The following is a 57,671-nucleotide window of genomic DNA, read 5'->3' on the forward strand; positions in this document are numbered from 1 at the left end:
AGAATACTGTGATCACCGAACAGCAGGACGAAGATCAGCCCGCCGATAACCGGAGAAATCGAGAAGGGGAGATCCGCCAGGGTTACGATCAGGCTTTTTCCTTTAAACCGGTATTTTGTCATGGTCCAGGCAAGCAACACCCCGAACGCGGTGTTGATCGGTACAACAATGACCAGAACCGTGAGCGTCAGATAGATCGATGAAAGTGCCTCGGGACTGGAAATCGAAGCGAAGTAAGCACTGATTCCGCTTTGAAACGCCTCGGTAAAAATAAAAATCAGAGGAAGAATCAGAAAAAGCGAGATAAAAGTGATGACAATCAGTGTTAATAGAGTCTGCACCCACACAGGCTCGGTCAGAGTGTTTCCAGTATGCCGCCTGGCCTGGACAAAGCCGCCAGACTCACGGGACAAAGACAATTCGGCCATATTTTATAGATCCCTCCCTTCATTAATCCGCAAATTTTCGTTTAACCACCCACTGTGAAAAATTAATGAGAAACAGAATGAGGAAGGATGCGACTAGCAAAACCAGCGCCACAGAAGTCGCTCCGTCATAATCGAATGCCTCCAGTTTCTGCATGACCACAAGAGGGGCGATCTCAGTTTTAAAGGGCATATTTCCTGCAATAAAAACCACCGATCCATATTCTCCAAGCGCACGGGAAAAAGCGAGCGCAAATCCCGAAAAAGCGGCTAACCTGATCTTGGGAAAAACAACGTGAACCAGGGTCTGAAACCGGTTTGCTCCGAGGATCGCGGAAGCTTCCTCGTTCTCTTTCTCAAGATTCTGTAATACGGGTTCGACAATGCGCACGACAAAGGGCATCCCGATTAATATGAGAGCGACGACAATACCTACTTGCGTATAGGAGACTTTAAAGGGCAATAAATGCCCGATCCATCCGTTTGTCGCATACAATGTTGCTAAAGTAATGCCTGCAACAGAAGTCGGAAGGGCGAATGGCAGATCAAGCAAGCCGTCGATCAGCTTTCTTCCCGGGAACGAGTAGCGGACCAGCACCCAGGCGGTCAGGACTCCGAAAACCAGATTGATGAGTGAGGCCACTAGAGCCGTCGTAAAGCTGAGCTGGTAGGCAGAAACAACAATGGGTTGGCTGATTTCACGAAGAAACCCGCCCCAGCCAATCTGCGATGTGTAGATAAAAATCATCGACAGGGGGATCAGCACTAATAAAGAGAGATAGGACAGAGAAAGACCGAGAGAGAGGCCGAACCCTGGGATAATCTGTCTTCTTTTCACCTTGGTTTTCTTTTCGGAATGATTTTGGGACACCATTTTCATCTCCTTCCGATTTCCATGATAAACGGATCATCATCACTGTTTTCCGGTGTAAATTTGGTCAAACACTCCTCCGTCATCAAAGAACTTCTTCTGTGCTTTGTTCCATCCGCCAAAAAGAGGATCATCGATCTTTACCAGAGGAATATCCGGATAAACGTTACGGTATTTGGCCAGAACGCTTTGATCGCGCGGCCGGTAATAGTTTTTCGCGATGATTTCTTGTGCCGGTTTCGTGTACAGATACTTCAGATAGGCTGTAGCTACCTTTGTTGTCCCATTCTTCGCGGCATTCTTGTCGACAACGGAAACAGTAGGTTCGGTCAAAATGCTGATCGAAGGATTGACAATTTCATACTTATCTTTGCCACCGGGCGCATTCAGACTGAGCAGCGCTTCATTTTCCCATGCGATCAGGACATCGCCGACACCTCGCGTCGTGAATGTTGTTGTCGCACCACGCGCACCGGAATCGAGTACTTTGACATTCTTAAAGAGGGCTTTCAGAAATGCCTTGTCTTTGGTCTGGTCACCGTTGTATTTCTTATTCGCGTAAGCCCAGGCCGCCAGGAAGTTCCATCGCGCGCCGCCTGACGTTTTCGGATTAGGCGTGATGATGCCGACACCTTTTTTCGTCAGGTCATTCCAGTCCTTGATGTTTTTCGGATTTCCCTTCCGGACCAGGAATACGATGGTCGACGTGTATGGCGCGGAATGCTGAGGAAGCCGGTCCTGCCAGTTCGGCGCGATCTTATGTGTGCTGTTTACGATCGAATTGATGTCGCCTGACAATGCCAGTGTCACGACATCCGCGTTCAGCCCGTCAATGACCGCACGCGCTTGGGCGCCTGAGCCGCCGTGGGACTGCTGCACGGTTACGGTCTGGCCGGTTTTCTTTTTCCAATAACTTGCAAATAACTGGTTATAACTCTTATAGAGCTCCCGCGTTGGATCATAGGACACGTTTAATAACTTAATTGTCTTTTGCGACGATGCGGAGCCTGAAGCTGTATTCGATCCACAAGCTGACAAAACGAGCGAAAATACAACCAGCAATGAAATAATAGACCAACCTTTTTTCCTGATTTGCATAACAACACCCCTTTTATTCGATCTTTTTAAAACATACTAAATGCATAAGATAACTAAGAAATATGTCGAAAAAAATGCACCCAATTTATGGGTTTTGGCAGTATTTCACCCCCTGGGCTTAAATGTTTCGGGAAGGAATCGTGTGCGAACAGATTAACGACGGTTATTTAAGAAGAACGTTTAAATGTGGAATCAAAAAAGCTGTCTCTTATTCAGAACAACACCTGAAATAAGAAAACAGCTTGGCACATTCGATAACAGCTATCCTTCTTATCTCCCAGATTGAACTTCATCTGCTGGAATTGACACCGTGCAAAAGGTTTGCCGGTTGTCGAGCTTCATCGAGCCAGTCTCTCCGCTACTCTTGATAAGATTATTAATTTGAATGCAATCATTTTAACGCTGTGCTTGAATAGAGTCAACACAAATTTTGAAACTTTTTGACAGTTTCATTATCATTGAAAGTTCCGCATTGCAAGAGCCCAAGTGATAACGCCCCATAACAACGGAATCGGACAGAACTTTATCCGAAAAATGGGAAACTCTCCGAAGCTTCCTGAACAAACTTTACTTTTTGCTGAATTTTTCTCGGAAGGTTTCACGTTGTCCGATCAGCTTCAGAAAACTTGGAAGGGTCACACCGCAGGGATCAGTGCGAGAAATCCGGTGTTCGCCGAGAAGGCGGGGCGGAACAAAAATCAGGAAAACCCTGATGAATGTGCCGCCACCGAAAAAAGAGCGCCACTTTTTTCATCCATGTGAAAAAATAGCCGAATTAGCGCAAAAAGGTCGAGAATAAGATCGACTGAAAAACACGATTGAAAAATGGACAGACCATCAGCGACAAAATGATTCACAGCAGACTCATGCGGCAATCCCTCCTGAAAATAGGATACAAAATTTGATCACTGTCCCACAATTTTTTAAAAGGTATGCAGGAATGACCAGTACTCACAACGAAATTTAAAATTAATCCATATAAAAAGGAAGATGAGTATTGATTGTAAAAGAACAGCTCGTTCCGCTGCGGATGCTTGCCGCCCGCGCACTTCTCGACCACATTCCGCGCGGCGCCACAGACAGCGCGCCAATCGAGGATGAATTTGCCCGGCTTCAGGCGGGCTGGCGCGGCGAACAGAACCTCGCCTACTACCTCGATACGATCACCGACCCTGCCGCCCGTATTTTCTACGATCTCCGCCAAACCGCGCTGGACCACATTTTTCAGATAGACACTCTGATCCTCAACGACACATTTGCCCTCATTATGGAAGTGAAAAATTACGCCGGAGCCCTCCTGTTTGAGCCCAGCGGCCGCCAGATGATCCGCACACTCGGCGACCGGCGCAGCGGATTCTCCAATCCGCTCGTTCAGGTGGCTCGACACCGAAAAATGCTCACGGTCTGGCTTGCCGATCACCGGCTGCCTTTGATTCCGATCGAATCCCTCGTCGTCTTCGCCAATCCTTCCACCATCATTGACAACCCTGGCAAACTAAGTGAAGTCATCGAGAAAATCATCTACGCTGAACAAGCTATATCAAAAATCGATCAGCTTAAAACAAAATACGCCAAAAGTCCGCGCATCGTAAAGGCAGTACCGTATATCGAACAGCTTCTGCTGCGGGAACACACCGATCCCCCGCTCGACCTCCTGAAAAAATACAACGTAAACCCCGCCGATCTGCAGCGCGGCGTCCGCTGCTCCAATTGCCACCGCTTCGCCATGGACCGCGTCTATGCCAACTGGGTCTGCCGACGCTGCGGCCACGGATCCAAAACCGCCCACATTCAGATGATCCTCGATTACTTCCTCCTCTGCGGGTCGACCATGACCAACAAACAATGCCGCGACTGGCTCGGGGTGGAGGACAGGCAACTCATCAGATATCTTTTGAAGCAGATGAAACTGGCACCTGTGGGTAGCGGTAATGGTTCCGGACTCTACTATGAGCGACCACCTCACAAATGGATTGATCAACACTATCGGGAACATACCACTCGGTAAGATAACTTCAACCTAACCGGGGAAAAGTTCAACCGAAATAGAGAAGTTCAACCCAATGTGAAAAAACTTCAACCTAATATGAAAAAACTTCAACCGAATCACAGAAAACTTCAACCGAAAATGAGATCTGCATTCCTCTCTCGTGAATATTTTTCAAAAATCCATTTGCTGCATTATAACCATCCTCCCCTCCGATCCCTTGTCCCACTTGACTTTTTGGCATATAAAAGGAACTCGTTTAATAAGATGTTACAAACTCACATACGGGGTTTCGAGGTGAGCGCGGTGGGCCTGGAACGAGCAGAGAGCGTTTGGTTTCCGTACCCCTCCAGAGAATGTCTCATTTCGCATCTTCATAATTTCAGGAGGCGAGTGGTGTGCACGATTACATCAAAGAGCGTACGATCAAGATTGGAAAGCATATCGTGGAGACAAAGAAAACGGTGCGGGTCATCGCTAAAGAGTTCGGGGTATCGAAAAGTACGGTGCACAAGGACCTGACGGAGCGGCTGCCCAATATCAATCCCGAACTCGCCAACGCGGTAAAAAATGTGCTCGACTATCACAAGTCAATCCGTCATCTGAGGGGAGGCGAGGCTACCCGTCTGAAGTACCAGAAAGACTCTGAAAAAGCGGTGCAGCCCTGAATCCGTACCGAACCCATAAGCCCAGATACCGCACCCAATCTCATCCATCAGTCCTAATCCTCTCGCCGCGCTTCGGAAAAATCAGCAGAAACCCATTCATACCGCGCTTATTCTACAAAATTCGTAACAAAAAATTAATTATGTGTTTTTTTCGACCGGCTCCCTGTTTGAATCTTTTTATGCTAAAATGGGATAATGAATGATAAATGTCCCAGGCTGAGACTGGGTATTTTGGCAGGGAGGATTATACGGTGTTTTCAAGAGACATTGGAATAGATCTCGGAACAGCAAATGTTTTAATTTATGTCAAAGGCCAGGGTATCGTGCTCAACGAGCCCTCGGTCATCGCGTTAGATACAGATTCCAAGCAACTGCTCGCCGTTGGCGAAGAGGCGCGGCGCATGGTGGGACGCACGCCGGGCAACATTGTTGCCATCCGCCCGCTCCGCGACGGCGTCATCGCAGATTTCGAAATCACAGAAATGATGCTGACACATTTTATCAATAAAATAAAAGTCAAAGGCTTCTTCAGAAAGCCAAGAATCCTGATCTGCACACCGACGCACATTACTTCGGTTGAGCAGAAAGCGATCCGCGAAGCGGCCGAGCACAGCGGCGGTAAGCAGGTCTATCTTGAAGAAGAGCCGAAAGTGGCCGCTGTCGGCGCGGGCATGGACATCTTCCAGCCGAGCGGCAACATGGTCATTGACATCGGCGGTGGCACGACGGACATCGCCGTTCTCTCGATGGGCGACATCGTGACCTCCCAGTCCATCAAGCTGGCTGGCGACAAATTTGATCAGGAAATCCTGAACTACATCAAGAAAAAATATAAATTGCTGATCGGCGAACGCACCGCCGAACAGATCAAGATTCAGGTCGGCACAGTCTTCAAAGATGCCCGCGACGAAAGCATGGACATCCGCGGCCGTGACATGGTCACTGGATTGCCGAAAACACTGACGATCCATTCAAGCGAAGTAGAAGAAGCGCTCGCTGATTCCGTCAGCACACTCGTCCGCGCGGCGAAGAATGTCCTTGAAACAACACCGCCTGAACTGTCCGCGGACATCATCGACCGCGGCGTCATCCTCACGGGTGGCGGTGCCCAGCTTCACGGCATCGACCAGCTGCTCGCGAGCGAGCTGAGGGTACCGGTCGTCGTCGCCGACAATCCACTGACCTGCGTAGTTGAAGGCGCCGGGAAAATGCTTGAACATCTCGACAAACTGCCAAAGCGCAAAGCCAATTGATGGCCTGCGCTTTTCGCGTATCTTATTAATGTAAAAAGTTTCGTGCTTCCGCATCACTCAGGCACGAATAGGAATAATCGGACCGGACATTGATTCACAGTGAAAGGCAGGTGAAAGGCAATGATCAGAGGGCTTTACACTTCGGAGACTGGCATGCTTTCCCAGCAGCGCCGCATGGATATGCTTTCGAATAACATGAATAACGTGGACACACCGGGCTATAAGCAGGATCAGGCCGAGATGAGGACCTTCCCGGAGATGCTCGTCAGCCGTCTGGGTGGCGACCTGCCCAATCCGACAGCAGTTGGCGATCTCTCAACAGGGGTCTATATGGACGAGACTGTCCCCGATTTTTCCCAGGGAACGCTCACGCAGACTGGCAAGTCGACTGACATTGCCATCAGCACCTCCCAGCTCCCGGTCAATCCGCAGACGGGCGCTCAGGAAGGGGCGCTGGTCTTTAACGTCCGGACACCAGCCGGTGCAAATCGCTACACGCGGGACGGGCATTTTACACTCAGCCCGACCGGCTATCTGACGGACAGCAATGGTGATACCGTGCTTAATACTGCCGGCCAACCGATCCAGCTGCCATCCGATCATTTCCAGGTCGCGACGGACGGGACCATTTTGGTAAATAACGCCCCTGCCGGTCAGATCGGCGTCAGCTATGCGGCTAATACAAACCAGCTCGTCAAAGAGGGAAACGGGCTTTTCCGTTTGAACGCCGGGGGAAACCTTCCGGCCGCCGCCGGGCAAGCTAATGTTGGCTATCAGGTGAAACAGGGCTTTATGGAAGGATCCAACGTTTCTGCGGATCAGACCATGACCGATATGATGGACGCGTACAGATCGTTTGAAGCCAATCAGAAAATGATTCAGATTCAGGACAGCTCACTTGACCAGGCGGTCAACCAGGTTGGCAAGGTTAACTGATCCAAATCAATAGATTTTTAAGGCGGCAGGCCGAACTGTCAGAAAAGGCGGGTGGTAAGCATGGAACGGCAAATGATGGCGACAGCCGTCACTCTCGGTGCAATTCAGCAGCAACTGTCAACGGTGGCGGATAATATCGCGAACGTCGGAACGACAGGATTCAAAGAACGCGACGCGGGATTCAGTGATCTTCTCTTCCAGAATATCCGTAACATGGATCCGAACATTGACACGGTCGACCGCGCGAACCGTCTGACACCCTCCGGTATCCGCTCGGGTTCCGGTGCCCGGATTGGCGACACGCAGCTTGATATGGCGGCCGGTGCCATCCAGCAAACCGATAATCCGCTTGATGTCGCGTTGACGAACGACCACCAGTTCTTCATGGTCGGGCAACCCGGGACGAACGGGCAGATGACGGTCGCCTATACGCGTACGGGCGCATTTAACGCGCAGCTTGATCCGCAGAATCCGAACCAGCTCCGTCTGATGACCAAATCCGGCCAACCGATATTAGACCAGAACGGCCAGCCGATCGTTCTGCCCGCAGGCTATACAAACCTGACCATCAGCGGTAATGGCACGATTACGGCGACGCTGCCGAACGGTCGGCAGGTCAATGCCGGCCGTTTGGGCCGAGTCACCGTGAACCGACCGCAATTGCTGAACAGCCAGGGCAACGGTCTTTACACACTGCCGAACCTGGCGCGTCTTGGTGTCGGCCTCAACCAGGTTCTTCAGCCTGTCGCGGCGACGGACACATCGGTAGCTCAGGGAAAGCTGGAAAATTCGAATGTCGACCTGACACAGCAGATGACCGAATTAATTAATCTTCAACACGACTACCAGCTCAACGCCAAATCCATTACAATGAGAGATCAGATGTCAGGACTGGTCAACGGTCTGATTCAGTGACGGGTGGTGAACGGCAAAATGGAAGATAAACAAAATAGACGCGGCGTCCGCGGAAAAACGGAGCAAGCCGAGACACGGGAATCCGTCCGCCTTGCCAAGCGCGAGGCGGATAAAAAGGCGGATCAGGAGAAAAAGAAGCGGGAACAGGAAAAACTGCCCTATAATCCGTTTTTTAATTATCACAAACGTCGATTCCCGATCTGGCAGCGTCTGATCGCGCTCATCAGCCTTTGTGCCATCGCCTTGGTCGGCGGAGCCATGTTCGGTTATGGCGCTCTCGGCCACGGTAGCCCGTGGGCTGTTTTTGATCCCGCGACCTGGCAGCATATTTTGGATTTTCTCAGAACAAACTAGCAGAAGAAGCAAGTCTTTCGCGCGCAATGAAGAGGGAGGATACATACCCGATGCTATCCATCGATGAAATAAAAAAAATACTGCCGCACCGCTATCCGTTTCTGCTTGTTGACCGTGTGCTTGAGGTCGAAGACGGAAAACGCGCAGTCGGCATTAAAAACGTTTCGGCAAACGAACCATTTTTCACCGGACATTTTCCGGATTACCCGGTCATGCCCGGTGTCCTGATCGTTGAGGCACTCGCCCAGGTCAGCGGCATCGCCGTTCTCCACGCAGGTGCGGCAAAAAACATGCTGACACTTTACGCCGGCATCGATAAATGCCGTTTCAAACGCCAGGTACGCCCCGGTGATCAGCTCCGGCTCGAATCAGAAATTCTTCGTTTCCGGTCCGGCTTTGCCAAAGCCAAGGGCGTGGCAACAGTCGACGGAGAAGTTGCCTGCGAAGCTGAAATGATGTTTGCCCTGAAAGAGGCAGAATAATACACGACTTGAGGCACCGCATCCATAGCGGTGCCTCATTTTTATCGCGACTGATCCCCGCAAAAAATGAACGGCTGAAAACGGCTCAGATCCGTTGATAACCGCTGAACCAGAGGACCTCCTCTTTCCTTTTCGTAAATTCTGACGAAAGTGCCTTCTTAATGTTCACAAAATGTTCAGAAGTTGTACAGGACGTCTCTGTATAATAAGAATCACCGGAAGGGAGGCTGAAGCGATGAATCAGTATTTTTTCTATCTGAATCCACTGAAAAAAGAAAAAAGACATGGCTCATTGATCTTCTTCAGCACGATTTCCGCGTCCGATCCGGAACAGGCAGCACACCATTTCTGCCTGGACTCCGGTTATGAATATAACAGGACCGAAAAACTAAGCAGTAAAAAATTCCACATCTATTGCAGCGAAACCCCGGAGTATCATTCATTTGAACTTTCCTATACCGTTATTGAAGAGACGGGCAGAGCAAGAACCTCAGCCATACCCGAAACCCTCGAATTGCCTGAGTCATGAAATCAAGCGATCATCTTAAACCACACCTTCACACCACCGATCTTCCCAAAACAATTGACGAATTGCATCAATACATGGTAAGCCATAATAGAGAAACCACTACCGATCAAATCGGAAAAATTGATGTGGAATAGAGGGATGTCAGCATGGAATGGGATGTCGTCATCAAAAACGGAACCATCGTCACGCCCGGCGCGACATACAAAGCAAGTCTTTATATTAAAGACGGGAAAATCGCGGCAATCTCTGATCAGCCGCTCGAAGGAACGGTCAAGAAGGAAACAGATGCTGCGGGAAAATACATACTGCCCGGACTGATCGACGTCCATGTGCATTCGCGCGACCCAGGTCCGACCTATAAAGAAGATTTTTTCACCTCGACCCAGGCCGCGGCGGCGGGCGGGATCACGACCATTTTTGATATGCCCAATACGACGCCGCCGACCCGTGACGCTGAGAGCTTTCGCAGGCAGGTGGCAAACCTTACACCGAAAGCGCACGTGGATTTCGGCATCTGGGGCATCTGCCTCGGTCATTTGAACAACAAAGACATTCCTGCCCTCGCCGAAGCGGGCGTGATCGGCTTCAAGTATTTCTGGGGCTACGCCATCAACAAAAAAACGTTTCAGCTCACCTATAATTACAAAGCCGACATGGATGATGTTATTGCGCCGTTCTCGGACGGCGAAGTATACGAAATCTTCCAGACAGTGGCGAAAACCGGCCAGGTGCTGGCGGTCCACGCTGAAGACAGTAGCCTGATCCTGAAGCTGACGGATCAGGTAAAAAAAACCGGTCGTACCGATTACGATGCGCTGCTTGAAGGGCGGCCGAACCTCGCCGAAGAAGCCACCGTGCAAATGGGGTTTTCCTTCTCACGCGCGTCCGGCGCCCGACTCCATGTACTGCATGTGACCACTGCAGAAGGCGTCGACGCGATTCAGCAGGCGAAGAAAAAAGGTGCCCCGGTCAGCGCTGAAACCTGTCCGCACTACTTATTTTTGACTAACAAGGACTACCCGAAGGTCGGGCCGGTCATGAAAATTTATCCGCCGGTCAAATATGAAAAAGATCAGGAGCGACTCTGGCAGGGGATCAACGACGGCACGATCACGATCATCTCCTCAGATCATGCGCCGCACACACCTGAAGAGAAGAATGGTGATCTTTGGTCGATCCCGGCCGGCATGCCCGGCACCGAAACGATGGCCCCACTGATGCTGAACGCAGTCAGTGAGGGACGGATCACGCTGCAGCAGCTGACCGCGCTTCTCTCGGAGAACCCGGCCAAACGCTTCGGCATTTATCCGGAAAAAGGGTCGCTGGAAGTCGGCACCGATGCCGACATCACCATCGTTGATATGAACAAAGAAGCCGTCATCAAAGCTGAAAACCTGCACAGTAAAAGCAAAATTACCGCCTATGACGGCTGGCACATTAAAGGCGTGCCCGTCGAAACCATCGTTCGCGGCGAAACCGTCATGAAAGACGGCGAAATCGTCCATAAGCCGCTTGGGCATGTGGTCAAACCGCAAAAAAGCTAAACAATATGTGAGAAATGGCCCCTCGATTCACTGCATCGGGGGGCCATTTCTTTTCTTCGGGTGCGGGAACGGCGCGCCCCTAATTGGATATCAGAACTCAGGCGAATATATCAGAACTCAGGAAAATATATCAGAACTCAGGCGGATATATCGGGACTGAGGCAGATATATCGGGACTGAGGCAGATATATCGGGACTCAGGCGGATATATCGGGACTGAGGCAGATATATCGGGACTCAGGCGGATATATCAGAACTGAGGCAAATATATCGGGACTGAGGCAGATATATCGGAACTCAGGGAGCTATATCAGAACTGAGGCGAATATATCGGGACTCAGGCAGATATATCAGAACTGAGGCAAATATATAAGAACTGAGGCAAATATATCAGAACTCAGGCAAATATATCAGAACTAAGTCAGAATATCACTAATTCAAGGCAGAAACCAAAATAAGCGTACAGCACCGGACTTAAATCCGAAGCGTCAAAAAATAGTCACAGACACTATATTCCAGACTAACTTACAATAGAATCATCCCCGCCATGAACATTTTTACTGGATAGACCTCTTTAATTGTGCATACCCGCCATAATATTTCCTCAGGGAGGGCCTTCATGTCAACTGATCACGACCGCATGTTTAAGGAACTGCTCCACCACTTTTTTGATGAATTTCTACTGGCATTCTTCCCGGAAATCTATGAACAGCTTGATTTATCCGCAAAAAAATTTCTTTCGGAAGAATTGTTCCCGGATCTGATCGACGGAGATAAGAAACGAGCCGATGTCATCGCTGAAACAAAGTTAAAATCAGCGCAAGATCTGATCCTGATCATTCATCTTGAAGCGCAAAATTATTATCAGGTTACCTTCCCTGAGCGGATGTTTATCTATTTCTGCATGATCTATCTGAAATTTCGAAAACCTGTTTTACCGATCGCCATTTTCAGCTACAATGAAAATAAGAACGAACCTGATGAATATGTAGTGGCCGCGCCATTCTTGAGAGTGAATCACTTTAGATTTCTTAAAGTGGAGTTGCATAAAATGGACTGGAAAAAGTTTATGAACAGCAAAAATCCGGTCAGTGCAGCCTTAATGAGCAGAATGCATTACTCGAAGAAAGAGCGGGTTCAGGTTCGTCTCGCTTTCCTCAGGCAGCTGGTACGGATGAATCTTGATGAAGCACGCCTGGGCATGATCAACGGATTCTTTGAAACCTATCTTCAGCTCGACGAAAACGAGGAGGAACAACTGATGAAAGAAGCGAGAGAATTGCCGGCCAAAGAACGCGATGCTATCATCAAATGGCCAAACGCGTACTACGACCGTGGAGTGAAAAAGGGCATTGAACAGGGCATTGAACGAGGCATTGAGCAAGGCATTGAACAAGGAAAAAGCGACGCAACCCGAGAGTTCGTCCGCAAATTGTTAAAAGAACGGATGAGTTCTGCAAAGATCAGTGACCTGACCGGCCTGTCAGAGGAAGAAATTGGAAAGATGGCAAAAGAGGATGAGTGATACATCATCCAAAGAACGCGAAGCCATCATCCAATGGCCAAACGCGTACTACGACCGTGGAGTGAAAAAGGGCATTGAACAAGGTATTGAACAAGGAAAAAGCGACGCAACCCGAGAGTTCGCCCGCAGATTGCTCAAAGAACGGATGAGTTCTGCAAAGATCAGTGACCTGACCGGTCTGTCGGAGGAAGAAATTGGAAAGCTGGCAAAAGAGGATGAGTGATACATCATCCAAAGAAAACGAAGCCACCATCAATTGGCCAAACGCATACTACGACCGCGGAGTGAAAAAGGGTATTGAACAGGGCATTGAACAAGGAAAAAGCGACGCGACCCGAGAGTTTGTCCGCAAATTGCTCAAAGAACGGATGAGTTCTGCAAAGATCAGTGACCTGACCGGTCTGTCGGAAGAAGAAATCAGAAAGCTGGCGAAGAGTTAATAAACCTTTCGGGCATGGGGCCCCAATCGCAACAATAAATAAGTACAACGCATTCGTTGGTAGTAGTGTGTCTTTCTAAAAATGTTTCTTAACAGACTCCTTACTGCTTCATCTCTGAAGCAATAGGGAGTCTGTTTTACTTTAGTCGAGTGAAAAAAATCTTTTCCTCGTTGAGAAGAGATTCGAGCAAATAAAATTTATTTGATAAATTGTGTAATAAAATCTGACAAAGATGATTGACTAATGGAATGCCCATGAATATAATTATCAATATTAAATGATTCATGAATGAATCCATTCATGAAACGACTAAATAACAGATTCCAACCTTGCGAAAAGTGGTGAATAGGGTGACAGACATTAATAAGCTGGATGACCTGATTGAAAAAATGGCTCTTGTATCAAAAGAATCTCCGACGTACGAAAAGCTCGCTTACTGTATTGAAAAAAACTATAAACATATCATTTTTATGACGGCTTCAGATGTGGCGAAGCAGGTCAACGTCAGTCAAGGCAGTGTTTCCAGATTTTGCATTGCGCTCGGTTATAAGGGATACAATGATTTTCTACATAAACTGCAGCAATTTGTGAGAAAAGAAATAACAGCCCCTCAAAGACTTCAATACGCGACAAACTCAAACAGGAGCATTAGCAATATCTTAAAAATGGAGCGGGAAAATATAAACGAATTGGAAACTATATTGAACCAGCCCGCTTATCAGAAACTAGTTGACAATATAGTCAACGCAGACCAATTAATTCTGATTTCAGCCAGAATGTCCGCAACGCTGTTATCTTATATCTACTATATTCTGAATAAAATAAGAAGTAATGTTATTAAAATAACTCCGAATGTTCCGGAATGGGAAACGTTGGAACTTCTTGATCCTTCTTCAGTGCATATTATCACTGTTGTTTTTCCAAGATACCCCAATGTATTGCTTAATAAGCTAAATGAACTCCATAAACGGCACTTTTCAATTTCAGCCATCACGGACAGTATTACCTCACCGGTTTTCAATTTAGCTGATCCCGTGATGAGTGTACCCATAACAACATCTTCCATCTTTGATATATACAGTACACCCATTCTCTTTTTCAATCTGCTGCTGCGGGATGTTGCCGGAAAAACGGATGGGTTGGATAAGAGAATGAGTGAACTGGAACAGCTTGAGAAAGACAACCATATCTATTATGAAATCAATCATCATCATTCCAGCGGCAGATACAGCGAATCAGAGCTTGAATGATTGAAGCAGCTGTGGTGAAACCAGCCATACAAACATCAGAATGAAGGTGTCAGACGTTGGAGAGAAGTCAAATCATAAATTCGATCAGGATAGACGGGAGTAGAGTAGGAGAACGGCTCAAAAAACTGGCCTCTTTTGGGATGAACAGTGAGGGGGGAATCGATCGTTCATTTGGTAGCGATCAAGATATTAGGGCAAGGGAGTGGCTGAAAAGAATTTGGACAGAGGCTTATCACACTCCCGTTCAGGTGGATCCCGCGGCAAATTTGTGGGCTGGCATCAACGGAGCGGAAGAACTTAAGCCTATCGTTATGGGATCCCATCATGACGCAGTGGCAAACGGGGGTCAATACGACGGTGCTGTTGGTGTGCTTTTGGCTACAGAAGTGATGCAGACCCTGAAGGAAGCAGAGTACCCCCTTAGGCATCCAATGAAAATTGTCTCTTTTTCAGCTGAAGAACCAAATCCCTATAATGTATCAACACTGGGCAGCCGCTCCATTACAGGTGTACTGACAAAGGAAGACTTAGTAAAAGCAACGCATCTTGCGACCAAAGAGAAAATTACGGATACAATCAAGCGTTTGGGAGGTGATGTTGATTTATTGAGGAATCATCTTTTGAAGCCACAGGATATGAGTGCTTTTCTGGAGTGCCACATCGAGCAGGGAAGAAATTTGTGTGACAGCGGCCGCTCATTAGCCGTCGTGACAAGCGTTACAGGAATTTATCGGGAGAAAATCAGAATTCTTGGAGAGGCCAATCATGCAGGAACGACCTTAATGAAATACAGGCATGATGCGATGCTGGCGGGTGCTGAGTTAAGCCTTGCGCTTGAAAGTGTAATCAGGCAAGAAAATCGTAAGGACACGGTTGGAACAGTAGGGCACTTTGATGTCTCTCCGGATTCCGCCAACATTATACCAGGGGAAGTTGAATTGATTGCGGAGATCCGGACTCCAGACAAAGGGACATTAGATAAAGTGATCCATCAATTTTCTGACCGGATCCGTTCGATCGAAACAGTGCGTCACGTCCGCATCGTGAGGGAGGTGATTCTTGATCAGGATGCCGTGCCAATGGATGAAACCATTCAGCAAACATTAAGAGAAGTTATTCAATCGATGGATGAACCGTTTCTCGACTTGCCCAGCATGGCTGGCCATGATTCAGTGCATATGGTTCCTATTGCGAAGACGGGCATGCTGTTTGTTCCAAGTATTGAAGGAAAAAGCCACTGTCCCGAAGAAAAAACGGACCTGGCAGACATTGAAAAGGCGGGAAATGTACTGCTTCAGACCGTACTTGCCTTGGATAAGGAGCTTGACAGATGACAAGGAGACTCTATAAGCCATTCCTTCTCTATACCGAAGGAACATTTAAAGAAAATCAAGGAATTGTGACAGATGAGGGTGAGATCAGAGAAGTTGGATCGTTTACGGATCTCTCAAAAAAATACGCGGATAGTGAACTCATTGACTGGCCGGAAGAAATCGTTGTGCCGGGCACAGTGAACGCGCATAATCATTCTTTTCAAAGTCTTTTGAGAGGAATAGCCGTTGATCAACCGTTTTTGGAGTGGCGTGATCAGTCGCTCTATAAGTATTCACCTTATCTGAAAGCAAAAGATGTTTACACAGGAGCCGTTTTTGCTTTTGGTGAAATGATGAAGTACGGCGTAACGACCGTTTGCGATTACTTTTACGTGCATAATGAAGGAATCGACAGTGATGAAGCGATTATCCAGGCCGCGAAGGATGTGGGCATCCGGCTGGTTCTTGCCAGAACGATGTATGACTGGGAAGGAGCACCGTCCGGTTATGTAGAATCTGTCGCGGATGCCACAGCAAATGTGAAGTATTTGGCTGAAAAATATGCCGCTGATGATATGACGACCATTGTACCGGCCCCGCACAGCTTGCACGCCGCATCGGTGGAAATGGTTCAGGCAGGACACAAGCTGGCGCAGGAACTGGATACAAATTTCCACATTCACGTGGCAGAGGAACCTTTTGAAGTGGGTCAGATTAAGAAAGACCATCACATGAGGCCTGTGGAATTGCTGAACAAGATCGGCGTGATGGATGATCACCGTACGGTAGCCATACATTGTGTCTGGCTAGATGATCATGAAAAAGAACTAATGGGTGAGAACCAGGCAAAACTTGTGTATTGTCCGTCAAGCAACATGTTTCTCGCGGATGGGGTGACGGATATCCCAGCCTTGCAGAAAAACAAAGTCGACATCGGGCTTGGTTCAGACGGGGCATGCAGCAATAACAGGATCAGTGTATTTGAAGAAATGCGAATGTGTGCCATGCTCCAGAAAGTAAACACTCTGAATTCCCTGGCGGTTAACTATCAACAGGTTTTCGATATGGGTACCGTGAATGGCGGGCGTATCCTGCAGCTGCCGATTGGAACAATTCAAGCCGGATACAAAGCGGATTTTCTAGCGATAAACAGTAAAGATATCTCGATGCAGCCGATCACGAAAAGCTATGAGCAAATTCTTCCGAATATTGTGTATTCAATGCAACCCAATGCCATTGACTTTGTCGTTGTTAATGGGGAAGTTACCGTACAAAAAGGAAAAATTGAGACAATACCGGAAAACAAGATTGTCACTGATGTTCAGAATTTAATGAATCACCTGGAAGGAAAACTGTAAAAATCGAAGGGAGTGCGTGACATGCAGCTTACTGAAGAAGAACTGGGAATGCTGGACGGGAAGTATGGCAAGGGGACGCAGATTGCTATGAAAATCCAGGTCGCATTGGGCGATGTGTTCAATGCGGAACGCATGGTGCCTGTGAGCCGGACCCATGTGGCACTGAGCAATCAGGAGGCGGATCTCTGGTTTGTCGAGAAAATGGTGAATGCCGGTGCCAAATGCCGAGTATCCCCGACGGTCAATCCTGGATTTAATCTGGAATATTTTCAGTGCATTACAAAGATTTCAAAGAAAGACGAAGAAACCATCCTGAGAACAAGAAAGGCATACAAGGATGTAGGGGCAACATTAACCTTTGACTGTACGCCTTATCTTGAAAAAAATGTGCCGCGCTTTGGCGAAATAACAGCTTATTCAGAATCAAGTGCGACGCCGTTTATCAATTCAGTTTACGGTGCGCGGACGAATCGCGAATCGGCACAAAGTGCCCTGTGTGCAGCGATCACCGGCAGAACACCACTGTATGGATTCCTTTTGGATGAGAATCGAAAGGGACAGGTTCTAGTAGATGTCAAAGCAAAAATAAAAGATGATTTCGATTACCAGTTGCTCGGCTACGCCGTACCAAAAAAGCTGAAATTTAAAACACCGGTCTTCGTTAATGTTCCGACCAGTCCCTCTCCGGCAGCTCTGATGAATCTTGGCGCTCAATTGAATACAGCAGGAAATGTGCCCATGTATCATATTGTCGGAGTGACACCCGAGGCAAGAACAGTCGAAGATGCCTTTCAAGGCAGCGATCCGGAAAACGTCATTACCATAACTGAAGAGGATCTAGAGAAAGTACATGATGAGATAACGGATCCGGGCGGTAAAATTGATTTTGCTTTATTTGGCTGTCCGCACTTTAACATTGACCAGGTTGCCCATGTTTCTCATCTTGTTGACCAGAAACAGTTGAAGGTAAAACTGTTTATCATGACTTCATCGCTGACCAAAGAGCTGGCACATCGTATGGGCTATCTGGATACCCTTCAGGCAGCGGGCGGTGACATTGTCGATGATACATGCATGGACCAACCGTGCTGGGAATTCCTCTATGGGAAAAAGGGTGTCACAGACTCACCCAAATGTGCTTACTACACAAAAAGAAGAAACATGCAGTTTGTGATTCGTAATGTTGATGAATGCATTGAAGCAGCGATGAGAGGTGAAATCTAATGACTGAAACGTTTGCGTGCCACAAAGTATCTGAAGGAATCATTGAGGGCGATATTTTACTCTCATCAGATGATCTGTGTTTTTACCTCGTTGATCCGAAGACAGGTGTCGTCATCGAAAAGAATCATAGTCTTGAAGGTCAGTCGATCGCTGGGAAAATTCTTGTTTTTCCGAGCGGCAAGGGGAGCTCGGTGGTCCAGGCCGATGGAATGTATCAATTGAAGATGAGTGGAAAGGGACCCAAAGCATTAATCATCAAATACCCGGATACAGTGCTGGTTGCAAGCTCAATCATCATGGAAATGCCGGTCGTGGACAAAGTGGATGAGCAATTTTATCAGCAAGTAAAAAACGGCGATCATGTGCTGCTTGATGCGACAAACGGGCATTTACAGATTAAGTGAAAAAACATTGGGCTGATGAAAATCGGAAGCATGGAATACACAAATTTTTTTGGAGGTGATGACTTGCGGCCATTAATTTGGATCATCGATGAAGAATGGTCCGAATACCAGACAGAAGAAATGATTTTGAAGGATGCATTTCCAGATTGTGAGATTCGGCATTCAGGCAACAATTATCAGGAAGATTTGGAGTCGTTTGGCAAGCATGCGGATGCCATCCTTTGTCAGGTATACATTAACTTGCCAGGCGAAACGATCCGGCAGCTGACCAATTGCAAAATAATCGCGATTTATGGAGGGGGGTATGACCGAGTCGATATTGAAGCGGCCAAAGCCCAAAACATAGCGGTGACCTTTGTTCCCGGTTACTGTGTTGAAGATGTTTCGGATTATGCGATCTCCGCGATTTACTTTTTTAACAAGAATCTCGCATTTTATTTCAGTGCTGCCAATAAGGGGCCATGGGGCGCACAGGCTGCCCATCAATTAAATCACAGAATTCAGGAGTCCACACTATTCATTATTGGATTCGGTCGAATCGGGAAAACAGTAGCCCAAAAGGCAAAACTGATGAGAATGAACGTACTGGTTTACGATCCGAACCTCGGTGAGGAGGAGGAACAGGGATACGGGGTTAAAAAAGTGAGCCTGGATGAAGGGCTCTCAGCAGCGGATTTTGTCACGATTCACGTGAAATATGATGAACATACAGAGTCGCTGATTTCAATGAAAGAATTTCAAAAGATGAAAGAAACGGCCTACGTGATTAATACGTCACGCGGGAATGTAATCAAAGAAGAGGATCTGATCGAGGCGGTTCAGAAAAAGGTCATTGCCGGTGCGATGCTCGATGTCATCTCCAATGAACCACCTGAGGGTCATGAAGAAATCTTCACGATTCCTGGTATCTTTGTCACTCCTCATGTCTCGTATCTGTCAGCAGAATCGTTGTTAACACTGAAGCAGCGGGCTTCAAGCAATGTCGTCAAACTTTTACAGGGAAAAAATTCAGAAGATACTGTTTATTGATTTTAAAAAAATATTTTTCATATTAGGAGGCTATACTCATGAAAAAATTCTTCTCTTTCCTATTCGTTGGGGTTATTTCCTTGGCATTGGTTCTATCAGGCTGTTCTTCAAACTCAAGCAGTACCGGCGCAAAGAATACGTTTAAAGGGCCGGTCAAACTTGGAATTTCTTCCTGGATCGGATTTGCACCAATGTATCTGGCAGAACAAAAGGGCTTTTTCAAAAAGCATGGCGTGAACGTAGAGCTGCAAACCATTCAAAGTGCGGCAGACCGTCGTACAGCGATGGCTGCCAATCGTATTCAGGGATTTATGACTACAGTGGATACACACGTCATGACTGCTGCAGCTAAAATTCCAGTGGATCAGGTACTGGCACTGGATACATCAAGCGGCGGAGACGGCATTGTCGCCAAAAATAGCATTAAAACCTTTCAAGATCTTAAAGGAAAACGCGTTGCAATCGATACCAGCGGCGGAGCGAGCTATTTCTGGTTTATGTATATGCTGGATCAGAAGGGTATGAGTTTAAGCGATGTAACACTGGTTAATATGAGTGCGGGAGACGCGGGAGCAGCATTTGTCGGTGGCAAAGTCGATGCAGCTGTAACCTGGCAGCCTTGGCTGACAAAAGCAGAGAAAACTTCTTTTGGGCATGTCCTTCTTTCCAGTGACAAGACACCGGGGTTGATCGTGGACTCGCTGGGTCTGCGCAAAGATTTTATTAAAAATAATCCGAAGCTGGTTCAGGGGATTGTCGATGCGTGGTATGAAGCACTCAGTTACGCGAAATCGAATCCGGACGATGCAAACAAGATCATGGCAAAGAGCATGGGTCAGACCGTCAGTGACTTTACAGCAGAAGAACCGGATGTCACTTTCTACGACAAGGCAGGCAATGTGAAATACTTTGGAACGAAGTCAAATCCCGGCTTAATCTATGATGTCACAGACAAGGCAGCGACTTTCTGGAAAAAGGTCAAATTAATCAACGTGCAACCGAAGGCATCCGATCTGATCGACGGCAGCTTCGTCGGTAAATAATGATACAAAATGGGTTCATAAGTTTAGAAATCTGAAGTCCTGAACCAAGTTGGAAATCAGCGACCAGGAATGACGGATCATTTATCTATTATCACGGGAGGTCGTCACATGAGCGTCAATCAAGAAATTTTAAATTCAATGAACATCACATTGGATGATGAGCTGCCCGACATGCCGAAATTTGTTGAAGGAATACGTCGTGCACCTGACAGAGGGTACACATTAAATGAAAAGCAGACGGAAATTGCTTTACGTAATGCATTAAGATATGTACCTGAAAAATATCATGAACAACTGTTGCCCGAATTTTTACACGAGCTGAAAACAAGGGGACGGATTTATGGTTATCGTTTTCGGCCGGAAGGAAGAATTTACGGAAAACCCATCGATGAATACAAGGGAAAGTGTGTCGAGGGAAAAGCTTTTCAAGTCATGATCGATAACAACCTGGATTTTGATGTGGCACTTTATCCTTATGAACTCGTCACATATGGCGAGACCGGGAGTGTATGCCACGATTGGATGCAATACCGATTAATCAAAAAATATCTGGAAAATCTTGAAGCAGATCAGACATTAGTCGTTGAATCAGGGAACCCCATCGGCCTGTTTCAAACCAGAGAGAATGCGCCAAGGGTCATCAATACAAATGGCCTGATGGTTGGCATGTTTGATAATCTGGATGACTGGGAAGTAGCGGAACAGATGGGCGTCGCGAATTACGGACAAATGACTGCCGGAGGATGGATGTATATTGGCCCTCAAGGCATTGTACATGGGACGTATAATACGTTATTGAATGCAGGGCGGCTGAAACTCGGCATACCAAATGAGAGAGACTTGTCCGGATATCTGTTTGTCAGCTCTGGCCTTGGCGGCATGAGCGGTGCACAGCCGAAAGCTGTGGAAATCGCCAAAGGTGTCGGTATTATTGCAGAAGTCGATCAGTCGCGGATTGAAACGCGTTTAAAGCAGGGATGGGTCAATGTTGCGTCTGATGATCTGGACGAAATAGTCCGGATCGCACGCGAACACCTTGAAGCGAAAACGACAATATCGATTGCTTACCATGGAAATATTGTCGATTTGCTCGAGTATATTGTGAAACACGATCTTAAGGTGGATCTGCTCTCAGACCAGACATCGTGCCATGCGGCATACGACGGTGGTTATTGCCCACAGGGACTCACTTTTGCGGAACGGACCAAGATGCTGCATGAGGATCGGGAGCAATACAAGAAGCTTGTCGACAAAAGCCTCGTCCGTCATTATCAGTTAATCAAAATGTTAACGGACAACGGAACTTATTTTTTCGATTACGGCAATGCCTTTTTAAAGGCCGTTTACGATGCCGGGGTTAAAGAGTTGTCGAAGAATGGAATAGATGACAAAGACGGCTTTATTTTGCCTTCCTATGTTGAAGATATCATGGGGCCGCAATTGTTTGATTATGGGTACGGCCCATTCAGATGGGTATGCCTAAGCGGTAAAGACTCTGACCTTCACAAGACAGACCTTGCGGCGATGAGCTGCATTGACCCTGAAAGAAGATATCAGGACCGCGATAATTACAATTGGATCCGCGATGCGGAAATGAATCAGATGGTTGTCGGTACAAAAGCGAGAATCCTGTATCAGGATGCGGAAGGACGCATCGATATTGCGCTGAAGTTCAATGATATGGTTCGGAACAAGGAAATAGGACCGGTCATGATCGGCCGGGATCATCACGATGTCAGTGGAACAGACTCGCCCTTCCGGGAAACAGCGAACATCAAGGACGGCAGTAATGTAATGGCTGATATGGCGGTACAGTGCTTTGCTGGAAATGCAGCCAGAGGAATGAGCCTTGTGACTTTGCACAATGGCGGCGGCGTAGGGATCGGTAAAGCAATCAACGGCGGATTCGGCCTCGTACTTGATGGGAGCGAGCGGATCGATGAAATTATTAACAAAGGGATCCTTTGGGACGTCATGGGCGGTGTAGCCCGAAGAAGCTGGGCCAGAAATGAACATTCTATTGAAACAGCCTTGGCATTTAACAAAAAATATAATGGAACGAATCAGTTGACAATACCTTATTTGGTTGATGACCACCTGTTCGAGGGTCAGGATCTGACAAAGAGTGATGCAGATGACTGACTGGATCATTAAGAACGCTGCTGAACTGGCAACCCCTCAAGGAAACAAGGCTGTCTTCGGTAAACAAATGAACGATCTCAAAGTGATCCCGGACGGAGCTGTGGTCATTGAAAAGGGTACGATAAAAGCCGTTGGGACGACAAAAGAGATCACCAAGCACTTTGATGAAAGTCAGTATTCGATCATTGATGCCACTGGAAAATGCGTCGTTCCGGGATTCGTTGATTCGCATACCCACTTTCTATTTGGTGGATATCGTCCGGATGAATTCTTTATGCGATTAAATGGCAAAAGTTATATGGAAATCATGGAGGCCGGAGGAGGAATCCAGAATACCGTTAATGCGACGAGGCAGAGTTCATTTGACACGCTGTTTCAATCGGGGATGCGGCGGCTGGATTCTATGCTGTCATTTGGCATTACAACCGTTGAAGGAAAAAGCGGATATGGACTGGATCTGGAAAATGAAATAAAGCAGTTAAAAGTGATGAAGAGATTAAACGAAGAGCATCCGGTCGATGTGGTCTCTACATTTCTTGGCGCTCATGCCGTACCGACTGAATTTGACGGACGGAGTAGCGACTATATCGATTTTATCATTTCGGATGTTCTGCCTCAGGTTGTGGAAGAGAATCTGGCTGAGTTTTGCGATGTGTTCTGCGAAAAAGGCGTGATTTCAATTGATCTTTCCAGACGCCTGTTATTAGCTGCCAAGGAAATGGGACTCAGGATTAAAATTCATGCGGATGAAATTGAGCGCCTTGGCGGAGCGGAACTGGCTGCCGAGCTGCGAGCGGCCTCTGCGGATCACCTGCTTGAAGTGTCTGATGAAGGTATCAGGCAACTTTCAGAGAAAAAAGTTATTGCTACGCTGCTCCCGGCAACGGCATTTTGCCTCAACAAGCGATATGCCGCAGGGCGACAAATGATCGACCAAGGATGCGCCGTGGCTCTGGCCAGCGATTATAATCCGGGGAGCTGTTTTACCGACTCCGTTCCGCTTCTCCTTGCTCTGGCATGCATTAATATGAAAATGAGTGCTGAGGAGGCGTTAACTGCACTGACGCTGAATGGTGCCGCGGCACTTTGCAGGGCAGATCGAATAGGCAGTATTGAAGAGGGCAAGGCAGCGGATCTGGTTATCCTGAAGTATCCCAGTTATAAATATCTTGTCTACAACACTGCGGTTAATATCGTTGATCAGGTCATAAAAAATGGAGAATTAATCACGCCTTGCACCGGCAAGTAAAAAAACGCGGGAGGCCAGTACATGTCCGTTACGAATGAAAGATCGGAAAATAAAGCAAGTTTTACGCAAAAAATTTCAGATGCGTTTACACCAAGAACCAGTATCAAACATGGTACTTATCTATTGCTTGGCGTTATCGGGTTTGTTCTGGTTTTATTAATATGGAGCCTTTTGACTTACGGAGGTTTCGTTGATAGTTTCTTTGTACCGACACCATCAGCAACGGTTCAGGCAGCAATCAATTTATTTACACAGCTGAATTTTGCTGCAGACGTTGAAATAACAATTTATCGCGTAATGGCCGGCTTTATATTGGCAGCGGTGATCGCGGTTCCCTTGGGAATACTGCTGGGTACCTATAAGCCCATTGAAGGTTTTCTGGAACCATTAATGTCGTTTATTCGCTATCTCCCTGCTTCAGCGTTCATTCCTCTGCTTATTCTGTGGATCGGTGTCAGTGAAACTCAGAAAATAGCAATCATCTTTATCGGCAGTTTTCCGCAGCTGATACTCATGGTCGCAGCCGCAACCATGAGTGTAAAGAGTGAACTGATCGACGTTTCGTATACGTTGGGTACATCGAAAACTGGTGTACTCTGGCGGGTCATTCTTCCGGCAAGTCTGCCGTCCATTATGAGCACACTTAGAATGATCTTAGGTTGGGCTTGGACGTACATTATCGTGGCGGAACTTGTCGGTGCTTCATCAGGTATCGGCTATATGATTATCCAATCTCAAAGAATGCTGAACACGGCACAGATCTTTGTCGGCATATTAACCATTGGGGTTATTGGCCTGATCTTTGATTATCTGTTTAAATGGCTGACAAAATGGTTATTTCCATGGAGCTAACAAGGAGATGAATGAAAAAATGGGTGCAGATAATAGGGAGAGTTTAGTTATATCGGATGTGACCAAGGTATTTGGAGATGGAAAGAAATCGGTACAGGCGCTGGATACGATTAATTTGACCATAAAAAATAAAGAATTTGTTTCGATCCTAGGCGCTTCAGGGTGCGGCAAATCCACTTTACTGCGTATTGTCGGTGGCCTTGAAAAACCAACGACAGGTTTTGTATCGCTGGGTGGTCAGAAGGTTACTGGTCCAGGACCGGACAGAGGGATGGTGTTTCAATCCTACACCCTTTTTCCATGGCTTAGCGTCAAGAAAAATATCGAGTTTGGTTTGAAACAAAAAGGAGTGGCTTCAGCCAAAAGGTCCCAAATAGCCAACGATTATATTGAAATAGTAGGGTTAAAAGGATTCGAAGATGTATACCCGAAAGCATTGTCGGGAGGCATGAAACAGAGGGTCGCCATAGCCCGGGCACTTGCCAATGATCCTGAAGTTCTTCTTCTCGATGAACCCTTTGGTGCTTTGGATATGCAGACGAGAGGGCTGATGCAGGAACTTCTTCTTCAAGTATGGCAGCAATCTCAAAAAACGGTGGTGCTGGTTACTCACGATATTGATGAAGCAATTTTTATGGCTGACCGAGTCGTGGTTATGAAATCCAGACCGGGAGAAATCAAAGAAATCATTGACGTTGATCTGCCGAGACCACGCGATTATCGCGTACGTACGTCACCGCTTTTTCTTGAATACAAAGCACGTGCTGTCGATTTAGTCAGAAATGAGAGTATGAAAGAACTGGATATGGATAAATTAACCACTTTGTGAGAACCGTTTCTTAAGCAAAAAACTACATCGTAGGACTGTTTTATTTAAAATAGGAAGCGTCTAATTCGTTTATCAGAGCAGAGTCACGCTTAATGTTCATGGGTCGTTACGGGCAAGTCCACTTTATTTTATGTATCGGGCGTGGTTTATAGATGATAAAAAAGAGACGAAACAAATCTTTGCACCATAGGAAATGGCTTCTCCTGCTGAATATATATTCTGTTAAGTGGCTGGTCTTCTTTGTCGGGTTATTTTTTCTTGCGTTTGGAACAGTGCTCATGATTAATGCGCAGATGGGTGTCTCCACGTGGGATGTGCTACATATTGGTTTGTCCCAACATACGCATCTTACCGTTGGAAACTGTGTCATTCTCGTGGGGATCGCTTTAATTCTTTTCATGTGTTTTATGGCGAAATCCTGGCCTGAAATCGGAACAATTTTCAATGCTCTTTTCACGGGAATGTTTATCAACCTGATTCAGTATATGGACTTCATTCCTGTACCATCTACGATTTGGGGACGATTCCTGATGCTTTTGATCGGAGTATTTGTCACTGAATTCGGGGCGGGTATGTACGTAGCAACAAATTTGGGAGCCGGTCCGAGAGACGGATTTAATCTGGCACTCTCGGAACGTTTCCACATGTCTATTCGCTTAATGAGAACGATGATTGAACTAAGCGTTATGGTACTTGGCTGGTTCCTGGGCGGGCCGGTAGCTATAGGTACCTTTATCTCTCTGTTTCTTGTTGGCCCGATCCTTCAATCGTCCATATTTTTTTGGAGAGTGCGGCTTAAAAAAATAACCTACTTCTCCCTAAAATCGTTTGCCAAGAAGGCTTACAATGATTCGATTAGAGGCTGAGATAAGACGAACAAACTGCTGATTAGAGACTCTTCCGAAAGTGAGCGTGACATCCATGAAGCAGCTATGGCTCAAGCGCAAAGCAGCTTATGTGACAAGCAGTTGGGGAGGCGGTGAGACAACAGAGATTTTTATTTATCCTGAAAATGGAAGCTATGCGAAGCGCCAGTTCAGTTTCAGAATCTCATCAGCGACCGTAACTCAAAATGAATCGCTGTTTTCAGATCTCCCCGGTTTCGATCGCTACTTAATGCCGCTATCAAATGCCATTACATTGTTACATGACGGCCAAGCTGAAGAAAAATTGGCACCCTTTGAATTAGCGGCTTTTGACGGCGGCCTCAGAACCAAGTCTCTCGGCCAATGCCGCGATTTTAACTTAATGATGAATCAACAGCAAGGCTGGCGAGGTCAGGTTGATGTGATCACCCAAGCGTCGATCCTTAATGGCTCTGGACTTTTTACGGGATTCCTGGCATTAGACGAGCAAATCACGCTGACCAGTTTAAAGGAGAACTTCTCGTTTGTCTTGAATAAGGGCGATTTTCTGATGATCCAATCCGAAAGTGATTATGATGTATCAGTGACGTGCGAGCAGCCTCATTTTAAATTAATAAAAATGAATGTAACGAAATGATGATGCACAAAAAATTAGATCTGGATCGTCCATTATAATGAAGCAGTCCGTAAACATTCGGGCTGTTTTTTTGAATCAATTTAGTGTCATTCTCATGACTTTAATACACACAAAGTGGTAAATAGCACTTCCTTCCACATATAGAATCCAGTTTTTCTCTAATAATGTCATAAAATATAACATATTTGACTTTTTGTTCTTTATTTTTGTCGAATATCGGCTTAAAATGATCTGGTACATTAAATTTATCTGATTTAGATTCAGATGATGTCAGATAAAAGGACATTGTCTCCGAAATCGGAAAAAGAGAAGGGGGAAACATTATGCATCAGGATCATCTTTTCAAACGCTTGGCAGCGGGGCTCGTTTATCCGGTTCTTGCTCTGATTATTTATGCACTGTTCTTGCTGCTTTCGTTGACCGGCTTCGGAGGATTTTCCGGAGTGGCCAATACGTTTGGCTACTTTTTGCCACTTATCCTCTCTGTAGGTCTCGCCGTTGGTATCGCGCACGACAAGAGTGGCGCGGCCGCGCTGGCGGGTTGTGTCGGTTACCTGGTATTTGCCGCTTCATTTACTTCCATTGTGAATGCCAAACTCGCTTTTGATGTGACGATGCCGGTGAAGATCGGTGCCACATTGTCCGGAACAATGACCTTCCTCTTTATCTGTGCCTGCCTGACCGGAATTGTAGCCGGCTGGCTGTACAACAAGTTCTACAATATTCACTTGCCAGATTGGCTGGCTTTCTTTGGCGGACGCCGTTTCGTGCCGATCATTACCAGTGTCTATGGCCTCTTTCTGGGTGCATTTATTGCCCAAATCGTGCTGGCACATATTAAATAAGGGGGTAGAGCCTGATGAAAGGTTTGGGAGGATTACAGAGACTCGGCAAGTCACTGATGCTGCCGATTGCCGTTCTGCCTGCCGCGGGGCTGCTTAACCGCCTTGGCGCGAGCGACGTATTGAAAATTCCGTTTATCAATGCCGGAGGGAATGCGATATTTACCTATCTGGCTCTGCTATTTGCGATGGGCATTGCCATCGGCCTTTCAAAGGATGGCAATGGCGCGGCGGCCTTGAGCGGTGCCATTGTCTATTTCATCCTGAATTTCGGCGTCATTGGTATAGATAAAAACATCAGTATGGGTGTATTTGCCGGATTTATCGCCGGGCTTTGCACACCGATCCTGTACAACCGCTTTTGCGATAAAATGAACGATAATCCCTATTTTAACGGCAGGCATGTTGCCATTTTGCTGAACGCGGTTGCCGCTATTATTCTTGTACTCATCTTTGGTGTGATCTGGCCGTTTATTCAGGACGGTCTGAACAGCATCAACGGCTGGATTGTTTCGTCCGGCGCGATCGGGGCTGCCGTCTTCGGTTTCGCGAACCGTATGCTGATCCCGACCGGCCTCCATCATGTCCTGAATACGTACCTCTGGTTCGGATTCGGCAAATACCATGGCGTGACGGGCGATATCAACCGGTTTTTTGCGGGCGATCCAACAGCCGGAACCTATCAGGTCGGCTTCTTCCCGATCATGATGTTCGGCTTACCTGGCGCTGCGCTTGCGATGGTCCTGAGAGCGAAGAAGGAAAAACGAAAGGAAACCTTCGGGATGATGCTTTCGGTTGCCCTGACTGCGTTTCTGACCGGGATCACTGAGCCGATTGAATTCTCCTTCATGTTCTTGGCCTATCCGCTCTATATCGTTCACGCTGTGCTGACGGGTATTTCCGGCTTGATTACGAACCTGCTCGGCATCAAGCTGGGGTTCAGTTTCAGTGCCGGAGCCATTGACTTCGCATTAAATTATACGCATGGCACGAAGGCCTGGGAACTGATTCCGATCGGTGTCGTTTTCTTCTTTATCTATTTTGGTATTTTTTACTGGGCGATCAAGAAATTTGATATCAAGACACCCGGACGTGAAGATGATGATGGCCTGGCCTACGCGGGCGCCGGACTTTTTACCGATCAGGCGGCACCTGCGGGCGACTCGGCTGCAGCGGTAACAAAAGATAAATATCAGGTGATGGCTGAAAAATATTTCAGCGCACTCGGCGGAAATGAAAATCTGGATCGGATCGACTACTGCACAACACGTCTTCGGATCAAAGTAAAAGATACTGACAAAGTAGATGAAGCGTCCGTGAAACGCGCGGGTGCGCGAGGTGTTGTTAAGATCGACAAACAGAACGTGCAGATTATTGTCGGGACGGATGTAGAATTTGTTGCCGATCATCTGAAGGCAATCGCATCGCCGCAAGCGGCGGGCACGATAACTCAAACGCAGCCACGGCCGACTGAGGAACATGGAACGGCTTCCGGTTCGGAACAAATCTATGCACCGGTAACCGGTGAAACGATCCCGCTTACGGAAGTGCCGGATCCGGTCTTCTCCCAGGGCATGATGGGTGAAGGCGTCGCGGTGAAACCAGCCAACGGAACCTTTGTCGCTCCTGTTGCAGGCGAGATCGTCCAGCTTGGGGAGACAAAGCACGCCTATGGCATTCTTACCTCTCTGGGTGAAGAAATTCTTGTTCATATTGGCCTCGATACAGTCGGCTTAAAAGGTGAAGGATTTACAGCACATGTCAAACAGGGCGACCATGTATCGGCCGGACAAATAGTGATTACAGCGGACTTGTCCGTCATCCGTGAAAAGGCCAAATCGGATATCACTTCAATTGTGGTAACTAACAGTATGGAAAATAAATTCGCTTTTGACTGGTCAGATCCTGGAAAGGTAGAGGCCGGCAAAACCATCCTGTTCGAAAGTCGGGTTAAGTGAGCGGCGATCCAATAGGCCTATGGCAAGATTGTTAGATGAAGAAATCAGGAACAGTCCGATACTTATTCGGGCTGTTTTTTTGATTAAATTACGTGTCATTTCTCATGACATTGTAATACACAAAATGGTAAAGTAGAAAAGCAATTGAATTCAGTTAAACCCCTGCATTCAAAGGAGGGCCTTCACATGAAAAGGGCAGTAGAAATTATTGAATTTTTGAAAGAGACACAATCAGAGTGGTACAAGGTGGGAGAAGTTGAAATCATCTGCCACAAATCACATTTCAAAAAAGGCGAGATGATCACAATCGAAGAAAAGAAATTCGTTGTTTTAGAGGATAAGGTCCATTTACGCGTTATGCGGTATGACAAAACTGATCTTCCGCGTAAAGGGGTTCCTCTGACTGCACTTTTTCAGCAATAAAAACACGATAGATGAGAAGCTTCTGAGAATCCACTGCATCAAATGTGCTCTGTGTTCACAAAAGAGGGGTAGACCCTGCTTGAGATTGAGTAAAATGGAAGTAGCAGTCGATGCCGACCTTCCAATCGTTATTACTCAACATTCGAACTCTTTTACGTTTAAGTAACCAGGAACAGATGGAGAAAGTCAATTTCTTTGGAAATAGACTTTCCGCCATTATAGATTAATCTATCTTAATTTTTTAAGAATTCAAAAATCCAGTTAATTAGCGTGTTAGCCTGACCCATTCAATACATAGGAAAGGAGTTTCTTTAAGGATGTTTCGCGTTGTTTTTAAAAACACAGATCCCTATACTTCCCGAATGGTCAAGTTCAATATATTATGAACCTCTTACTAAATACCAAGTAATAAAGCCCAACTGATCATTAGTAATGATGATTTTGGAACATGTTCAAAAAGTTAGTTAGATGATGATTCAGTCTGTAGAATACTTACCCATTTGGAACTCTGATAAAAAATCCGAATACAATTAAAGTGTTCTTAATTTCCTGATGATCCACTTAACAAGTTTAACCATTAAATAGACAATAAAATAAACGGGGCAAATAAAGAAGATATAAAAGAGGGGAATGCCAAGGCCGTAATGAACGAGAAACGGCAACTTAGTGACGCCAGCCTCATCCGCATCACCGCCAATTGTCAAAGCAACCATAGCATAGGTTATAAACGCAATACCCCATCCAACCACAGGAATACATAGTGCGATGAGAAGGCCAATATCAATACATAGTCCGATAAATTTAGTGATGTGATGAAAGCATACTATGATTAAGCAGATCATCTTTTTTACTTTTGATGAATCACTCACTGATTTCATCCCCAGTATCGATTTGTTCGTTGAACTTCATAACGATCCCATTGGAGTTAAATTAAGAGAAACATGATGAACAGGATGAGTCGTTTCTTCATTGTAAAGTCACATTACGGGAAGTTAATATTGACCTGATGAACCATTCGATTTGCTCTTATTGATCTTTTCAATTTCAGATACAGATTTCATATCTTTTCTATATAGCTTGCCTAGTGCATCTGTTTCACCTCCCTGAAATTCGAAATTCTTTTCTCCTGCAGCAGGGGAAATAGTCGCAGAAAAAGCCAATTTTTTATCATGATTAATATATCCGTCGATTGACACACTTCCAGTTGGAAATGTTTGATTTCCGGAAAAGGTTATAGACTTAAATGTTGGTACATTGTATTTGAAAAATTCTGTAATTCGTTTTTCTTGTTTACTAATAAACGCTTTTTTTTCATTTTCCTGGTCTGTATGTTTCATCCAAGCATAGCCTCCGATCGTTAAAAATATGACAAAAATAAGACAGAGCATTATAATTATTTTAGTTTTTCTAGGCATCTATGTGTTCACTTCCTATAAAATTTTAGGAGAGGCGAAAATTCATGGATCACAGTAAAGATAACACAAAAATTTCTGCTATGGAATATTTTACATTGTCTGATCAAGTTTATGACCATTCCTACATCGAAGGGGCTAACGGAATAATGAAGAGCCGAGTTCGATATGATGTTGATGGGAAAAAAGGAATTTATAAGATAGTAGAAAGATTAAATAATCCCGAAAACGGCGCTCAGGGTTTCGCCGTCGCCCCAGTAGACAACAAGGGAAACGTCGACACCAGCCGAATGATCATCGCCTATCGCGGCACAGAAGGTTTTGGAAATAATCTAGACAGAGAAACAGATGTTCAACAAGTTGTTGAAGGCAAACATCAGTTCACCAAGGTGGAAAAATACATTCCAGAGGGCAGAGGTGTCAGAGCAGTTAACGAGACGATTGACTCCCAGTTCACATCTGGCATTAAATTCTATGATGATCTGAAAAAGAAGTATCCGCATTCAGTGATTACAACGACCGGGCACAGCCTCGGTGGCGCGATGGCTCAGTATACGGCGGCTGAGCGGGACGTCCCGGCGACGACCTTTGCGGCTCCGAATACATATAAACTCCTGGATGACAAGACAAAGAAGAAGGTCAGTGAAGGGTACTTCAGACGCACGATTGTGGATTATACCCATAAAAAAGATTTAATCGGAAAATTCACCGAATTTTCTCAGCAAGTGGGCAGTCAGTACGTGATTAAGGCAAACGGGACAAAGCATCCATTTTATGCGTTGATCGGCATTGACGGACACATGCAGGATACATTCTACAATATGTTCGCTTCGGACGGCAGCGTGAAACTGGAGGTGTCTCCGGAGAAGATCAGGAGCTATGCAGGCAGACTGGATGACGCTGCATCTGCTCTCACAACCCTGGTTCGCACGCTTACCGATTATCAGGAAGAGGAATGGACAGCAGTCAAAGCTCTGAAGCGACGGTTAATCGACGAGACATTTCATGGTGGCAAATATGACCTGCTGTCGGAAAATGATGTAATGGATCAAATGAATCAGTTGGCGAGCGGGCACAACAACGGGAAAATCTATCTGCATGACGAAGAATTGTTCAATCAGGTAATCCGTAAATTTCAGAAGAAAAAAACGGATTTGGATAACTTAGCACGATATATCGCTGATGCCGGAAACAAATTGCAGGAAAAAGACCGGGAAACAGCTCAGCTCTTTGCAATGAATGCCACACACTGAGAGGGGGATGAGGCTATGGGACTGCTGGATGATCTTGCAGGTATTGAAATGAAAATCGCAGATGCTGCCCTTAACAAAGTTGATGATGCAATAATTAGCGCTCTTAAAGCAGAACAGAAGGCTCTGAAAAAACAATGGCAGCGCATGGAGTTGCAACGAGACATTCAGAATGCTTTCAACCGAATCATCGAAGACAAACGCCAGTCGCTTTACCGACATAAGAATTTGATCGAAGAACTGGGTAGGGATCTTACTGTCATTCATGACGGCCTCCAGGATGCTTTCGAAAGCCGAACTGGTTCAGCCATCAGTGAGCGACTGAACGAAGAAAAAGCCAGAATCTCCGGACAGTATCAGACCCTCTATGATGAAACACTGGCAAGCTGCAGAATCAATCTGCTCTAATCAGGCTCACTGATAGCTTTTGATTTCAACGCCCACGCATGATCGACCTCTGGATTTTCACCAACTCGAAATTTTATCTTCCTATATTCTTTAAGTAACGTGTTCTTTAATCTGTAAAAAATCGGGGACCACCCGAAATAAAGCAGATGAAATAAATTCAAACATCAGTGGCATAAAAATGAAACATTGATGATCAAGGAAGAAATTACTCAAAGAATCATTCCTCACGAAAAAATTACTTGTACCAATAAAAAGTGTTGCAACCTATCTGAATCTTCATTATTTGAAACAGTTATTTAATATAATTGTAAATAGAATGTAAATCGATGAGAACAAAATATGTCTGCAAACTTTCCTGTGACTTTCTTCCCATAACTTCCTCTTTTCATTGCCAAATTATATGCTATAATGCTTATAGTTTGACAGGCTAAATATGTCGATAATTATCACACTCTACCACTCTAAAATAGTGTATAATAATAAAATCTTATTGCATGAGAGTGAGTATAATAAACCGTCGGTCTTTTTTGTTGCTCGGTAGCACATCAGAGATAGATTCATAGAGTCTTATTGATCGTCTCTCTTTAATTCAGGAGGTTTTTTGATGAAGAAAGTTAGAAAAGCAGTCATTCCGGCTGCGGGTCTGGGTACACGTTTTCTTCCTGCAACGAAGGCATTGCCAAAGGAAATGTTACCGATCGTCAATAAGCCAACGATCCAGTACATCGTTGAAGAAGCTGTCAAAGCAGGCATTGAAGATATCATTATTGTCACTGGTAAGGGCAAGAGGGCGATCGAAGATCACTTTGATATCGCATATGAACTGGAACAGAACCTGATTCAGAAAAACAAATTGGATTTGCTTGAAAAAGTTCGAGAACCATCTAAAATCGACATCCATTTTATTAGGCAAAAATCCCCACAAGGTTTGGGCCATGCTGTTTGGTGCGCCCGTAAATTTATTGGTGATGAGCCTTTTGCTGTCCTTTTAGGCGATGATATTGTCCAGTCAGAAAAACCATGCATCCAGCAACTTGCAGAACAGTACGAACGTACAGGATGCTCCGTATTGGGTGTTAAGGAAGTTCCGGAAAATCAGACACATCGCTATGGAATTATTGATCCTAAAGCACAGGACGGCCGCCTCTATAATGTCAGTCGTTTCGTTGAAAAGCCGGAATCGAACCCGCCGTCCAATCTCGCTATTATCGGACGTTATGTACTGACCCCGGAAATTTTTGATTTTCTTGATAAAAAGGAAATAGGTGCTGGCGGAGAAATCCAGCTGACCGATGCCATTCAGAAACTGAACGAACTTCAAGGTGTTTACGCCTATCAATTCGAAGGCAAACGCTTTGATGTGGGTGAAACACTTGGATTTGTTTTGACGAACATTGAGATGGCTTTGCAGAACAAAGAACTGCAGGAAGATGTACTCAAAGGCATTGAACAGATTCTTCACGAAAACAAGTTACCGCTGAAATGATGGAGGGGCGAACGATGGCTATGCCTAAAACGGAAATCGAAGCAAACTACATGGAACACACCGAGCGTACTATGGCAAGAGTAACTCGATCTAGTAGTAAAAATGTAGTATACAGAATAGTAAAGAGAACGTTAGACTTAGTTGGCGCAGTCGTTGGCTTAGTTTTCAGCTTACCATTGTTTCTGGTTATTTCAATGCTCTATCTTTTTGGTGATAATAAGGGTCCCGTTTTTTTTAAACAGAAGAGAATTGGGCAGAACGGAAAGCCTTTTTATATTTATAAATTTCGATCAATGATTGTAGACGCAGAAGAAGTTTTAAAGTCGAATAGCTCATTGTATAATAAATATCTAATAAACAACTACAAGCTGGAACCAAAAGAAGATCCCCGAATAACAAGAATAGGTTGTTTTTTACGTAAGACCAGTCTTGATGAACTTCCTCAACTAATAAATGTCCTAAAGGGCGAAATGAGTCTTGTTGGACCAAGACCTGTTGTAATTGAAGAACTGAAAGAATATGGAAACAAACAAGAATTATTCTTATCAGCAAGACCAGGTTTGACAGGATACTGGCAAGCATGTGGCAGAAGTGAAATCGAATATCCCGAAAGATGCAATATTGAACTTTATTATGTAAAACATCAATCTTTTAAGTTCGATGTTAAAATTATTATTAAAACATTTTTTTCAGTAATAAAAAAAAGGGGAGCTTATTAAATAAATAAGCTGCCTTTATTTGGATTATTAATACTTGAATTGATGAAATAAATGGGAAGAAAGAGGAAATTTAATGTTTAATCCGTTCTATCTATACTCTAGTAGTATTTTGATTGTACTTGGTGTATACCAACTTAATTGGTCAAATTTGTTTCCTAAAATGTCTTCTGGTCTATTAGTGTTTTTAGTAATGACAGTTATTTTATCAGCATACCTTGGATTTCTTTCTCAGAAACAACTGACAAAATTAGTTGATAATACAGGAAACAATATACCAAGAAATATTTCATCATCAAAGTCAAACTTTAGTATTACATCACGATTATTGTGGATAATCACTCTTTTAATCTGGATTGGATATATTATTGAGTTTTTTTATGTTGGGAAGATACCTGTAATTGAATATATAATAGGGAGACAGTATGACTATCGAACTTTTGGGATCCCAACGTTCCATGTACTTATTGTTACAGCTGATGCTTTTTTTGCGGTTTTTTTGTCTTTCTTGTTTTTTAAATTAAAAAAAATTTATTTGTTAATTCAATATATTATTTGTTTGATCCCATCTTTCTTAATATATAGCCGTTTTTTAATGTTGGAGATTGTATTGTGTAGCTTTTTTGTTTTCTTAGTGATAAGTAAAAAAATAAAATGGAAATCGTGGGTATTAGTAGCTCTTTGCGTCTTTATTTTGTTGTATGGTTTTGGGTTAATCGGAAATGTTAGATCGGAAAATCAAACCAATCAAACAAAAAACCCTTTTGATAGCAGTCTAATTATGGAAATTGGTGGAGCAACTAATTCGTTTAAAAATTTACCAATTTCAAAAAGCTTTTTTTGGAGTTATATATATATAGCGTCTCCCCTTGCAAATCTTCAAGAGACAGTGAACAAAACAAAAAAAGTTGATTATCAGGCAAAAGGCTTGATTGGATTTGTTAACAATAATTTTGTCTTTGATTTTATTTCTAAAAGGGTTAATGGTATATTGGGCATTCAAGATAAAAATATATCCCAAATATCGCCACTTCTGACTGCAGGAACTGTATATTCGAAGAGCTTTGTCTACCTGAAGTGGGTAGGGTTAGTTTTAATGTTTCTATTCATTATTGTGGTAAACATGATTATTTTGTTCATATTAAGAAAATCTGTTTTTTTAATCCCGGCTTTGGCAATATTGGATACGATAATGATCTTTAATTTATTTCAGAATATGCTGATATACAGTGGACTGAGCTTTCAGCTGATTTATCCCTTAATAATTCAGTTGTTCTTGAAGGGCAGGAAATTAACAGTTGATGGACAAACAATTTAATGCAAATACCTCGGTTTCTATCTTCATGGCAACCTATAACGGAGCAAAATTCATAGGAAAACAACTTGAGAGTCTTCACCATCAAAATTTTGCAAATTGGCAATTATGGATTAGAGATGATGTCTCATCTGATGAGACTGTTTCCGTTATTAAAGAGTTTGAAGAGCATGATAAAAGAATTCATCTAATAGAAGATAGCAAAGGAAGACTTGGAAACGCACAGAATTTTAATGAAGTAATGAATTATAGTGGAGATAGTGATTACTTTATGTTTTGTGATCAAGATGACTATTGGTTTCAAGATAAAATTTCTTCTTCATTAACTTTTATAAAGGAGAAAGAAAGAGAATGTGGATCTAATACGCCAATAGCCATCTTTACAGATGCAGAAGCAGTTAATGAAAATTTGGAGACTATTTCTAATTCATTTATGAAGAAAGTACATGTTAATCCATATGACAAGGAACCATTGAATAAGTTATTGGCCCAAAATTATATGTATGGTTGCACGATGCTGCTGAATAAATTTGCTTTCAAACTTAGCGTCTCGGTTCCGAAAGATGCAGAAGGACATGATTACTGGGTCGCATTAGTTACTTCTTTATATGGTCATATATTCTATCTAGACAAGCCAACCTTAAAATATAGACAGCATTCTAATAATGTAACCGGTTTGAAACAGGGTAAACTAATTAATAAAATTAAGAGAAATTTAACTTTAAAAGGTTGGATCCAAACTAATAGGATTGTTGATATGAGCATAAGACAGGCTAACAGATTATTGGATATTAAATACGATAATCCTAACAAGGGCAAGTCGAAATTAGTCAGAGATTTTGTTTTGCATGGTACAGAAGGAGGGTTAATTGTAATCCCTTTTCTTATAAAAAATAGAATTTTCAGGCAAGGCAAATTAAGAACCTTAATATATTATTTATCAATGATAAGAAAAAATAAGAATATTTATGATTGAACTAATAACGATTAAACTAGTAGGTGAATATTATGAAGGGAATTATTCTTGCAGGTGGGAGCGGAACTCGTCTGTATCCGATTACTCGTTCAATATCAAAACAGTTACTTCCCGTTTATGATAAACCAATGATTTATTACCCTTTATCTGTCCTTTTGCTTGCCGGAATCAGAGATATATTGATTATATCGACATCGAAAGATACGTCTCGTTTTAAGGAACTATTGGGGGATGGATACGATCTGGGAATCAATATTCAATATAAAATCCAACTAAGTCCGGATGGTTTGGCACAGGCATTTATACTTGGTGAGGAGTTTATTGGTAACGATAATGTCGCTCTCGTACTTGGGGATAATATTTTTTACGGTCATGATTTTACAAAAATACTTCAAAGAGCTGCTAATCAGAAAACTGGAGCGACAGTTTTCGGTTATAATGTGAAAGATCCAGAGCGCTTTGGTGTTGTAGAATTTGATGAAGGAGGGAAAGTCATTTCAATCGAGGAAAAGCCAAAGATGCCCAAGTCATCATACGCGATTACAGGTTTATATTTCTATGACAATCAGGTTGTTGACATTGCAAAAAGCGTAAAACCTTCTGCACGTGGGGAACTTGAAATCACTTCTGTCAATGAGGCATATCTAAGAAAAGAGCAACTAAATGTTGAACTCCTTGGTCGCGGCTTTGCATGGCTTGATACCGGCACCCATGAATCTTTACTTGAGGCCTCACAATTTATTCAGACTGTGGAGAATCGTCAAAGTTTGAAGGTAGCTTGCCTAGAAGAAATAGCTTATCGGATGGGCTATATTGATGATGAAAAATTATATCAGTTAGCCCAGCCATTAAAGAAAAATGATTACGGTAGATATTTATTAAATATCTTGAAGAACAAAGACAAAAGTAAGAATCTAGATTAATAGTAAATACTAATGCAGGTGATGAAAAAGTTGGCAAAGGCAAAAGTAACAAACACATTTTTAAAAGGTGTCAAAATAATTGAACCGATGGCTTTTGGTGATAATCGCGGTTTTTTTATGGAAAGCTATAACGAGCAAGAATTGGATATGCTGGGAATACATACAGAATTTATTCAGGATAATCAATCATTTTCCAGTGAACCCGGGATTGTTCGTGGGCTGCACTACCAGCTGAATCCAAAATGTCAGACAAAATTGCTTCGTGTTTTAACGGGTGCGATTATGGATGTCGCTGTGGACATTCGCAAGGGCTCGCCGACTTTTGGTAAATGGGGTGGATTTATTCTAAGTGAATACAACCGCAGGCAGCTGCTGATCCCGAAAGGTTTTGCTCACGGTTTTTGCACGCTTACGCCGAATGTGAATGTATTCTATAAAGTAGACGAATATTATGCACCGGAACAGGATCGGGGAATCATGTGGAATGATCCGGATATCGGCATTAATTGGCCCGTTAGCGATCCGATCCTTTCGGAGAAGGATAAGCACCATCCATGTATGAAAGATGCTGAGATCAACTTTGAGATAGGGGCTGAAGACTGATGAAACTGCTTGTAACCGGTGGGGCCGGCTTTATCGGTAGCAATTTTGTGCATCATATGATCAAATTTCACCCTGAAGATACAGTGGTGAACTATGATCTCCTAACTTATGCGGGTAATCTGGAGAACTTGAAAGACGTTGAAGATCATCCGAATTACCACTTTATTCATGGGGATATCCGAAATCGCGAATTACTGGAATATATCATTGATCAGTATCAAATTGATATGGTTGTTAATTTTGCGGCTGAGTCGCATGTGGACCGGAGTATTATTGAACCTGATCTGTTTATCAAATCCAATGTGATCGGCACGCAGAACTTGCTTGATGTTTCAAAAAGCAAACATGTGAGGAAGTATCTGCAGATTTCAACAGACGAGGTGTATGGTACCCTAGGTTCGGATGGCTATTTTAAAGAAACAACACCGCTCGCACCCAACAGTCCTTATTCTGCGAGTAAAGCCTCTGCGGATTTAATTGTACGTGCATATTATGAGACCTATGGCATGAATGTGAATATTACTCGTTGCTCAAATAACTACGGCCCGTATCATTTCCCAGAGAAGTTGATTCCGCTTATGATAACTAATGCCCTGGAAGGAAAAGAACTCCCAGTCTATGGTGATGGACAGAATGTCCGCGACTGGCTATACGTTGAGGATCACTGTGCGGCAATTGATCTGGTACTCCAAAAAGGAAAACCAGGCGAAGTCTATAATATTGGCGGTCATAATGAGAAACGAAACATCGACATTGTGGAGCTGATTGTTGATACACTGGGTAAATCTCGTGACTTGATTAAGCATGTTTCGGATCGTTTGGGCCATGATCGTCGCTACGCAATCGACCCGACAAAGATTGAAACAGAGTTGGGATGGAAGTCGCAATATATGTTTGAAACAGGGATAAAGAAAACAATCCAATGGTATCTGGATCATAAGAACTGGTGGTATAAGATTAAATCTGGCGAATACATGGACTATTACAAGAAACAGTACGGGTCAAAGAGCTATGTCGAGTAAAGTATTAGTGACAGGAGCTCATGGACAACTTGGAACGGAATTAACGTTGATGTTGAAAAAAAGTGGCTATGAAACCTATGGATTCGGTCACCGGGAACTGGATATTACTTGTTTAGATGAAGTTCGTCGGGTGTTTCAAAAGGTTCAGCCGAATGTAGTTTGTCACACGGCGGCCTATACGGCAGTCGATCAGGCAGAATCCGACCGTGATGGGGCTTTTCTAGTAAATGCCTATGGAACACGTAATGTGACGATTGCGTCTGAAGAAGTAGGGGCGAAGCTGGTCAGCGTCAGTACGGATTATGTTTTTAATGGTGAAAGTGTGGGGACATATACAGAGTTTGATGCACCTTCACCATTAGGCGTCTACGGTCAATCGAAGTATGCAGGTGAACAGTTTGTTCATGATTTTTCCTCGAAGTTCTTTATCGTCCGGACCTCTTGGGTATACGGTCAATATGGCGGTAACTTTGTCAAGACGATGCTGATGTTGGCTGAGAATCATGACGAATTAAAGGTTGTCAATGATCAGCACGGCTGTCCAACCTATACAAAAGATCTGGCTGAAAGGATCATCGAGTTATTTCAAACTGATAATTATGGCATCTATCATATCTCAAATTCAGGAAGCTGTACGTGGTATGAATTTGCGAAGGCCATCTTTGAGATGAAGGAAATACATATTCAGGTAAACCCTTGTACGTCAGAAGAATTTCCAAGACTGGCGAAACGCCCTCACAATTCGATTTTAGAACATGTGGCGTTAAGATTGAATGGTTTTGAAGAGGTAAGGGATTGGAAAAGTGCGCTTAAGGATTTTTTGATTAAGACTGAAAAATAAAATTCAAAGGGCATTAACAATGAAAATATCCGTAATTATACCAACATTTAATCCAGATCATGAATTTGAAGTGGCTATTCGAATGTTAGAAGAAAATCTAGCCTCATTTAAAAATGCAATTAGTGAAATAATAATTGTTGATTCTGGATCAAAAAATGGTGGGATCGAGTTTCTTAAGGAAAAAAATATTAAACTTATTCGTATTAATTCACGTGATTTTAACCATGGTGGAACAAGAAACATGGCAGCCAATAGGGCATCAGGGGACATCATAGTATTTATGACTCAGGATGCAATTCTCTTTAATGAAAGATCCATTGCTAACCTTGTTTCGCCGTTAATCATTCATAAAGAAATTGGAATGGCCTATGGAAGACAGCTACCAAAAAGGGATGCAGACTTTTTTGGAAAATTTGCACGAGAGTTCAATTATCCAGAAAAAAGTACAATAAAATCATTAAAGGATATTAACAAACTTGGTATAAAAACCATATTTGTTTCCAATTCGTTTGCCGCGTATAAAAAGGATTTATTGAATAGAGTAGGGGGATTCCCGTTACATACAATACTTGGTGAAGATACATGTGTGGCAGCAAAAATGATAAATGAAGGCTTTTCCATTGCGTATGTAGCAGATGCACAGGTTTATCATTCACATAACTATACGATCTTGCAGGAGTTTCATAGATATTTTGACACTGGTGTTTTTCATAAACAAGAGAATTGGATATTGAAAGAATTTTCAGCCCCCGAATCAGAAGGTCAAAAGTTTATCAAGATGCAACTAAAAGCGTTGGTCTCACTGCATAAATACTATTTAATTCCTAATTTTATTTTGAGAAATGGAATGAAATATTTAGGATATAAATTAGGATTTTTGGAAAAATATATCCCAATAAACATCAAAAGAAATTTATCTATGCAAAGGACTTTTTGGAGAAAATAATGAATGGGTGAGTAAATTGATTATTGGTATTAACGCGACCATTCTGGATGATAAGCCGACTGGATTAGGGATATACACAATAAATATTATTAATGAACTGTCCAAAGTGTTAGAATCAACTGACAAAATAATTGTGTATACGTCAACTCCAGAATATTTTACAGATGAAAAAATTGTTACAAAAAAGGTTACTAATTTAGTCAAGCCTAAATATGGCAAGAAGGCAGGACTTATAAGATTTCTTTGGTTACAATTTATCTTCCCTTTGCTGGTGACAAAAGACCATTGTGATATTATATATTCAACGACTCATCATGGAAATCTTTTTATAACCAGAAAACAAATATTAACAATCCATGATCTGTTGGCAATAAAGTTTCCTAAACAGTATAAATTACAAAATTTATACTTTAAATATGTAATTCCGCATTTGTTGAAAAAAAGTCCCTTTTTGTTTACAGTATCCGATAATACAAAGTTAGATATTGTGAACTATTTTAATTATCCGTCTGATAACATTTCTGTAATCTATAATTCATATAATAAAGAACACTTTAAATTAATAAATGGACAATGGTTTAAAAAAAAATATGGCAACTATTTACTATTTCTAGGTGCATCTTTTCCACACAAAAATGTTAAAAATGCAATAAAAGCATTTATAGATGTAGTTAGCGGTGACAATAATTTGAATGTGAAACTAATAATTGTTAACAGAAAAAATGATTATTTGGAGAGTGTTAAAAGATTTTTTAAAGCAAATTCTTACTTTGAAAATAGGGTTGAATTTGTCGATTATGTTGCCTACAATGAATTGCCTGAAATGTATTCAAATGCTGTTGCTCTACTATATCCTTCGCTTTACGAGGGATTTGGAATTCCTCCACTTGAAGCTATGGCTTGCGGATGCCCTGTCATAGTATCAAATAACTCCTCTTTACCTGAGGTGTGCGGAGACAGCGCTCTGTATATTGATCCAAATGATATTGGTTCTATAAGTTATGGAATAAGGAAAATGCTTTTGGACGACGATATGAGAGAAAATCTGAAAAACAAAGGGCTAATTCAGGCTAATAAATTCAGCTGGGAATATAGTGCAAAAAAATTGTATAAAGAACTAGAATTGAAGACAAGTGAATTAATAAATTGAACTTTTATAAAGGGGTTAATTAATAATAAAACCAACAAATGAAGTACAAGAAAGCTTAAAACGGTTCAGTAAAGATTCATTAACATATGGTATTGCTGTTATTATTCCTGCTATTCTTGGAGTGTTATCAATATCCATATATACGAGAACTTTTTCTGCTAATGAGTATGGAATTTATAACATGGTATTAATGACCACTACTTTTATTACTACACTCTTTGCTCAATGGATACAGCAATCAGTTCAGAGATTTTTGCCAGAATACAGAAATAATATTTCAATTTTTAATGCCAACTTAATGGCACTGTTATTTTCAATTTTATTAGTGATACTTTTACTCGCCTTTATTCTTTGTCCATTAAAAAGTATTATGGGAAGCTATCAAGGGTATTATGGAATTTCAGTCATGTTAGTTTCTACCCAATTTCTTTATTTAACAATTAGTACCGTTGCCCAATCTTCATTTAAGTCAATTGCATACAAGAATATTAGTTTAATTAATGGTCTGTTTAAATTTATTTTTCCTATACTTCTTATCTACGTTGTTGATCGCACGATAAATAATCTGCTTCTAGGAATAGTTCTTTCACAGCTTTTGTTAATTTATCCCTTAATGCGAATATCTTCGTTCCGAATAAAAGATCTTATTCTTATTAATTTTAAAAATTTTACCAAATTTGTTTATAGTATATTTTCTTACGGATTTCCAATGATCGGATGGTTTTTAGGAAATAGTGTATTGAACCTTTGTGACAGGTATGTAATTCAAATATTTTCCTCGAGTAAAGAGGTAGGAATTTATTCCGCAAATTATTCTATAGTATTTTCAACTTTATCCTTACTGACATCGCCATTGATTTTAGCAGCACAACCTATTTTAATGAATCAATCTAATATTAAAGAGAATAAAGAAAAAATCAAAAAGACAATATCGTCCTTTTCCACGTTCTTTGTTATAATCTCTATGCCAATGCTTTCATATGTTATATGTTTTCAACATGAAATTTCCGCCTTTTTTCTCGGGGGAGTTTATTCAGAAGGTTCAAAAGTTATTCCCTTGCTTTTTGGGGGTATATTTCTGTGGAATCTAGCATTATTTGGTCATAAAGGATTTGAATTATTAAAAGAGACAAAAATAATGTTCCTTTTCGTACTTTTTTGTGCATTTTTAAATATCATCTTGAACCTCCTTCTTGTACCCAGGTTCGGATACATCGGCTCATCTGTTGCTACTCTAATCAGTATGGGAATCTACCCGCTTCTAGTTTTAATTGTTTCTAAGAGGACCATACTGGAGTGGCAATTAGATTGGAAAAGCATTTATAAAATAGCTGTTTCCTCGGGAGTTGCAGGAATATTTGCAATAATACTAAAATTATTTCCCTTCAATGGACATTATTTTATTGAGTTATTTATAGGAGGTTTAATAGGATTATTTATTTATTTTTATATGATAATTAAACTGAAAGTCGTCGATGTTGATATCCAGGAATATATTAATAAATTTAAGTTTAAACAATAAAGCTCTGATGAAGGAATGGTGTTGTTGGTGTTAGAATTTCTTACTGACAACAATCTTTTTAACTTCAAGAGTGTCTCAAAGTTTTTGAAAACTGCCCTTCGTGCTATGACCTCATCTACAACACTCTTTATGGAGTGCATCGTCTCGCTGACAGTATAATGGCCTATAGCTTGTTTCAGGGTGACTAGGATATCTTCCGTAGAGAAGCCCCGATCTTTGGACACGAGCAGAGTTACATAAGTTAAGGTAGAGATGAGAATGAACGATTTGAGGCAAGCGGCTACAGGTACCCAGTGGTGATGAACTAGGGGATTCTCTTAAATCAGTTTCGGCACTGGCGGTGCAAGTTGTGTCTCACGGCTCACTTCTCTCATTGTTGGTTTATCATGGCAGAAGGCGTTTGTTTTGACCTACACAAAAAAGAAAGATATCAAGTGATTCTATAACTATCTAGTCAACTGACTGTCTATTAAGACAGTCTTGTTTTTTATAATTTGTGGACAGCATTGCAGTCAAACTGCGGTCAATAACCACCGTCATTTTCTGGACATTTATGAATAGCAGTACCACTTCCGGATTTGTTTCTTCCTTACTAATTGTAATAAGGCAAATTGCTTCGAAAAACTAATGAGTCAGGCCAATCCGATTGATGTCGCTGTAAATGATTCAAAACTTTTGCGGTGGAACCGTGGGTTTCTTAACGGGATCGATTACTGGATGGGTTTTCTTTATTGCATTGACCCTTGCTTTCAAATTGGGCATAAGCCTGATGAATCTGACGTCCACGGATCCACCGACCGTACTAGACCGGCTTGAACGAATTTTTGGCGATGATTCGCGTTGGCTTATTCCCTCATGAGGTCATCCAGAGCACGTGATTGCCCTCTATTCAGAGGAAGGACGGGACAATACCATCGCCGAAAACTTGAGAACGAACTGGTCTTCGACAATCTGAAACAACACAATCTGCATTTTCGCTGATTCCACCTCAGAGACTGAAAAAGGTTCACATGGAATTCAGCTTATTAGCCCTGACCCACAACCTGATGAAGAAAGCGAAAATAGATTTCAAAAAGCAAAAATAAGGAGATCCTTCCTTTTCGGGACCGAAAAAAAATAAAAAGTAAAGAGTGGAGAGATAAGCCTAAGCTTTCTTCTGCACTCTTTACTTTTTTGGAGGCTTTTCGGACTACCTCATAAAAATTAATACTTGGTTAAAAATTGTTTGAGTAGTCAACATCAAGATCAACAGAACCGCTAATTCCACTGACAGAACCATTGCTTGTGTACTGCCAGAGGTCTACCTGAGTTCCGATACCTTGGTTTGAATCCATACCTCTGTATCTGGCAAGCCAGAGAAGCAGACCGTTTTCAAGCTGGGAGGCATCGATGTTACTTTCAAAGAAAGACTTATTTGAGTAAAGACCTAATTTTGTAAAACCTTTTGCCTTCATTTCATTCATGAAGGCGTTAATATTTGCTGACATTTGCTGAGGATTTATTCCATCGAAAAGAACAGTACTTCCGGATTTTGCCTCTACATCAAGGAAGGTGTATCCAAAAGAATTGGAATCTGTTATTCCAGCAGCATTCAGCACTGAAACATAGAAGTCAGCTTCATTGACCGCATCCTGTGGTGTACGGGCATGAAAGAAATGATAGGAGTTAACCTGTAGCCCAACCCCTTTTGCTTGCTGAACATAAGAAGCGAAGTTACTGTCAGTAATATTGTTGCTTTCTGAGGCTTTGATGATTACAAAGCTATTCCCGGCATTCTTCACAGCGTTAAAATCGACAGTACCCTGATAATGAGAAATATCAATACCATATTTCACACCTGCGGGGGGACTGAATGTGCTGAAATTAGTCGTTACATTATCCTTGCTAATAAATCCTTGTGTTCCATTATAGTTAATCTTCAGCCAAGAGTTGTCGTTTGGCGCCACGCCAATGACAGAGACAGGTGTTCTTTCACGTAATGTGGTCACAACACCTGATCCTGAACTTGGCTGTTGGTAAATACTCAAGTAATCGTAACCAATATAGGCGGTATAAGCATTAACAGGCGTATAATCGAGCGGTGGATTACCAGGTGTAATACTCTCAGACCAGGAATAACCTGTCGTTGTACCGTATTTAACACGATACCAGTTTCCACTTTTGCCGAATACTGTCACAGGGGTGTTTTGGCTCAATACTGTGATTCTGCTCGAGGCTAATCCAGGATCGGTACGCAGATATAAACTCGGGACATTGACGAAGCCATTATAGGATTGGAATGGAGGGACACCCACTCTAATGCTTCCGGCCCATGCATAGCCCATCTTTCCTGCATAGTTAACGCGATACCAATTTCCGCTTCGACTGTAGATCGTAACATAGTAATTCTGATAGAGATAACGAATTCTTCCATACTTCAACCCAGGACCGGAGCGCATCCAAATAACTCCTGGAGTTACATAGCTCCTTATCCTTGGCGAACCAGCTCTGACAGATCCGGCCCAAATATAACGCGTATGTCCACCATATGTAACTTTGTCCCAGTTTCCACTTCTTCCTGTTACAGTTAACGTCTGGTAGCTGTAATAAACGCCTACGGAATGATACCATGTACCCGGACCAGTGTGGATGTAAGCCTTACCTGCAGTTATATAAGCACTGTAGGAAGAGGCCGCCAAAGCAGGTTTGCCTGCCGGTATAATCAACAGTCCGGCAGCCAATGAAAAGAGCAACAAAAATACATTAAATTTCCTGGACAACCTTTTCAATGTTCACTCTCCCTTTGTTTTATTAACATTTGGTTTTCACAAGATACAAATGTTATCCTGTTTATGGAAAATCTATGAAAACCACAAGTTATTTCTATTATCGTAAGAAAATCACGGTATTTCAATAGGCTTATTATTATAATAATGTTAAAAATTATGACCTTTTTGCAAAGGATGCAGTTAGTTTTGAAACCATAGCTTTTTAATTACAGAGGCACGTGCTTTTTCGAGAGCAAACTGTTAAGTAGACAGTATCAGCACAATCAGTGACATGATGGACAGGTTCTTGTGATCTCCTGTGATCAAATGTAAAATGGAGCTATTAAGCTTTGCGGGCGTAAATATTTGAGTGCAATTCTTTCAGAATTTGCTGAAATAGGGTCCATGATACTGCGAGAGGGAATTCATATTGTTAAGACTTCGCAAGTTAACAGTGATATCGATCCTGACTGCCGCGGCTGTATCCGGCCGGCTGCTCATTCATGGCGTTAATATCCAGCCGGCGACGCTGATAGTGATCCTGACAGGCTGGTTTTTCGGATGGAAAGCAGGATTGGCAGAAGGGCTGATGGTAGGTCTGGTAACCGATATGATTCTGGAACTTGGCTACTGGACACCTTTTCAGATGGCGGCATGGGGGCTGATCGGGCTAATTTCCCATTTCATCCCGAAAAAAGTTTTTCTTTATGTTAGCTGGCTTGGCGTTTCCGGTTATGTGTTTGGTTTAATCATGGCCTTTTCATACTTTTTGATGGCGGCGGATATTAAGATAGTTCTTGCGATGTATGCCAGCGGTTTGTTGTTCGATACGTACCACGCTGTGGGTAATTTGATGTTTGGTCTTTTATCGCCGCTTCTGTTTAAAGTGTTTCGAAGAGAGCAGGAAGCGCTGAAAATTAAATAATGGTTTTGAAGGATGGAATCAGGTGGAATTCCTGAACGATCCCGTCACGGTTAAAGTCCGATCTTTTCTTCCTAGCCGGAGCAATACATCCATTTGCGGTCGACATCTGGGGATTCATTTCCTGTGCCTCATTGGGTACGGGATTTTTTTATACAATAAACTTAAGGAGACTGGTCTATTGAAGAAGAAAAATTTCATTGCGGTCCTCATGGTTGTACTTATTGTCATCATTGGCCTGTTTGTTTATCATGCGGCATATCAGCAGCCGCAAAAAGCTCAGACCATCCAGCAAAGCAATAAAATGACAGCCTCTTCCACTCTTGAACTGAAAAACGGTAATAAAGTCATTGTTAAAACCAAAGTGCCTGTGGCTAAGGGAGAGACAGCCTTGCAGCAGCTGAAGAACTATGCCGCTTCACATCACATTCAACTGACGATCACCGGTTCAGGGAAGATGGCCTATGTGACAAGTTTGGAAAATTTGAAGGCCGGCGGCAAAAAGGGCTGGATGTTTTCCGTGAACGGCAAAGAGCCGAATGTAGGGGCGGGAGCGACAATCATTAAACCGAATCAAACGGTGATTTGGTTTTACACGTCGTTTTAAGCATTTGATCAATATCTCATTAAGCTCATGAAAAAAAGAAGCTATTTATCCGAGTGGATACTCGTGAATGGCGGTAAAATCAGATGAAAGGCAGGAAGGACGAAGCATGAAGCTCTATACGAAGCATGGCGATCAAGGGATGACTCAGTTGGTCGGCGGTACCAAGGTCTCAAAGGATGACCGGCAAGTGATCGCCTATGGAACGATGGATGAATTGAATGCCTGGATCGGTTGTACCATAACCTTTTGCAGCGGCCCAACGGCCATTTTCATCAAAGAATTGCAGGAAATTCAGCAATGCTTGTTTGATGCGGGACATGACCTGGCAACGCCTCCCGATCGTCCCGCACACATTTTCAGTGAAAAAAATGTGGCATGGCTCGAGAAGAGAATCGATTTCTACAGCGCCCATTCACCAGAAATCAAACAATTTATACTTCCAGGAGGAAGCCGAACGGCGGCGGTCCTGCATATTGCACGCACGGTAACTCGGAGGCTTGAGCGGCAAATTGTCGCTCTGCAAAATGAAACGTCCATAAACAAGGCAGTTTTAAAATACGTCAACCGATTGTCTGACTATTTCTTTGCCGCAGCAAGATATGCCAATGTTCTCAACCAAGTTGATGATGCATTTTATGTCCGTGACAGGGAAGAGTTTCATGATGACTCTGGGCGGGAGTAAAGCTTCTCAAATGAAAGTATCATCTGGGGTGTCTATTTATAAAAAACCAATGGGGGGGGAACATGAATAATAATAGCAAGTGTTGATCAATAGAATCGTCGTGAACGCACCCAAATAATTTATTTAGATAAAGTACTTGAAATATTAAAAGATATCAGATAATATAATATTCATAAAACGTTTTAGTAATTAAACAATTTTAAGAAAAATCAATTAACAAGTTGCTGGTGGGGGATAAAATGGTCAATATCAAGGATATTGCCAATAAGGTAGGACTTTCTGTGTCTACCGTGTCAAAAGCACTAAACGATTATTCAGATATAAACAGTGAAACGAAAAAGAAGGTGAGGGAAGCTGCAAAACAGTTGGATTATCTGCCTAATGTAATGGCTCGGAGTTTGATCACGAAAACATCAAATACGATCGGTGTGTTTTTTGGTGATCAGATTAATTCAGGTTTTGATCATCCATTTTTCAGCCAATTGATCTGTTCTATTAAAAATACGATTGGGTTAGCAGGATATGACTTGTTGATCTTTTCTAATCAAAAAAGGGATACATCCAGTTTTAAATCAATTTGTTACGAGAGAGGTGTCGATGGAGTCATTCTTATTTTAACGGGACATCGTCGAACGGATGACAAAATATTGGAGTTACATAATAGCTTGCCAGTTGTTTATATCGATAGTGTTCCGAATTCGGATTATAAGAACGTATGCTTTGTCGAATCTGACAATGAGAAGGCTGCCTATGATGCAACAGAGCATTTGATAAAGTTAGGCCATAGAAAAATTTTGAAGGTAGCTGGAGACAATATTGCTAAGGCATCTTTTGATCGAATTTCAGGATATAAACGTGCTTTGCAAGAACACAATATTCCGGTTAATAAACAGTTAATTCAGTATGGAAACTTCTCAAAAGATCAATCCTATAAAGTCGTTCAATCGAGTATCAAAAATAAAATCGATTTTGATGCCGTTTTTGCTTCAAGTGATCTCATGGCTTTTGGTGCAATAGAAGCATTGAAGAATTTAAATATTAAAGTGCCTGATGATATTGCCGTGGTAGGTTTTGATGATATTGACATGGCTAAGTTGTATCAACCTGCGCTAACAACGATGCATCAGCAAAGTTATAGAATGGGAGAAATCGCCTCACAAATCTTGTTGGAAAATATTAAAAATAAAGATGATGTAGTAAGAAATGCCAAGTTGCCTGCAAAATTGGTTGCTAGAGATAGTAGTGGGTGAGCTTAAAAGATTTTTTATTTATTACCTAAAACGTTTTAGATAATCTAAAACGTTTTAGGTAATAAATAATGATAAAAAGGAGGAGTAATTATTTTGAAGAGACTATGGTTAGGGACAATGTTGGCAACGATGTTTATTTTTACTTCAGTTTTGTCAGGTTGCGCGGGGGCGGGAAGTCAATCAGGTAATGGGGCGAAAGGAACTGAAATTAGTGCGATTGTGCAAGACAGATGGGCACCGTATGTGAAAAAAGCGGTGAGTATCTGGAATAGTGAACACCCAAAGCAAAAAGTCAATTTAAATATGTTGGTAGTAGGCTATCCACAACTCTATCAGAAACTAACGACCTCTGCTGCCGGAGGAAATACACCTGATTTTTCATTAATTGATTCAGTGTGGGTCACAGAATTCGCAAAAAATGGATATTTGCAGCCTCTAGACTCTATCGATCCTTCCTGGGTTAAAAATGACTATGACAAAGATTTCTATCCCGCCCTTATTAAGGGAGACTCGTATCAGGGACATCCTTATGCGATTCATACACAAACGGATATGGTTCTCTTATGGTACAGAAAAGACTGGTTCAAGAATGAAGGATTACAACCACCAAAGACCTGGCAGGACCTTACTTCCGATGCTAAATACTTTGCTCAAAAAAATATAGAGAAGAAGTACGGAAACACCCAAGGAATTGCTTTTCAGGCAGGAGTAAAAGCAGGTGAAACAACAACATCTCAAATTTTGCCCTTTTTATGGTCAAATGGAGCAGACGTATTAAAAAATGGACAAGTCGTACTGAACAGTAAAAATACAATACAATCAATGCAAATGTTGAATAATTTAGTGAAGGATGGATCTGCTCCAGCGGATGTTACGACCTATGATTGGAACACATCACTGCAATTATTTGCAAAAGGCAAAACGGCAATATCAGTTGGAGGAAGTTATGAGAAAGCATCAATCCAGCAAGAATCTGGATGGTCTGATGCGCAATTTAAACAAAAAGTTGGTTTTGTTCCCGTTCCGGCAGGTCCTAATGGGAAACCATCAACACAATCTGGAGGAATGGATTACGTTATATACAAGAGTTCTCAGAATCAAAAACTTGATTTGAGCATTCTTAAACTTATTACTGGTCCAAAGTTGATGAAAGACTTTCTTGTTGAAACCCAACAAAATTCACCAAGAATATCTGTGACAAAAAGCTTTGATCCGAAAAAGCAATGGTTTTTAAAAGAAACAGGGAATTACCTTTATAATGCTGAAACGCGTCCATCATCACCAGTCTATTCAAAAGTGTCAACTCAATTGCAAAACATGATCGAGGATTCGGTATCCGGGAATACGAGTGCAGGAACCGCCGTTTCAAATGCCGCCAGTGCCATTAGTCAAGTAACTGGTTTAAAAGAGAAAAGCAGCAAATAACAAGAAATAGTAAATCACAAATCGGGGGATGTTTTATTATCCCCTTATTTATTAGATGAGGTAATGGCATGCAAACTATATTAAAAAAACAAAAAATTTCAATAGTTCCTATTGTTCTTCTATTACCTGCCTTAACACTCTTAGCTGTTTTTTCAATCTATCCCGTATTCAATGCTTTTTTCCTTAGCTTCTATAACAAGCAAATGCTGGCTCCAGGAAAAACGTTTATTGGTTTAGGAAATTACATTCACTTGTTCCAAGATGCCGCTTTTATGAATTCACTGAAAGTGACAGTACTTTATGTAGGAGGATCTGTCCTTTTACAGTTTTTAATGGGTTTGATTATCGCTTCATTATTATGTGTGAAAGATTTAAAGGGAAGGGCCATCTTTCGAACGCTGATTATTCTCCCGTACACGTTGTCAGAACTTGTGGTGTCACTAATATGGTTAAGAATGCTCGATCCTCAATCTGGAGTAATTAATTATATTATCAGTCTGTTTGGAGCACAGCCGGTAAATTGGTTATTTCATTGGGCTTTACCTGTCGTTATTTTAGTGAATGTATGGTGGGGGACAACTTTTTCACTGCTCATGTTTGAATCAGCAATGCAGGGAATACCGCAATCCCTCTATGAAGCTGCAGAGGTTGATGGTGCGTCAGTCTTCCAAAGATTTATATACATTACTTTGCCTGCATTAAAATATATCTCTTTGTTAGTTTTGATCATGATTACTCTCTATACGATTAACTCATTCGGTATAATCTTTGTCCTGACAGCAGGTGGGCCGGTTGGGGCTACAAATGTGATTGGCATGTACATGTGGAACAATGCCTTCCAGTCATCCGATTTGGGGCTAGGTGCCACGATATCAACAATCATTTTTATTGTAAACATTGTTATAACACTGATTTATATTCGTGGCTTTGGCATGAGTACTATGGAGAGAAGGGACTAAAAATGAAGACTAAGCTAACAGTAACCTATGTCATTCTCTCTGTTTTTGCATTAGGAGGGCTATTGCCCGTGTTGTGGATGTTTGTGATGTCTTTGCAAACGCCTCGTGCCCTGAATAGTTTTCCAACACTTAATTGGTTCAAAGATTTTGAGTTTAATAATTATCAGATCGCTTTGAACCAGGGCGGTATTTATCAGGGGTTAATCAATAGTTCGATTATTACCGGCGGTACATTGATCATAAGTGTCACTTTTGCAACTCTTGCAGCCTATGCGTTGGCTAATTTCGAATTCAAAGGGAAGGCATTGCTACTCATTGGAATTTTAATGACTCAACTTATTCCAGGGATGGCAGCAATTGTTCCTTTATTTGATATTTTAAAGAGTCTGCATCTTATTAACACATATACGGGGCTTATATTAATATTTGCCGCCCGGACCATCCCGCTAAATATATGGATTATGCATGGATTTTTTAAAGAATTGCCAGCTGAGTTACGCGAGGCAGCAATTATTGACGGGTGCTCGGTATACACAACATTCACTCGTATCATATTGCCTCTTGCACTGCCAGGCATCGGAGCTGCCTGCATGTTTACATTTATGCAAACGTGGATTGACTTTATTATGCCTTTAACCACATTGTTTGATCAAAATAAATTCCCATTTACGGTCATGCTCTATAAATATGTAGGGGATCCCATAATGGGTACAAATTATGGAGTTGTTTTTGCTTCAGCTGTTATCGGGACGTTACCGACACTATTAATGTTTGTTTTCTTTCAGCGTTTTTTTGTAAAAGGATTAACATCAGGTGCGGTAAAAGGATAAGACAAAGAGAATGAAGAAGGTGTGATGGTTTTGGAAAAATTGACTATTGGTACGGTACAGATTGATTGTAATATGGAGAACAAAGAGGACAATATCCAAAAAGTAGAGAAAATATTGGATCATTACGGACCTAAAACGGACATTCTATGCTTTCCTGAATTGTTTACAACCGGGTATCATCTTGAGCAGATTGATCAGAATAAATTTTATGAGCTTGCTGAAGAAATTCCTGGGCCAACTGTAACACGTTTATCCCAAAAAGCAAAAGAGTATCACACAGCGATTGTAGGAAGTATTGTTGAAAAAGACAGAGACTTACAAGCTGTATTATACGATACAGCGTTCGTTATAAATGAGAAAGGCGAATATGTTGGAAAATATAGGAAAGCTCATTTGTATCCTACCGAACATCAATATTTTCGATCAGGTTCAAGTTTTCCCATTTTCAAGGTTTTTGGGATACCTGTTGGCGTAGCCATTTGTTATGACCATGCTTTTTTAGAACAGTTCAGGATACTCGCACTTAAAGGAGCACAAATCATATTTATTCCATCAGTAATCCCTAAAAATTATGAGTATCTATTGGATTTGAGAACACGGGCAAGGGCCCAAGATAATCAAGTTTTTACTGTTGCATCCAATCGGGTTGGGCAAGAAGGTGGAATAATCTATTGCGGACGAAGTAAAATCGTCAACCCAAAGGGAGAAATAGTTAGCGAGGGAAATGATCAGGAGTCTGTTGTTACGGGTCTCATTGCTTTAGGAGAAATTGACAGTGAAAGAAAGCAGGAACCCGTTTTCCGAAATAGAAGACCGGAGCTCTATCAGCTCCTTTCTCAAACAGAAGCTAACTCATAAAGAGGAATAATCCATGATTCCAGATCAAAATCAAAAAATAGAAGTGCACAAACTGTTAGATAAACAGAATAAGAAGCCCATCGACACGGGTTGTGGTTCGCTTTCGGCAAGTATCAGCGACAAAGGATTATTACGCTCTTTAAACTCGGTCCATTCAGAGCAGGGATATATCACACTCAATTCGATCGATCCATTTCCAAACGATAAGTGGTTTGATAGTAAGTTTGTACGCGAATATAGAACTAAAGTGGCAGATTTACATCACAGTGGGGATTTTGGAATCTCAACATTAACTCCGCCGTCAAAGACAAATATATATTACGTAAATCATACAATCCCGTTATTTGTTCATGAATATCCCATGCTACGAGTATTCTCATTGTTTCTTTCGAAAAGGGTGAATAACCAATCTTATCTTATCCATCATTGTATTTTTAAGAGCAGTTCAGACCAATTGATTGAGGTACCCTTTCAAATAAGTGGAAAGTTGAATTTAAATCGGAGCAGCTACGGACAGTTAACTGAGGGCGGCCCAGTTATGATGCCTGAAAACGAGAATTATTTGAAGATTTCGGGACATCAGATGGATATTTTAAATCCTAATCTACCTGCGCGGGTGCGAATTTTATTATTCGATGGAACGAAACCTTTACTTCTGCCTGATTGTGAGATGAGTTCCTCAAAACCTCTGTTCTTTTCTCATAATGGGAGTCTCCGTTTGAGCGAAAAGGGCAGACAGACGATTTCAATGATCTATTCTTTTGATCCAATAACCGATGCAGGCATCAAACAAGTACTGCTTAATACTCAAAGCAGGGTGAAGGCAATCAATTGGGAGGTTATTATTCATGAGCAGTCAACTGACCCTGTAAAGAATGAAACGCTTATTATTCAACGAAACATCGATTATATTCGATCTTGTTGTTCAGTACCTATTGGGAATGACGTTTATTGCGTGATAACAGACCATCAATTATTACCGTTATCCTGGAACCGTGACGCTTACTATATGATGAAATTACTTGTACTAAATGCGTCCGAGGAAAGAGCAAAACACTTAGAAAGTGCTGAAAATGATTTTCGTATTGTTAAGGGTCATATTACTTGGATGTTTCAGACTGCCGAAAGACCAAACGGCTATTGGGGACGCGCCTATTTTACAAATGGTAAATATAAAGATGGCGTTTTTCAGCTTGATCAGCAATGTTATCCCTTACTAGAGTTGTGTGATTACTATCAAACAACAAATGATGATTTGTTGGTCAATCAATCAGTTCCTGCCATAAGAGAAATACTCAATTTGTTATTAGATTACAAGGCCCAGGATTATTGGTTATTTGGTACAGGAGAGACGCCGGCAGACGATCATGTTGCTTATCCGTATCACTTTTCAAGTCAAGTTTTACTATGGAAGACCTTAACTGAATTAGACAAGTTAAATAAGCGGTTTTCTTTCTATAAGGAAAACTTGTCGGATTGGGCAAGCCGGATAAAAAAAGATACCATCAAAAAATTCAGTGCATTAATTGATGATAAAAGAGTATTTGCTTATTTAACTGATTTAAGAGGAAACGATACTTTTTATCATGATGCCAATGACTTGCCCACAGTATTAGCACCAATCTGGAATTTCTGCAAGATTGACGATGAGTGCTGGTTGAACACCATGCAGTTTGCTTTTTCTGAAAAGAATAAAGGCGGTTATTACAGCGGAAAGTTTGGCGGGTTAGGCTCTCTGCACACTCCTCATCCTTGGCCTTTAGGAAGTGCTCAACAATTAATATTTTTTTATCTAACAAAAAATAGAAAGTTATACATTGATGTACTTGAAAAAATAGAAAGACTAGTACAATGGGATGGTTTGTTTCCTGAAGCGATCAACGAACAATCTGGAGAAGTTGAGTCTCGACAATGGTTTTCATGGCCAGGTGCTTTTATATCGCTATTTCTGTTATTTAAGAAGAATAAACACGCTTTATTGGGCGATTTATGACTTTTGATGTTCAACTAACAAAAAATAGTCGAGGTGGAAAAGGATGTCTCGTATTGTTCTGAATCACATAAAAAAAAGATATAAAAATGGGAAAAGTTTTGCAGTAAAAGATATGAATTTGAGTATTGAAAACCGAGAATTTATTGTTTTTGTTGGACCGTCAGGCTGTGGAAAGTCAACTACCCTGAGAATGATTGCCGGACTTGAAGAAATTTCAGAAGGAGACTTGTACATAAATGAGAAACGAGTGAATGAGGCAGCACCTAAAGACAGAGATATTGCGATGGTTTTTCAGAATTATGCGCTATATCCGCATATGACTGTTTACGGGAATATGGCTTTTGGACTCAAAATAAGAAAATTCAAGAAAGATGAAATTAAT

58 protein-coding genes, 2 pseudogenes and 1 riboswitch (2 of these 61 cut by a window edge) are annotated in these 57,671 nt (G+C 42.6%); of the genes and pseudogenes, 53 read left to right on the forward strand and 7 right to left on the reverse strand.

Annotation, left to right across the window (positions count from 1 at the left end; translation table 11 throughout):
• The 3 genes in view from cysW to E4665_RS02205 are tightly spaced (at most 33 nt apart) and all read right to left on the reverse strand, a layout consistent with a single transcriptional unit that may run on beyond the window.
• Positions 1-428: the start of a sulfate ABC transporter permease subunit CysW gene (cysW, locus tag E4665_RS02195; RefSeq protein WP_135347180.1), read on the reverse strand. Its footprint begins 451 nt before the window's first position; only the first 428 of its 879 coding nucleotides appear in the window; the start codon lies at positions 426-428; its stop codon lies beyond the left edge, outside the window.
• A 22-nt stretch (positions 429-450) separates the two neighbouring features.
• Positions 451-1,305: a sulfate ABC transporter permease subunit CysT gene (gene cysT / locus E4665_RS02200; protein WP_422067238.1), complete on the reverse strand. Its 855-nt coding sequence runs from the start codon at positions 1,303-1,305 to the stop codon at positions 451-453.
• A 33-nt stretch (positions 1,306-1,338) separates the two neighbouring features.
• Positions 1,339-2,394, reverse strand: coding sequence for a sulfate ABC transporter substrate-binding protein (locus tag E4665_RS02205; RefSeq protein WP_135347182.1), 1,056 nt, complete (start codon positions 2,392-2,394; stop codon positions 1,339-1,341).
• Positions 2,395-2,661: 267 nt separating this feature from the next.
• Positions 2,662-2,768: riboswitch (SAM riboswitch) on the reverse strand.
• A gap of 229 nt (positions 2,769-2,997) precedes the next feature.
• On the opposite strand from E4665_RS02205, the gene E4665_RS18040 reads away from it, so the two are divergent.
• The 30 genes and pseudogenes from E4665_RS18040 (at position 2,998) to E4665_RS02345 (ending at position 30,446) form a co-directional block, all read left to right on the forward strand.
• Positions 2,998-3,156: a hypothetical protein gene (locus E4665_RS18040; protein ID WP_167815077.1), complete on the forward strand. Its 159-nt coding sequence runs from the start codon at positions 2,998-3,000 to the stop codon at positions 3,154-3,156.
• Positions 3,157-3,391: 235 nt separating this feature from the next.
• A complete protein-coding gene (locus tag E4665_RS02210) occupies positions 3,392-4,402 on the forward strand; it encodes a nuclease-related domain-containing protein (RefSeq protein ID WP_241654619.1) in 1,011 nt (336 codons plus the stop codon).
• Between the two features lie 377 nt (positions 4,403-4,779).
• Positions 4,780-5,049: a sporulation transcriptional regulator SpoIIID gene (spoIIID, locus tag E4665_RS02215; protein ID WP_135347183.1), complete on the forward strand. Its 270-nt coding sequence runs from the start codon at positions 4,780-4,782 to the stop codon at positions 5,047-5,049.
• A 251-nt stretch (positions 5,050-5,300) separates the two neighbouring features.
• Positions 5,301-6,302: a rod shape-determining protein gene (mreB, locus tag E4665_RS02220; RefSeq protein ID WP_135347184.1), complete on the forward strand. Its 1,002-nt coding sequence runs from the start codon at positions 5,301-5,303 to the stop codon at positions 6,300-6,302.
• 120 nt (positions 6,303-6,422) lie between these two features.
• Positions 6,423-7,238 carry a flagellar hook-basal body protein gene (locus tag E4665_RS02225; RefSeq protein ID WP_135347185.1) on the forward strand — a complete coding sequence of 272 codons (816 nt, stop codon included), beginning with the start codon at positions 6,423-6,425 and terminating at the stop codon, positions 7,236-7,238.
• Between the two features lie 60 nt (positions 7,239-7,298).
• Positions 7,299-8,153 carry a flagellar hook-basal body protein gene (locus E4665_RS02230; RefSeq protein ID WP_135347186.1) on the forward strand — a complete coding sequence of 285 codons (855 nt, stop codon included), beginning with the start codon at positions 7,299-7,301 and terminating at the stop codon, positions 8,151-8,153.
• 18 nt (positions 8,154-8,171) lie between these two features.
• Positions 8,172-8,507: a DNA-directed RNA polymerase subunit beta gene (locus E4665_RS02235; RefSeq protein WP_135347187.1), complete on the forward strand. Its 336-nt coding sequence runs from the start codon at positions 8,172-8,174 to the stop codon at positions 8,505-8,507.
• Positions 8,508-8,557: 50 nt separating this feature from the next.
• Entirely contained in the window at positions 8,558-8,989 is a 432-nt protein-coding gene (fabZ, locus tag E4665_RS02240) for a 3-hydroxyacyl-ACP dehydratase FabZ (protein WP_135347188.1), read from the forward strand.
• A 235-nt stretch (positions 8,990-9,224) separates the two neighbouring features.
• Entirely contained in the window at positions 9,225-9,518 is a 294-nt protein-coding gene (locus E4665_RS02245; protein ID WP_135347189.1) for a hypothetical protein, read from the forward strand.
• A gap of 146 nt (positions 9,519-9,664) precedes the next feature.
• On the forward strand, positions 9,665-11,062 hold the full coding sequence (gene allB / locus E4665_RS02250) for an allantoinase AllB (RefSeq protein ID WP_135347190.1): 1,398 nt from the start codon (positions 9,665-9,667) through the stop codon (positions 11,060-11,062).
• Positions 11,063-11,681: 619 nt separating this feature from the next.
• A complete protein-coding gene (locus tag E4665_RS02255) occupies positions 11,682-12,587 on the forward strand; it encodes an Rpn family recombination-promoting nuclease/putative transposase (RefSeq protein ID WP_135347191.1) in 906 nt (301 codons plus the stop codon).
• Entirely contained in the window at positions 12,580-12,810 is a 231-nt protein-coding gene (locus E4665_RS02260; RefSeq protein WP_241654620.1) for an RpnC/YadD family protein, read from the forward strand. Before E4665_RS02255 ends, E4665_RS02260 begins: the two co-directional genes overlap by 8 nt.
• Entirely contained in the window at positions 12,782-13,027 is a 246-nt protein-coding gene (locus tag E4665_RS02265) for a hypothetical protein (RefSeq protein WP_241654622.1), read from the forward strand. Before E4665_RS02260 ends, E4665_RS02265 begins: the two co-directional genes overlap by 29 nt.
• A 350-nt stretch (positions 13,028-13,377) precedes the next feature.
• A complete protein-coding gene (locus tag E4665_RS02270; protein WP_241654623.1) occupies positions 13,378-14,277 on the forward strand; it encodes a MurR/RpiR family transcriptional regulator in 900 nt (299 codons plus the stop codon).
• A 56-nt stretch (positions 14,278-14,333) separates the two neighbouring features.
• Entirely contained in the window at positions 14,334-15,611 is a 1,278-nt protein-coding gene (locus tag E4665_RS02275) for a Zn-dependent hydrolase (RefSeq protein ID WP_241654624.1), read from the forward strand.
• Complete coding sequence (locus E4665_RS02280) at positions 15,608-16,948, forward strand: amidohydrolase family protein (RefSeq protein WP_135347192.1); 1,341 nt, start codon at positions 15,608-15,610, stop codon at positions 16,946-16,948. Before E4665_RS02275 ends, E4665_RS02280 begins: the two co-directional genes overlap by 4 nt.
• Before the next feature lie 21 nt (positions 16,949-16,969).
• Positions 16,970-18,172 (forward strand): aconitase X catalytic domain-containing protein, encoded by a 1,203-nt coding sequence (locus tag E4665_RS02285; protein ID WP_135347193.1) that lies wholly within the window; start codon positions 16,970-16,972, stop codon positions 18,170-18,172.
• Positions 18,172-18,576 (forward strand): aconitase X swivel domain-containing protein, encoded by a 405-nt coding sequence (locus tag E4665_RS02290; RefSeq protein ID WP_135347194.1) that lies wholly within the window; start codon positions 18,172-18,174, stop codon positions 18,574-18,576. Before E4665_RS02285 ends, E4665_RS02290 begins: the two co-directional genes overlap by 1 nt.
• Before the next feature lie 63 nt (positions 18,577-18,639).
• Entirely contained in the window at positions 18,640-19,605 is a 966-nt protein-coding gene (locus E4665_RS02295; RefSeq protein WP_174845434.1) for a C-terminal binding protein, read from the forward strand.
• A gap of 38 nt (positions 19,606-19,643) precedes the next feature.
• Positions 19,644-20,648, forward strand: a complete 1,005-nt coding sequence (locus E4665_RS02300) for an ABC transporter substrate-binding protein (protein WP_135347196.1) — start codon at positions 19,644-19,646, stop codon at positions 20,646-20,648.
• Positions 20,649-20,756: 108 nt separating this feature from the next.
• Entirely contained in the window at positions 20,757-22,790 is a 2,034-nt protein-coding gene (locus E4665_RS02305) for a urocanate hydratase (protein ID WP_135347197.1), read from the forward strand.
• Positions 22,783-24,039: an imidazolonepropionase gene (hutI, locus tag E4665_RS02310; protein ID WP_135347198.1), complete on the forward strand. Its 1,257-nt coding sequence runs from the start codon at positions 22,783-22,785 to the stop codon at positions 24,037-24,039. The genes E4665_RS02305 and hutI overlap by 8 nt, the downstream gene beginning before the upstream one ends.
• A gap of 21 nt (positions 24,040-24,060) precedes the next feature.
• A complete protein-coding gene (locus E4665_RS02315) occupies positions 24,061-24,891 on the forward strand; it encodes an ABC transporter permease (RefSeq protein WP_135347199.1) in 831 nt (276 codons plus the stop codon).
• 7 nt (positions 24,892-24,898) lie between these two features.
• Positions 24,899-25,720 carry an ABC transporter ATP-binding protein gene (locus E4665_RS02320; protein WP_241654626.1) on the forward strand — a complete coding sequence of 274 codons (822 nt, stop codon included), beginning with the start codon at positions 24,899-24,901 and terminating at the stop codon, positions 25,718-25,720.
• 152 nt (positions 25,721-25,872) lie between these two features.
• Complete coding sequence (locus E4665_RS02325; RefSeq protein ID WP_135347200.1) at positions 25,873-26,586, forward strand: YczE/YyaS/YitT family protein; 714 nt, start codon at positions 25,873-25,875, stop codon at positions 26,584-26,586.
• Positions 26,587-26,641: 55 nt separating this feature from the next.
• Complete coding sequence (locus E4665_RS02330) at positions 26,642-27,223, forward strand: HutD/Ves family protein (RefSeq protein WP_135347201.1); 582 nt, start codon at positions 26,642-26,644, stop codon at positions 27,221-27,223.
• A 323-nt stretch (positions 27,224-27,546) separates the two neighbouring features.
• Positions 27,547-28,068 (forward strand): PTS transporter subunit EIIC, encoded by a 522-nt coding sequence (locus tag E4665_RS02335; protein WP_135347202.1) that lies wholly within the window; start codon positions 27,547-27,549, stop codon positions 28,066-28,068.
• Positions 28,069-28,082: 14 nt separating this feature from the next.
• Positions 28,083-29,489 (forward strand): annotated as a pseudogene (locus E4665_RS02340) (PTS transporter subunit EIIC); the annotation flags it as partial.
• A 90-nt stretch (positions 29,490-29,579) separates the two neighbouring features.
• A pseudogene (locus E4665_RS18775) lies at positions 29,580-30,023 on the forward strand (PTS sugar transporter subunit IIA); the annotation flags it as partial.
• A 186-nt stretch (positions 30,024-30,209) separates the two neighbouring features.
• Positions 30,210-30,446 carry a hypothetical protein gene (locus E4665_RS02345; protein ID WP_135347204.1) on the forward strand — a complete coding sequence of 79 codons (237 nt, stop codon included), beginning with the start codon at positions 30,210-30,212 and terminating at the stop codon, positions 30,444-30,446.
• A 530-nt stretch (positions 30,447-30,976) separates the two neighbouring features.
• Here E4665_RS02345 and E4665_RS02350 read toward each other — a convergent pair.
• Positions 30,977-31,315, reverse strand: coding sequence for a hypothetical protein (locus tag E4665_RS02350; RefSeq protein ID WP_135347205.1), 339 nt, complete (start codon positions 31,313-31,315; stop codon positions 30,977-30,979).
• Positions 31,316-31,438: 123 nt separating this feature from the next.
• Positions 31,439-31,783 (reverse strand): DUF1433 domain-containing protein, encoded by a 345-nt coding sequence (locus E4665_RS02355; protein WP_167815078.1) that lies wholly within the window; start codon positions 31,781-31,783, stop codon positions 31,439-31,441.
• A 122-nt stretch (positions 31,784-31,905) separates the two neighbouring features.
• On the opposite strand from E4665_RS02355, the gene E4665_RS02360 reads away from it, so the two are divergent.
• From E4665_RS02360 to E4665_RS02420, 13 genes are all read left to right on the forward strand, one after another.
• Positions 31,906-33,111 carry a lipase family protein gene (locus E4665_RS02360; RefSeq protein ID WP_135347207.1) on the forward strand — a complete coding sequence of 402 codons (1,206 nt, stop codon included), beginning with the start codon at positions 31,906-31,908 and terminating at the stop codon, positions 33,109-33,111.
• A 15-nt stretch (positions 33,112-33,126) separates the two neighbouring features.
• Positions 33,127-33,516, forward strand: coding sequence for a hypothetical protein (locus E4665_RS02365; RefSeq protein ID WP_135347208.1), 390 nt, complete (start codon positions 33,127-33,129; stop codon positions 33,514-33,516).
• A 604-nt stretch (positions 33,517-34,120) separates the two neighbouring features.
• Positions 34,121-35,002 (forward strand): UTP--glucose-1-phosphate uridylyltransferase GalU, encoded by an 882-nt coding sequence (galU, locus tag E4665_RS02370; protein WP_135347209.1) that lies wholly within the window; start codon positions 34,121-34,123, stop codon positions 35,000-35,002.
• 71 nt (positions 35,003-35,073) lie between these two features.
• Positions 35,074-35,721 (forward strand): sugar transferase, encoded by a 648-nt coding sequence (locus E4665_RS02375; protein WP_241654644.1) that lies wholly within the window; start codon positions 35,074-35,076, stop codon positions 35,719-35,721.
• 73 nt (positions 35,722-35,794) lie between these two features.
• Complete coding sequence (locus tag E4665_RS02380) at positions 35,795-37,036, forward strand: O-antigen polymerase (protein ID WP_135347211.1); 1,242 nt, start codon at positions 35,795-35,797, stop codon at positions 37,034-37,036.
• A complete protein-coding gene (locus E4665_RS02385; protein WP_135347212.1) occupies positions 37,020-38,009 on the forward strand; it encodes a glycosyltransferase family 2 protein in 990 nt (329 codons plus the stop codon). The genes E4665_RS02380 and E4665_RS02385 overlap by 17 nt, the downstream gene beginning before the upstream one ends.
• Positions 38,010-38,041: 32 nt before the next feature.
• Positions 38,042-38,932 carry a glucose-1-phosphate thymidylyltransferase RfbA gene (gene rfbA / locus E4665_RS02390; RefSeq protein WP_135347213.1) on the forward strand — a complete coding sequence of 297 codons (891 nt, stop codon included), beginning with the start codon at positions 38,042-38,044 and terminating at the stop codon, positions 38,930-38,932.
• 30 nt (positions 38,933-38,962) lie between these two features.
• A complete protein-coding gene (gene rfbC, locus E4665_RS02395; RefSeq protein ID WP_277752200.1) occupies positions 38,963-39,535 on the forward strand; it encodes a dTDP-4-dehydrorhamnose 3,5-epimerase in 573 nt (190 codons plus the stop codon).
• Complete coding sequence (rfbB, locus tag E4665_RS02400) at positions 39,535-40,557, forward strand: dTDP-glucose 4,6-dehydratase (protein ID WP_135347215.1); 1,023 nt, start codon at positions 39,535-39,537, stop codon at positions 40,555-40,557. Before rfbC ends, rfbB begins: the two co-directional genes overlap by 1 nt.
• The gene (gene rfbD / locus E4665_RS02405) at positions 40,547-41,398 is read left to right on the forward strand and encodes a dTDP-4-dehydrorhamnose reductase (RefSeq protein WP_135347216.1); all 852 of its coding nucleotides are present in this window, start codon (positions 40,547-40,549) and stop codon (positions 41,396-41,398) included. Before rfbB ends, rfbD begins: the two co-directional genes overlap by 11 nt.
• Positions 41,399-41,417: 19 nt before the next feature.
• Positions 41,418-42,344: a glycosyltransferase family 2 protein gene (locus E4665_RS02410; RefSeq protein ID WP_135347217.1), complete on the forward strand. Its 927-nt coding sequence runs from the start codon at positions 41,418-41,420 to the stop codon at positions 42,342-42,344.
• Between the two features lie 7 nt (positions 42,345-42,351).
• A complete protein-coding gene (locus tag E4665_RS02415) occupies positions 42,352-43,494 on the forward strand; it encodes a glycosyltransferase family 4 protein (protein WP_135347218.1) in 1,143 nt (380 codons plus the stop codon).
• A 25-nt stretch (positions 43,495-43,519) separates the two neighbouring features.
• A complete protein-coding gene (locus E4665_RS02420; RefSeq protein ID WP_277752204.1) occupies positions 43,520-45,016 on the forward strand; it encodes a lipopolysaccharide biosynthesis protein in 1,497 nt (498 codons plus the stop codon).
• Positions 45,017-46,230: 1,214 nt separating this feature from the next.
• On the opposite strand, the gene E4665_RS02425 is transcribed toward E4665_RS02420, so the two are convergent.
• A complete protein-coding gene (locus E4665_RS02425) occupies positions 46,231-47,784 on the reverse strand; it encodes a GH25 family lysozyme (protein ID WP_135347220.1) in 1,554 nt (517 codons plus the stop codon).
• 409 nt (positions 47,785-48,193) lie between these two features.
• Between E4665_RS02425 and E4665_RS02430 the strand changes: the two genes are divergently transcribed.
• Positions 48,194-48,688 carry an ECF transporter S component family protein gene (locus tag E4665_RS02430; protein ID WP_135347221.1) on the forward strand — a complete coding sequence of 165 codons (495 nt, stop codon included), beginning with the start codon at positions 48,194-48,196 and terminating at the stop codon, positions 48,686-48,688.
• On the opposite strand, the gene E4665_RS18645 is transcribed toward E4665_RS02430, so the two are convergent.
• Positions 48,681-48,806 (reverse strand): hypothetical protein, encoded by a 126-nt coding sequence (locus E4665_RS18645; protein ID WP_277752201.1) that lies wholly within the window; start codon positions 48,804-48,806, stop codon positions 48,681-48,683. The genes E4665_RS02430 and E4665_RS18645 overlap by 8 nt on opposite strands.
• Positions 48,807-48,866: 60 nt before the next feature.
• Here E4665_RS18645 and E4665_RS02435 point away from each other — a divergent pair, with 60 nt between their 5' ends.
• From E4665_RS02435 to E4665_RS02475, 9 genes are all read left to right on the forward strand, one after another.
• Positions 48,867-49,292, forward strand: coding sequence for a DUF4430 domain-containing protein (locus E4665_RS02435; RefSeq protein WP_135347222.1), 426 nt, complete (start codon positions 48,867-48,869; stop codon positions 49,290-49,292).
• 106 nt (positions 49,293-49,398) lie between these two features.
• Positions 49,399-49,974 carry a cob(I)yrinic acid a,c-diamide adenosyltransferase gene (locus tag E4665_RS02440; RefSeq protein ID WP_135347402.1) on the forward strand — a complete coding sequence of 192 codons (576 nt, stop codon included), beginning with the start codon at positions 49,399-49,401 and terminating at the stop codon, positions 49,972-49,974.
• Positions 49,975-50,213: 239 nt separating this feature from the next.
• A complete protein-coding gene (locus E4665_RS02445; RefSeq protein ID WP_135347223.1) occupies positions 50,214-51,224 on the forward strand; it encodes a LacI family DNA-binding transcriptional regulator in 1,011 nt (336 codons plus the stop codon).
• Positions 51,225-51,317: 93 nt separating this feature from the next.
• A complete protein-coding gene (locus tag E4665_RS02450) occupies positions 51,318-52,649 on the forward strand; it encodes an extracellular solute-binding protein (RefSeq protein ID WP_135347224.1) in 1,332 nt (443 codons plus the stop codon).
• Positions 52,650-52,717: 68 nt separating this feature from the next.
• Positions 52,718-53,608: a carbohydrate ABC transporter permease gene (locus E4665_RS02455; RefSeq protein ID WP_135347225.1), complete on the forward strand. Its 891-nt coding sequence runs from the start codon at positions 52,718-52,720 to the stop codon at positions 53,606-53,608.
• 2 nt (positions 53,609-53,610) lie between these two features.
• Positions 53,611-54,438: a carbohydrate ABC transporter permease gene (locus E4665_RS02460; protein ID WP_135347226.1), complete on the forward strand. Its 828-nt coding sequence runs from the start codon at positions 53,611-53,613 to the stop codon at positions 54,436-54,438.
• Between the two features lie 30 nt (positions 54,439-54,468).
• Positions 54,469-55,296 carry a carbon-nitrogen hydrolase family protein gene (locus tag E4665_RS02465; RefSeq protein ID WP_167815079.1) on the forward strand — a complete coding sequence of 276 codons (828 nt, stop codon included), beginning with the start codon at positions 54,469-54,471 and terminating at the stop codon, positions 55,294-55,296.
• Between the two features lie 13 nt (positions 55,297-55,309).
• The gene (locus E4665_RS02470; RefSeq protein WP_135347228.1) at positions 55,310-57,289 is read left to right on the forward strand and encodes a glycoside hydrolase family 125 protein; all 1,980 of its coding nucleotides are present in this window, start codon (positions 55,310-55,312) and stop codon (positions 57,287-57,289) included.
• A 43-nt stretch (positions 57,290-57,332) separates the two neighbouring features.
• Positions 57,333-57,671: the start of an ABC transporter ATP-binding protein gene (locus E4665_RS02475; RefSeq protein WP_135347229.1), read on the forward strand. It continues 759 nt past the right edge of the window; 339 of the gene's 1,098 nt are visible here — the first part of the coding sequence; it begins with the start codon at positions 57,333-57,335; the stop codon falls past the right edge of the window.

Origin of the sequence: Sporolactobacillus shoreae (genome assembly GCF_004684935.1) — a bacterium.
GTDB classification, from domain to species: Bacteria; Bacillota; Bacilli; order Bacillales; family Sporolactobacillaceae; genus Sporolactobacillus; species Sporolactobacillus shoreae.

What these genes read in the sequence shown, in the direction of transcription:
- cysT (WP_422067238.1), bottom strand. Translation starts at nt 1,305, where the DNA reads ATGAAAATGGTGTCCCAAAATCATTCCGAAAAGAAAACCAAGGTGAAA.
- E4665_RS02205 (WP_135347182.1), bottom strand. Translation starts at nt 2,394, where the DNA reads ATGCAAATCAGGAAAAAAGGTTGGTCTATTATTTCATTGCTGGTTGTA.
- E4665_RS02225 (WP_135347185.1), top strand. Translation starts at nt 6,423, where the DNA reads ATGATCAGAGGGCTTTACACTTCGGAGACTGGCATGCTTTCCCAGCAG.
- E4665_RS02230 (WP_135347186.1), top strand. Translation starts at nt 7,299, where the DNA reads ATGGAACGGCAAATGATGGCGACAGCCGTCACTCTCGGTGCAATTCAG.
- E4665_RS02235 (WP_135347187.1), top strand. Translation starts at nt 8,172, where the DNA reads ATGGAAGATAAACAAAATAGACGCGGCGTCCGCGGAAAAACGGAGCAA.
- fabZ (WP_135347188.1), top strand. Translation starts at nt 8,558, where the DNA reads ATGCTATCCATCGATGAAATAAAAAAAATACTGCCGCACCGCTATCCG.
- E4665_RS02245 (WP_135347189.1), top strand. Translation starts at nt 9,225, where the DNA reads ATGAATCAGTATTTTTTCTATCTGAATCCACTGAAAAAAGAAAAAAGA.
- allB (WP_135347190.1), top strand. Translation starts at nt 9,665, where the DNA reads ATGGAATGGGATGTCGTCATCAAAAACGGAACCATCGTCACGCCCGGC.
- E4665_RS02255 (WP_135347191.1), top strand. Translation starts at nt 11,682, where the DNA reads ATGTCAACTGATCACGACCGCATGTTTAAGGAACTGCTCCACCACTTT.
- E4665_RS02260 (WP_241654620.1), top strand. Translation starts at nt 12,580, where the DNA reads ATGAGTGATACATCATCCAAAGAACGCGAAGCCATCATCCAATGGCCA.
- E4665_RS02280 (WP_135347192.1), top strand. Translation starts at nt 15,608, where the DNA reads ATGACAAGGAGACTCTATAAGCCATTCCTTCTCTATACCGAAGGAACA.
- E4665_RS02285 (WP_135347193.1), top strand. Translation starts at nt 16,970, where the DNA reads ATGCAGCTTACTGAAGAAGAACTGGGAATGCTGGACGGGAAGTATGGC.
- E4665_RS02290 (WP_135347194.1), top strand. Translation starts at nt 18,172, where the DNA reads ATGACTGAAACGTTTGCGTGCCACAAAGTATCTGAAGGAATCATTGAG.
- E4665_RS02300 (WP_135347196.1), top strand. Translation starts at nt 19,644, where the DNA reads ATGAAAAAATTCTTCTCTTTCCTATTCGTTGGGGTTATTTCCTTGGCA.
- E4665_RS02305 (WP_135347197.1), top strand. Translation starts at nt 20,757, where the DNA reads ATGAGCGTCAATCAAGAAATTTTAAATTCAATGAACATCACATTGGAT.
- hutI (WP_135347198.1), top strand. Translation starts at nt 22,783, where the DNA reads ATGACTGACTGGATCATTAAGAACGCTGCTGAACTGGCAACCCCTCAA.
- E4665_RS02315 (WP_135347199.1), top strand. Translation starts at nt 24,061, where the DNA reads ATGTCCGTTACGAATGAAAGATCGGAAAATAAAGCAAGTTTTACGCAA.
- E4665_RS02320 (WP_241654626.1), top strand. Translation starts at nt 24,899, where the DNA reads ATGAATGAAAAAATGGGTGCAGATAATAGGGAGAGTTTAGTTATATCG.
- E4665_RS02325 (WP_135347200.1), top strand. Translation starts at nt 25,873, where the DNA reads ATGATAAAAAAGAGACGAAACAAATCTTTGCACCATAGGAAATGGCTT.
- E4665_RS02330 (WP_135347201.1), top strand. Translation starts at nt 26,642, where the DNA reads ATGAAGCAGCTATGGCTCAAGCGCAAAGCAGCTTATGTGACAAGCAGT.
- E4665_RS02335 (WP_135347202.1), top strand. Translation starts at nt 27,547, where the DNA reads ATGCATCAGGATCATCTTTTCAAACGCTTGGCAGCGGGGCTCGTTTAT.
- E4665_RS02345 (WP_135347204.1), top strand. Translation starts at nt 30,210, where the DNA reads ATGAAAAGGGCAGTAGAAATTATTGAATTTTTGAAAGAGACACAATCA.
- E4665_RS02355 (WP_167815078.1), bottom strand. Translation starts at nt 31,783, where the DNA reads ATGAAACATACAGACCAGGAAAATGAAAAAAAAGCGTTTATTAGTAAA.
- E4665_RS02360 (WP_135347207.1), top strand. Translation starts at nt 31,906, where the DNA reads ATGGATCACAGTAAAGATAACACAAAAATTTCTGCTATGGAATATTTT.
- E4665_RS02365 (WP_135347208.1), top strand. Translation starts at nt 33,127, where the DNA reads ATGGGACTGCTGGATGATCTTGCAGGTATTGAAATGAAAATCGCAGAT.
- galU (WP_135347209.1), top strand. Translation starts at nt 34,121, where the DNA reads ATGAAGAAAGTTAGAAAAGCAGTCATTCCGGCTGCGGGTCTGGGTACA.
- E4665_RS02375 (WP_241654644.1), top strand. Translation starts at nt 35,074, where the DNA reads ATGGCAAGAGTAACTCGATCTAGTAGTAAAAATGTAGTATACAGAATA.
- E4665_RS02380 (WP_135347211.1), top strand. Translation starts at nt 35,795, where the DNA reads ATGTTTAATCCGTTCTATCTATACTCTAGTAGTATTTTGATTGTACTT.
- E4665_RS02385 (WP_135347212.1), top strand. Translation starts at nt 37,020, where the DNA reads ATGGACAAACAATTTAATGCAAATACCTCGGTTTCTATCTTCATGGCA.
- rfbA (WP_135347213.1), top strand. Translation starts at nt 38,042, where the DNA reads ATGAAGGGAATTATTCTTGCAGGTGGGAGCGGAACTCGTCTGTATCCG.
- rfbB (WP_135347215.1), top strand. Translation starts at nt 39,535, where the DNA reads ATGAAACTGCTTGTAACCGGTGGGGCCGGCTTTATCGGTAGCAATTTT.
- rfbD (WP_135347216.1), top strand. Translation starts at nt 40,547, where the DNA reads ATGTCGAGTAAAGTATTAGTGACAGGAGCTCATGGACAACTTGGAACG.
- E4665_RS02410 (WP_135347217.1), top strand. Translation starts at nt 41,418, where the DNA reads ATGAAAATATCCGTAATTATACCAACATTTAATCCAGATCATGAATTT.
- E4665_RS18645 (WP_277752201.1), bottom strand. Translation starts at nt 48,806, where the DNA reads ATGAATCCCCAGATGTCGACCGCAAATGGATGTATTGCTCCGGCTAGG.
- E4665_RS02440 (WP_135347402.1), top strand. Translation starts at nt 49,399, where the DNA reads ATGAAGCTCTATACGAAGCATGGCGATCAAGGGATGACTCAGTTGGTC.
- E4665_RS02445 (WP_135347223.1), top strand. Translation starts at nt 50,214, where the DNA reads ATGGTCAATATCAAGGATATTGCCAATAAGGTAGGACTTTCTGTGTCT.
- E4665_RS02455 (WP_135347225.1), top strand. Translation starts at nt 52,718, where the DNA reads ATGCAAACTATATTAAAAAAACAAAAAATTTCAATAGTTCCTATTGTT.
- E4665_RS02460 (WP_135347226.1), top strand. Translation starts at nt 53,611, where the DNA reads ATGAAGACTAAGCTAACAGTAACCTATGTCATTCTCTCTGTTTTTGCA.
- E4665_RS02470 (WP_135347228.1), top strand. Translation starts at nt 55,310, where the DNA reads ATGATTCCAGATCAAAATCAAAAAATAGAAGTGCACAAACTGTTAGAT.